Raw genomic sequence first — 57,671 nt, 5'->3', positions numbered from 1 at the left:
GAGGGCTACGCGCGACGTGGCGCTGGCCGACTTCGAAGCGTTTTTCGGCCCGGGCGGCACACTCGACAGCTTCTACAAGGATAACCTGCGTCCGTTCATCGAGGCGGCGCCGGAACAGATGCAAGACGCCAATGGTTACTCGCTGCTCAGCGATCACGTGCTGAGCGCCGTGCAGCGTGGCCAACGTATTCGGGAAGCTTACTTCGGCCGCGACGGCATGCTCGATGTGGCGTTCAGCCTCGAGCCGGTCAGCCTCAGTCCCGATAAGCGACGCAGCGTGATCAGTGTCGATGGGCAGTTGATCGAATATGCCCATCACGCCAGCCAGAATGTACCGATGATCTGGCCCAATGCCTTGCGTGCGGGCAATGAAAGTCGCGTCACCCTGGTTCCTAGCACCGTCAACCGCTCGCCGCGCAGCTTGACCCGTGATGGGGCCTGGGCCTGGTTCCGCTTGCTTGACGAAGCCGAGGTGATCGGGGCCAGCGAACGCGATCTGGAACTGCGCTTTTCAGTCGATGGCGGGGTGATGCGCTATCGCCTGCAGGCAGAAGGGGGGCGCAACCCCTTCACTCGTCCGCTGGTGGCCGGTTTCCAACTGCCCACCGCCTTGTACGCCCAGGGAGTGCGCCATGCTGACGACGCTTAAGCGCCTCTGGCGCCCAAGGAGCATTCCTGTGGCGGTGCCCCCCACCGCGGTCGGCAAGGAAGTAGCTCCCTTGGCGGCTGGAACCGCAGGGGATATCGAGGCGTTTCTCGGGGCAGCGAGGCGTGCCGATGATCAAGGCCATTCCCCTTGGGTCCTGCGCGATGAATCTCGGATCGAGACGCTACGCCATGTCCTGACCCACACCGTTTCCCGGGGTGTCTGGCTGCAGCGAGAAAATGAACGTGTGGCGCATTGGCAGGGCCAGCTATTGACCCTACGGCATGGCGATGGGGCGCCGCTAGGGATGGCGCTTGTCTGTCGCCCCAGTGAGGAAGTGGCTTGGCAGTTGCGTTTCTTTTTCATTGAACCGCAGTGGCAAGGCAGTGGACATGGAGCACGGCTGTTGGCCGAAACTCGCCGTACCCTGCGAGGCATGCCAGTGCATGCACGGCTCCCAATGGCTTGCCATGCCGCAGTGAGCAGTCTTGTACAGGCCGGCTTCCAGCGTATGTACATCGATGCCACAGGCATAGCGACTTTCCAGGCGCCGGCCGAGTGGCACGACTGACGCGCCGCTGCGCATAAACAAGGAGATGGACCGATGGGACGCAATCTCGTACTCGTGGGCGACCAAGGCACCGACCATGACGGTTTCCCGCCGACGCCGGTCACTGCCGGTAGCCCCACAGTGATCATCGACGGCAAACCGGCGGCGCGTCAGGGCGATCCTCTGGCGCCCCACGACAAACCCAAGCACTCGCCACACCCCAGAACCATCGCGGAAGGCTCGGACAGCATTCTGATCGACGGTAAGCCCGCCGCACTCACCGGTCACGCGGTGAGCTGCGGAGGTGTGGTGATTGGCTCGGCCACAGGAGAGGGAAGCTGACATGGCCCATCAGACCGGACTTCAGTTCACCCTGACCCTTCCCGGACAGGACGTCCTCGACCTGGCCGTCATCGAATTCACCCACCGCGAAGCGCTCTCGTCGCCCTTCGAGCTGGCCATCGAATTCGCCAGCCGCGACGGCGACCTCACCCCCGAGACCTTTCTCGATCGCGCCCTGACGCTGACCGTCTGGCAGGACGGCACGGCCCTGCGCCGGGTGAATGGTATCGCCACCGAGTTCAGCCGGGGCGACCGCGGCCATCGGCGTACCTTCTATTCGCTGGTGCTGCGCCCCGCCCTGTGGCGGCTGTCGTTGCGTCACAATTCACGCATCTTCCAGCACGTCTCGCCACTGACCATCATCAACACCCTGTGCGACGAGCGCGGTATTCGTGACGTGGCCTTCGCTGTGACCCGCGAGCCCGCCGAGCGTGAATACTGCGTGCAGTATCGCGAGACGGACCTGGCCTTCATCGAGCGCCTGGCCGCCGAAGAGGGGCTGTTCTATTTCCATGAGTTCAGTACCCAAGGGGGTGAGAGCGGCGAGGGCGTCCACCGTCTGGTGTTCGCCGACGACCCGCAGATGCTGACCCACGTGGGCGAGCGCAGCTATCACAGCCGCGCGGGGGGCACGGCGCCAACGCGCCATGTGCGCAGACTCAAGCAGGTGGCCCGGGTCGCCCCGGCCAGCGCCACGCTCAAGGACTACTCGTTCAAGAACCCCGGCTACGCACAACTGCACGAACACGCCGGGGCTGACCTTGAAACTCACGCGCAGAGGAGAGACGACTACGAACACTACGATTACCCCGGCCGCTTCAAGGCCGATGCGTCGGGTCAGCCATTCACGCGTATCCGCCTGGAAGCGCTGCGCCACGACGCCCTGACCTGCCGCGCCGAGAGCGACCTGCCCGAGCTTGCCCCGGGGCACCGATTCACCCTGACCGACCACGACGCCGACAGTCTCAACCGCGACTGGCAGGTAGTCGAAGTGATCCATCACGGTGAACAGCCCCAGGCCCTGGAAGAGGATGGCTTCACTCAGCCAAGCCTGCAGGGCCGGGCAGGTTCAGAAGCCATGACGCGTTATTACAACCAATTGGTGCTCACCCCCGGCGATAGCGCCTGGCGCCCCACGCCCAATCCCAAGCCACGCGTCGACGGCCCGCAGGTCGCCTTCGTGGTCGGCCCCGAGGGCGAAGAGATCCACTGCGACGAGCACGGCCGGGTCAAGGTGCAGTTCCCCTGGGATCGCTATGCGGCCCCTGACGACACCGCGAGTGCCTGGATCAGGGTCAGCCAGGGCTGGGCCGGCGGTGGCTACGGGGCGATGGCGATTCCGCGCATCGGCCACGAGGTGATCGTCTCCTTCCTTGAAGGCGACCCCGACCAGCCGCTGATCACCGGGCGCACCTACCACGCCGTCAACACGCCGCCCTATGCCCTGCCCGAACACAAGACGCGCACGGTGATTCGCACCCAGAGCCACAAGGGCGAGGGTTTCAACGAACTGCGCTTCGAGGACGAAGCGGGTGAAGAGCAGATCTGGGCGCATGCCCAGAAAGACCTGGAGCTACTGACCAACCACGACCGCACCGAGGAGATTGGAAACGACAGCTTTCTCAGCGTGCATCACAACCGCGTAAGCGAGATTCACAGCGATGACCACCTGACGATTCACGGCCAACGCCACACCCAGATCGATGGCGATGACCATTTGATCGTCGATGCTACCCGCCATGAAAAATACGGTCGTGCCCAGCTGGTCGCAGCCGGCCAGGAAGTGCACCACAAGGCGGGCATGAAAGTCGTGATAGACGCTGGCGCCGAGATCACCCTCAAGGCCGGCGGTAGCTTCGTCAAGCTCGACCCCAGCGGCGTCACCATCGTTGGTGCCCAGGTCAAGATCAACTCCGGCGGTAGTCCGGGCAGTGGTTCGGGGCAAGCGGTCGAGATGCCGGCGTTGCCGAAGGAGGCGCAGGATGAAGTGCACGAGGATGTCACCATGGGGCCGGTTTTCGGCAAGCGCCTCGACCAGGCCATGGCCGAAGACATCCCCATGATCGAGCGCTGCCAGATGCAGCGTGATGGAAACTGTCCCCTCTCCGACTGCCCTTGCAGGGGGCATGCAGCGTCATGAGGATGAGCCACGCCGATACATTGTTCGAGCTGCTTGGCAAGCAGAGCCGTCACTTGAGCCACTGGCTGATTCTCGAAGAAACCGGCCAGACCCTGTCATCGCTCTACCGGCAGGTGACGGCACTCGAGTACGAGTGGTTGTTCCTGGAAACGCCCTATGCCGACTTCCTGAAAAGGAGTCCCGTGGTGTTACGCGTGAACGATGCGATTGGTGACTTGCTCCGGGTGTTCTCCCAAGATCCGAGAAAGGGCATTGCGCCAGGTATCGTCGTGGCTAGCCAAGCCCCCGAAGAGGAAGTGCTGGGGCATCTACGCACCTGCTTGAGTGTGGCCTTCTACGGTGATCGTAAAGGCATGGTGCGTTACTACCACCCCGACGTCGCGGCAGCGCTCTTCGGTTCCCCCGAGTATGTCAGCCAGGCCTGGTTCGGCCCCCTCGATCGGTGGATATGGCATGGCGAAGTACACCCGCGTAACCCCGTGGCGTCAGCATGGCATGCGCTATGTGCCGATGACGACGAGTCGGTGCCGCACGAAGAGCAAGGCCACACCGCAGTAACCCAGTCGACAGCGACGCCAGCCGTTGCTCTGTCCCGAGGACAGGAGGCGGCGTTGGAGCGCCATATACGAGTGATGAGGGCTTGGAAGGAGTTTCGCCAACCGGGCGAGAGTCTTGACGATCCGGAAGCCTATCGCCGTTTCCTTGCCAGTGCTCGCTTCGAGCAAGCGCTGGGCGAGAAAAACGACCCATTAGCCGTTGTTGAAGCGCCCACGCAATCCCCCAGTCAATGGAGTGCTACATGAGCCAGGAATTGAGCCAGCACAAGGCGTGTGAAGAACCCAAGCTCTTCATTCAGGTCATGGGCAAGGAACATCCTGAGGGCCACCGCTTCGTCTTCTTCGACCTGGAAGACCAGCAGGAGCAGGCAGCCCTTGCCGAGGCGGTCGAGGAAGAGGATCTCCCTGAACCATTGAGCCGTATTCACGGCTGGGCCTGGGAAGGGCAACCGCGTCGCAATGTCTGGCTGGAAATCGTCAGCGAAGAGGGCCAGCCGATACGGGTGCCGCTGTTCGGCAACGTGGGAGCCACGCCCTGGCAGGAGCATGAGCAGCGCACTGTCCATCAGCACCATGTCGTGCAGCCCGTTGTGCCGCTCGCCTTTTGGCAGTCGCTGGTGGATGACGCCACCCATGCTCTGCCGTGTCGCCCAGGCTACCTGTACATCCACTATCGGGGAGCCGTATGGCGGGAGATCGAGGTGGGGGTCTCCGAGTCGGGCGAGTGGCAGTTCCGGGATGTCGACCTGGCGCAACACCGCAACGAGGACGGCGGCTATGTCGAGGATCGCCGGCCCGCTACGGGTCAGCCGTTGACGGAGCTATGGCTGCCTGCACGCCGAGAAATGAACTGGCTGAGCCGCGAGGTCAAGGTCGCATTCTCGGACGTTCAATGGTCGGCGGCCAGGCTGAACCACCTGGAAGCCAATCCCACGGCGATCAATCAGCGTTTCCAGTCCGTTTCGCTGCGCGCTGCGTCCGAGCGTATCGCGAGTGGCCAGCTTCTCGCGGCCGACCGGTTGGTGCCGCAGCGGGAACGCAGCCCCAGTCTGGAAACACAGGTCGCACACCCACCGCTCTGGACCGAGGATCTATCGGGAAGCGTATTGTCCTCTCTGTACCAGCAGGCCTTGAGCGAGCAGCAGCGCTTCGATGGTGGCGGATCGGATGCGGTGAACGGCGCCTGGAACGAAGCCAACAGGGAAGACTCGCCTCTGAAGCTGGAGGTGGGTTTGCGTGCCGCTGCCGTCGAGTCGGTGTGTCAGGCAAACCGTAGCACCCCCGTGCAGAGGGAAGAGGCCCCCGAGCCGCCGGTTTGGGAGGAGCTTCCCGAAGGCAGCGACATTCTGGAGGACGCGCGGCAGCGGGAGATACCGGGGCTTGTCCTCAACGATCCCTTGTTCGAACTGCGCCACGCCCTGAGCCAGACACAGCTGGCGCAGAACTACCTGTCGCTGCTGCTAGAGCGCTGCGCTTCCCGACCGCATTATCGCAGCGCCGTCATGATACAGAAGCGGGTCATGCCTGAGCGCATCGGCGGCGAGAGCAACACGCTGCGGCGCTTTGCTTCGCAGCCGGCGCTGCGCTACCTGGGCGGGGAGTTCCACACCAGCGTGGCCACGCTGGCGCGCGACATTGGCCATCGGCTTTGGGAGTTTCATCAAACGCACCTGGCCGACCTGTTGGGTCATGCGGCCTACCAACGGATACTGGCGGACTACTTCAGCCTGGAAGGCAGCGACTATGTCAGCGGCTTCTGCCTGGCAGAGCAGTGCTTCACCGCCCTGAGCCTCGATCCGAAGCGGGTCGATACCCTAGTGGATCAGGATATCCCCAGCCTGTTCCACACCGCCAATCCGGCAAAGGCCCAGCGCACCCTGCTTTCCCTGCTCGAGGACGGCAGCCGTGAACCGCTGCATGCCATGTGCTTCCCCGACAGCGAGGCCCACCCCGTCGAACTGCCCTTCGTGCTGCCGGAGGAGGAAACTAACGACGGCAGTGGTCGTTTTCGTGCCAAAGCGCTGGCCGAGGAGAGCGAGCGCAACGACGTACCGGACAAGGACGACCTGCAGACCTTCGAAGTATCTCTGCTGGCTGCTATGGCCCATACCAGCGTTCCAGGCGAACTCAAACGCTGGGCCGATGCCCTCGATAGCGTTTTCGGCAAGATCGCCGAGAGCGGCAGGAACCTGCTGGGTCAGGTGGCGGACGAGAGCCAACGTACAGCCATGACGGGAAGACTCTACCTGCCTGCCTTCAATGCCTCGCGCGGGGCCCTGCATAGTATGTTGGGCGATCTTACCTTCCAGCCGCTTGGGGATGTCGACCTCGGGCGCTACGTCTTGATCGGGGTGGAAGACGTCGCCACAGGCATGAAGTTCGGTATTGATACGGCCGAAAGGGAGTACATCGCCCGGAACAATCATCGCCAGTTCTATGGCGAGATCTACCGGACCTCGGACGGCAAATTGCTGGGCGGCACCAACAAACAGCGACTGAGCTCCATGGCCGAGACAGGCGAAGCCCGGGAAGTGCGCTTCGTGTTTGCACCCGCCGATTCACGCGCTGCCGACCTCGTACGCCGTGGCAGTAGCCGAATCGGCTTTGCCGAGCGTGCCACTGACGCTACTCGATTGCCTTATATTATGGTTGTCGTGCAAGCGGTGAACTTGGTGCAGAGTGCTAGAGCAACTAAGGAAGGCTGGAAAGGCCGCATTGATATATTGACAGCCCTAATAGATTTAAGTCTAGCCACTTTCAATGTGAGTGGCTATATGGCTCGGCGTCATCAGGCGCCTCAAGCTGCTGTTGTTAGAGTTAGCAATTTCAGCCAGAAGGTTATGATACGAAATGGACAAGCAAATATCATAACCCGTCTCTTTCCTAGTTTGATTAGGGTCAATTGGATAGCTTCCAAGATGGCTGGAGCACTAATGGCCATCACCATGACGTGGGAAGCGATTGAGCGCCTGCGTGAGGGCGATACAGACGCTGCACTGGCTTATGGCATGGCCGCAGCCGGCGCCACGATGCTGATGCTATTCAGCGGCCCGGTGGGCTGGGTCGGCCTGGCCTTGCTCCTGGGCGGCGCGGTAGGCGGGATATTGTTGACCGATGGCCCGCTTGAGCAGTGGATCAAGCATGGTCCCTTCGGCGATCAGCGCGGCCGTGCCCCCTGGCTGGAGGAGCCGGAAGAGGCCTATTATCGCTTGCAGGGTATCTTCGCCAATATCCAGGTCTCGCTGCGCAGGCTCAGTCCGGCGGAGCGCGATGCGCTGTTGGCTCGGCTTGGCCAGACCCATACCTCACCCGTTGAAACGGCCATGCCAATCGGGCGTCTCTGGCAGGATCATTTCGATCCGCGCCAGGCCATCAATACCGCCATCGAGGTTCGTAGCGCTCTGCCCGGTATGGGGGTCGAGTTGAACGACGTCACGGTGCTGCGCTTGCTACAGGGATCGCACTATCGTTCACCGGCAGGCAGCGCTTGGCGTGAGACATCCTCTACGCGTATTCAGCCCTTGCTTACGCAGTTGGGCGCGCAGCAAATAACTTACTACGTGCACTCGCCCGCTAACGAGCCCATGCGGGGCTTTGGCACCAGCACCGAGTACCGATGGGACGTTCAGGTAAAATTCCGCGAGGCGACGCAGATACCCCTGCGCCCCAGCCGGCGCATCTACCCAGCGCCTGCACCGCTGACGGAGATGTCGGACGATATGTCGGATATCCTCAGTGTCGAGAGAGCTGACGATGACTACTGGATCAAGGAAAGACTCAATGTCCGCTAAAGAAACTATTGGCGACTACTACGCCGACACTGCCTATACCCCTGCCAAGCGGCAGCAGTGGGAAGCGGCAAATCCTGAGCGGGATTCCATCATCGGCTCGCGGCTATCTTGGAATCGTCGGACTCAGGATAATGGAACAAACGAAGAATACGGATATAATAATGTCGCCATTTCTCAGAATTGGGAGCTTCAGCGAATTGAAAAAAAACTAGAAGGTGATGATATCTTCAAAGGTATGAAGGTGCGTTATGATCATCAAGAAATCATGCCGCCTAACTACACAGCTTTAGCAAAATATCTGAATATTGTTATGGCGTTTTCAATTGGCTTTTTTTGCTTGTTCTTTTTTGGGTTTTTTTTTCTGGTAGCTGTTGATTTGTTTCACTGGATGTTTGGCAGGGGGGGGGCTGAAGAATTTTATTCAGCTTTTCGGATGAATTTGTGGCTATGCTTACCTGTAGTGGTGGTTTGTTTGTTTTTCTGGAAAGGAGGTCGCTATTTAGAGAAAAAAAAGCCGACGGTTTTTTATGGTATGAAAAAAGCCCCTCTTTGGCAGCTCAACCGCCAGACAGGTCTGTTCACTATCTATGATCCAAGGGATGCCTGGAAGCAACGCCTGGAGGCTCCCTTCTGGGAGTTCGATGCCTTTCTGCAAAGCTCCCCCGATACCCAGGGCAGTGCCACCTATTCGCTAATTCTCTATCACCCCTTCCAGCGTATCCGGCAGAAGCTGGATGCCCAGTTCCCGCCGACCAAGATGCCCGGTGAGCTGGTCGCGGCGTGGCAGTTCCTGCAGCGCTACATGGACGTCTCGCAGCCGCTGCCCGATGTGCCGGGGCTGGAGATTCATCGCCACAAGGACCCCACCACGGCGGCCGACGATCAGCAGCAGGGCCGCGACCCGCGCTACTGGCGGGACATGGACGAAGCCAGCGTAAAGAAGATCCAGGAAGAAAAATACCGCAAGAATATCCGCCTGCGCTAAGGCGCAGTCATGGAGTCATCACCCGGCTTTCACCAGGAAGGCCCTAGCCCCGCTGTTGACTGAAATCGCGCAGCGAAGCGGAAAAACCCTTTCGGGGGCATAGGGTATCTGCCCCGGCGGTAGCCTCGCGAGCAAGCACCCTGGCAGCGTATCGACCCACTTCTTTTCACTTAAACCAAGGCACTCCCATGTCTGCCAAGCAACCCCAAACACCGCGTCCCGATATGGCTCAGCCTCACCGTGCCGGCGATATAAAACCTTTTCCAGGCGGCAAGGTCAGCTACCTATCGCCGGGTCCCCTGCCCACGGGAGCGGCGCCCTTGGATTTCAATCAGGCCATTGGTGAGGTGAACGATGCCTATCTGGACTTCGGCGGAAGTCTGCCCACCCCCTTTACCTGGCAAGTCACACTGGGCGGGCCCTTTATTAGCTTTTTGATGTTTGCTTTTCTTCTCCCTCTAATTGGGGGGGCGATTGGAATATATGGACAAGACGTTAACGCATTTTTTCTGGTTACTGGGCTCGTGTTTGATGAGGTGTTTACCCAAGCTTTAGTAGTTTGCACCTTGATATTAATGCTCGCATTGTTAATTAAATTTAAATTCCACTTTAAGTTCCGCGAGGATGTCCCCACCCGCTTCCATCGCCAGCGCCGCGAGGTAGCCTTTGCGCCGGGTGGCGGCAAACCGCCGATCATCGTGCCCTGGGAGAGCGTGGCGGCCTGGGTGACACAGGCGCAGGGTGCGACCCAATACGGCGTACAGCGTCAATATGGCTTGGGGCTGGGCTTCATCGATCCCGAGACGGGCCAGCAGCATTTCCTCGAATTGCCGCAGCCCGGCATGCCGCTGGCGATGGGGCTCTGGGAGTCGGTGCGCGCCTATATGGAATATGAGGTACATACACGCGAGGAGATCCAGGACCCGCACGGCCTGCACTGCCCCGGCGATCCTCCTTACGAGGGTGTGCATACCTTCCACCACGCTCGTCGACGCCTTCATCGCCGCCATCGCGAGGGCGAGATCGGCCTATTCAAGGTCACGATGTGGTATGCGTGGCACATTCTCGACCTGTGGACGATTCCTTTCCATCTCGCCGAATGGGAGATCCGTGCCATCCAGAAGGCCGAGCGCAAGACCCTGCCGGCAAGCCTCGATGCCTGGTCGCAACCGCTTCCCGAGAGCGAGTGGGCCCAGCCCAGCGAAGAGCTGAAGCGGCTGTCTGCCAAGGTCAGGGCAGTGCACAAACAGAACCCTCGGCGGCCGATCACTGCAATATTCGCTGAAGCTTATGAGAACGAAACACTAACCGCCTGAGATTACCAGTGCTCTTCCAAAGGCGTCAGGATGCCTTGTAGTCATTGATTGCAAGCAATGACCGCACCGATAGATGAGATCAGGGGAGGTCATATGATCTGCCCCGGCGGTAGCATGGCGAGCAGGCACCCTGGCAGCGCATCGACCCACTTCTTTTCACTTGACCCAAGGCACTCCTATGTCTGCCAAGCAGCGCCAAACACCGCGGCCCGATATGGCTCAGCCTCACCGTGCCGGCGATATGAAACCTTTCCCAGGTGGCAAGGTCAGCTACCTATCGCCGGCTCCCCTGCCCACGGGAGCGGCGCCCTTGGACTTCAATCAGGCCATCGATGAGGTTAACGATGCCTATCTGGACTTCGGCGGAAGTTTGCCTACACCATTTACATGGCAATTCACTCTGGGAATACCCTTTATTGGTTTCTTAATGATGATCTTCCTTTTCCCAGCGATAGGGGGAGTGGCTCTGTGGTTTGTAAGTAAAGATATTAAGCTTTTCTTTGTAGGGTTTAATGGGATTTTTAATGGAGCCTTTGCTCAGGCTTCAGTAATTTGCACTGGGGCATTAATATTAGCGTTATTGATTAAGTTTAAATTCCACTTCAAGTTCCGCGAGGATGTTCCTACCCGCTTCCATCGCCAGCGCCGCGAGGTGGCCTTTGCGCCGGGTGGCGGCAAGCCGCCGATTATCGTGCCTTGGGAGAGCGTGGCGGCCTGGGTGACTCAGGCGCAGGGTGCGACCCAATACGGCGTGCAGCGCCAGTATGGCTTGGGGCTGGGCTTCATCGATCCCGAGACGGGGCAGCAGCACTTCCTCGAATTGCCGCAGCCCGGCATGCCGCTGGCGATAGGGCTCTGGGAGTCGGTGCGCGCCTACATGGAATACGAGGTACATACCCGCGAGGAGATCCAGGACCCCCACGGCCTGCACTGCTCCGGCGATCCGCCCTACGAAGGCGTGCATACCTTCCACCACGCCCGCCGGCGACTCCATCGCCGCTATCGCGAAGGTGAGATCGGCCTGTTCAAGGTCACCCTGTGGTATGTGTGGCACATTCTCGACCTATGGACGATTCCCTTCCATCTCGCCGAATGGGAGATCCGTGCCATCCAGAAGGCCGAGCGCAAGACCCTGCCGGAAAGCCTCGATGCCTGGTCGCAGCCGTTACCCGAAAGCGAATGGGCCCAGCCCAGCGAAGAGTTGAAACGGCTCTCGGCGGAAGTCAAACAACGCCATGCCCGGCAACCGAGTCGACCGAATACCGCCATCTTCGCCGAGGCCTATGCGGCGGAAGCGACACACCCGGCCTGAATACCCTGGCAGCGTATCGACCCACTTCTTTTCACTTGACCCAAGGCACTCCTATGTCTGCCAAGCAATCCCAAACACCGCGGCCCGATATGACTCCTCACCGTGCTGGAGATGTCGAGCCCTTTCCAGGCGGCAAGGTCAGCTACCTGTCGCCGGCGCCCCTCCCCACGGGAGCGGTACCACTGGATTTCAATCAGGCCATCGGTGAGGTCAATGATGTCTACTTGGACTTCGGCGGAAGTCTGCCCACCCCCTTCACTTGGCAATTCACTTTGGGCATACCTTTCATTGGCTTTTTAATGCTCGCATTCTTATTTCCTTTTCTTGGAGCAGTTATTTTTTTTATTGTTAGTAAAGATGTTCAGTTTTTCTTGGTGGGGTGGAATGGTCTCTCTGAGAGGATGCTTAATTTGGCGCTAGGGGGAGGGGGGGGCGCTAATCCTAGCCTTAGCAATCAAAGCCCACTTCCACTTCAAGTTCCGCGAGGACGTCCCCACCCGCTTTCACCGCCAGCGCCGCGAGGTGGCCTTTGACCCGGGCGGCGGTAAACCGCCGATCATCGTGCCTTGGGAGAGCGTGGCGGCCTGGGTGACCCAGGCGCAGGGCGCGACCCAATACGGTGTGCAGCGCCAGTATGGATTGGGGCTGGGCTTCATCGATCCCGAGACGGGGCAGCAGCACTTCCTCGAACTCCCACAGCCCGGCATGCCGCTGGCGATGGGGCTCTGGGAGTCGGTACGCGCTTACATGGAATATGAAGTCCACACCCGTGAGGAGATCCAGGACCCCCACGGCCTGCACTGCCCCGGCGATCCGCCCTACGAAGGCGTGCATACCTTCCACCACGCCCGCCGTCGGCTCCATCGCCGCCATCGTGATGGCGAGATCGGCTTGTTCAAGGTCACCCTATGGTATGTGTGGCACATTCTCGACCTGTGGACGATTCCCTTCCATCTCGCCGAATGGGAGATCCGTGCCGTCCAGAAGGCCGAGCGCAAGACCCTGCCGGCAAGCCTCGATGCCTGGTCGCAGCCGTTACCCGAAAGCGAATGGGCCCAGCCCAGCGAAGAACTGAAACGGCTATCCGCCAAGGTCAGGGCACTGCACAAACAGAATCCGCAGCGACCGATTACTGCAATATTCGCTGAAGCTTATGAAACCGAAACGCTAACCGCCTGAGGTTACCCAGCGCTCTTTCAAGGCGTCACGATGCCTTGTAGTCATTGATCGCAAGCAACGACCGCACCGAAAAAAGAGAACAGGGAAGGTCATATGATCTGCCCCGGCGGTAGCTTGGCGAGCAGAGCCTATCACCCTATCGAGAACGAGATGACCTTCGATACCCAACCATCGACGCTGACCTGGGTCTGGACCCGCCAAGGAAGCCGCCAATGAGCACAATCGAGACCGATCTACGGCCAACGCCCGAAGGCTACGCTGAGACTGCCTACCGCCCCGATGCCATCCCCAAGCAGAGCTATGCCCCCCATAATGAGGTGCTACGTGGGCGTATACTCGAGGCTCGCCTGCCCTGGGGCTACGTGGGCATTAACCCCACAATATTCTGATCTGTGGTTTCGTGAGTATGAATATATCGGCGACGATGATCACGATTACAACATGATCAATGAGACGCGCTGGTTAAGCGTGTCGATGAAAGTGTCGGCATCCTTTATCGATTGATACGCTTTATTTTTGTTATTTACTCTCATGGCTTTAGCTTTATTAGAGCTGGCGGTGGGGCTGGGGAGAGTGATTTTCACAGGTGTTATGGCATTTGGAACTCCTTTATTTATCTATGGTGCTGATATATGGTGGCAAGGGATTATACCTCTTGCCATTATCTCGGTATTTTGTGGTGTTGCTACCCTTCTGCTCCAGCTTTGGGAAAAGCACTCGATTAAGTTCTATAAAGGGAATCGTAACTGGTCGGATGACTATGCATTATGCCGCCGGACCGGCATGTCAAGACCCCGCGCGGCACTTTCCCCTTCTACGAGTTTGACCCTTATCTCGAGATGACCGTGGGCGCACAGGGATCGCAGTTCCATTCGCTCAAGCTGATCCACCGCTATCCCCACCGCGGCCCGGACCCATATACCAAGCACCCGCTCGAGCTTTATATTCCAGCGGACGGTAATATTACTCAGCATTATGCCGCCTGGGATATGCTGCAGCGCTATATGGATGTTTCGCAGCCGCTGCCGGATATTCCTCAGGTAGAGCCTTTCCGTCATCTCGATCCGACTACTCAGGCCTATGACGAGGCCGGCAAGCGTGGTCGTCACGTCACCTACTGGCGCGACCTGTATGCTAATAGCAGTGAAGAAGAACTCAAGGCCATGCGCGAGGCGCACCGTGCCGAAGTGGATCACGCCGCCTGGGGTGGCCGCCCGGACCTGATGGAACTTTCGGTGCGCAATTTCGGCGAGGCTCGCCGTAGCGAACCCCAGGACGTCAATGCCTTCGGCCGCTTCCCCTGGAAGGCTGGCAAGCTTGTTGACCGGCCCAAAGCAGCACCGCCCAGCGCTGCGGCTGACCTTCAAGACGAAGACGAACGCACACGCTGAGGCTGAAGCTTATGAAACCGAAAAGATAACCGCCTGACGGTCACCTGGGTTGATATGGTGTGTTCACACTTTGCCGCTTTGCTTAGTTAAAACAGCGCCTACCCCCACATTACCTTCCACGCCAGTGGCAGAAACAGGGCTGAGAATATACCGGTCAGGCTCATACCGAGCGAGGCGAAGGCGCCGGCGGTAGGGCCGAGTTCGAAGGCGCGCACGGTGCCGATGGCGTGGCCGTTGACCCCCAGGGCGAAGCCGAGAATGCGTTGATCGGTGATGTTCATCCATCGGGCGAACAGGCCGACGAAGGTGGTGGCCATCACGCCGGTGATCAACAACCCGCCCATCATCAGCGGAATCGAGCCGCCGATCTGTTCGATGATGCCGATGGCAATCGGGGCGGTGACCGATTTCGGCGCGAGCGAGGCAATGACCTGAGGCGAGGCGCCCAACGCCCAGGCCAGCCCCACGGAGTAGAGCGCGGCCAATAGCGCGGCGGGGGGCAGGCTGATCAGGATCGGGCGCCACAAGGCGATGATGTGATGTTTCTGCTGATATAGCGGCACCGCGAGCGCCACGGTAGCAGGGCCGAGCAGCAGCATCAGCCAGCCCGCGCCGCGGCGGTAGTCGTTGTAGTCGACACCCATTAACCCTAAGAGAGCGGCGATCATCAGGGCGGCGACGAGTACCGGCGGGCACCAGCTGGGCCGGCCCATTCGGGTGAATAGCTTGAGCGAGATCAGGTAGGCGGCCAGCGTCAGCGCAATGGCGGGAATCGGGGTGGCGAACAGGTGGTCGCGAAGCTCAATCATGGGCTGCGGGCTCACCGGTGGCGTCGCTTGCTGGCGTGCGGGGCATGAAGCGCAGCATCAGGGCGAGGGTGGTCAACACGCTGAGCAGCGTACCGATGACCAGCGCCACGGCAACGGCCAGCCAGTGCCCGGCGAACTCGTCGGCAATGAAGAACACGCCGACCACGCCTGGCATGATCAGCATCGCCAACAGGCCGATCAGCGATTGGCTGGCGGTGGCGATATCCTCGCCGACCCCGCGGCGGAGCAACAGCCAGGCGGTGAATAGCAGCATGCCGGCCACACCGGCCGAAATGGGCAGGGCAAACAGCGTGACCGCCACGTCGCCGAGCATGAGAAAGCCGAGTAACCACAAGAAGCCACGAAGCAGGGGCATGATCGTCCTTGGCGAGCCGTAGGGAAGGGCTATTCAATCACCTGGCGGGGCCCTTGAAAATGGTTGGGGTGGCCCTATCTATTCGGTACGACACCCGACGGCGCCAGCCTCGCGGTGTCGTGGTTAGGGTTAATCCATCAATAGAAAACCTGCCTGACGTAGGAGGTGTTCGATATGTTCGGAGATCTCAGGCGTTTCGACAATGACCCGCTCCACCATGCGGACTGGTTCCGGCAGTGGCTGGAGGGGCTCTTCTCCGAGAATGGTGCAGCGGATATCCGCTCCGTGCCACGCGGTAGCTTCCCCATCATCAATATCGGTCGCACCGACGACGCGATCCGTGTCTATGTGTTCGCCCCGGGGCTGACCGCCGACGATCTCGAGGTCAGCCTACAGGACAACGTGTTGACCCTGCGGGGCAAGCGCGAGGGGCCGGACCGCCAGGATGCGAGCGGCAATACTCGGCCTCGCTTTCGTCGCGAGCGCTTCTCGGGTGAGTTCGCCCGCTCGATCGCGCTGCCCGACGGTCTGGATGCCGAGCGCGCCGATGCCCGCTTCCACGACGGGGTGTTCGAGATTCACTTGCCCAAGCGCGAGGAACTCAAGCCCCGGCGCATCGAGATCCAGGCGGCGTAAGGTTAGCGAGCGATAGGAGGTGATGATCATGAATCAGATAACCCCGCAAACCGCCTCGCACGATGTCGAGGCAACCCAGGCCCGGCAAGGCAGCGTTCAGGTGCCGCCGGTGGATATCTATGAAGAGGACAACGCCGTGCATATCGTCGTGGATATGCCGGGCGTGAGGCGAGAAGGGCTGAGCATCGAAGTCGACAACAATGTGCTGAGCCTGGAAGGCGAGATTCAGGTCGACATGCCCGAGGGCATTTCGGCGACCTACGCCGAGCTGCGGGCCGAGCGCTATGCACGCCGCTTCTCGCTGAGCCACGAGATCGATGCCGAGGCGATCGAGGCCCGCCTGGAGCACGGTGTGTTGCGTTTGATCCTGCCCAAGAAGGACGTTCATCGCAGCCGCCGTATCGAGGTCCAGGCGGCCTGACACGCAACGCCAAGGCATTAAATTGTTCTTGCGCCACGCTCTCCCTACTGGAGAGTGTGGCGTTTTACGTTAGGCTAGGGGGCTGGCCCCGAACGTAACGAAGGGTCAACATGGACACGATCTTGCTCTACGCTTGGTAGAGCCTAAGAATCAACTCAAGGGAGAGGACACGACGATGACGGATATCGAAAAGCTGCTTGGTGATGAGGCCAACACCCTGCTGGGCCATACCTGCACGGGGTTTCGTAGTGAGGACCTCTATCTACCGGGGCCGGATTTCGTCGACCGGGTCATGTCGGAGAACGACCGCAGCCCGCACGTGCTGCGCAACATGCAGACCCTGTTCAACCATGGCCGCTTGGCCGGTACCGGCTACCTGAGCATTTTGCCTGTGGATCAGGGCATCGAACACTCGGCCGGGGCGTCATTCGCACCCAACCCGCTGTACTTCGATCCCAAGAACATCGTTGAGCTGGCCCTGGAAGGCGGTTGCAACTGCGTGGCCTCGACCTTGGGGGTGCTGTCGTCGGTGGCGCGTCGCTACGCGCACAAGATTCCGATGATGCTCAAGCTCAACCACAACGAGACCCTGACCTACCCGCCGGTTTTCGACCAGACCCTGTTCGCCCAGGTGGAGCAGGCACACAACATGGGCTGTGTGGCCGTGGGCGCCACCATCTACTTCGGTTCGGAAGATTGCCGCCGCCAGATCATGGAGATCAGCGAAGCCTTCGAACGCGCCCATGAGCTGGGCATGGTCACGGTGCTGTGGGCTTACCTGCGCAACCCGGACTTCAAGAAGGATGGTAAGGACTACCACGTATCCTCCGACCTCACCGGTCAGGCGATCCACCTCGCGGCGACCATCAAGGCCGATATCGTCAAGCAGAAGCTGGCCGAGAACAACGGTGGCTACAAGGCGGTCGGCTTTGGCCATACGCACGACAAGGTCTATGACGAGCTGACCTCGGACAATCCCATCGATCTGGCGCGCTACCAGGTGGCCAACGCCTTCATGGGACGCGCCGGGTTGATCAACTCTGGGGGTGGCTCCAAGGGTCATTCCGACATGGGCGAAGCGGTGCGTACCGCGGTCATCAACAAGCGTGCCGGCGGCATGGGCTTGATCAGTGGCCGCAAGTCGTTCCAGAAGCCGATGAAGGAAGGGATCGAGCTGCTTAATGCGATTCAGGATGTGTATTTGTCCAAGGACGTCACCATCGCTTAAGAAAGGCTGGGTTATTGCTGCGCTCGAAATCTTGCTCGTTGGCGGTGCTCGGACTCCTCATTGACTTGAGTCAACTCCGGTTCCTGCGCTCCGGCAACGAGCAACCTATCATCGCTCGCGACATAACCCAGCGCTTTCTAGCTCGTTTTATGAGTTGAGAAATACAAAAAAGGCCCGGCTTTGCCGGGCCTTTTCGTTGCCATTGAACCGTACGGGCTTAGCCCAGCAGTTCTTCGGCTTTTTCGAGCACGTTTTCGACGGTGAAGCCGTAGTACTTGAACAGGTCGTCGGCGGGCGCTGACTCGCCAAAGCTGTCCATGCCGATGATGCGGCCATCGAGACCCACATACTTGTACCAGTAAGCGTAATGGCTGGCCTCGATGGCGATGCGCGCCTTCACGCTCGAGGGCAGCACGGACTCGCGGTAATCGGCCGGCTGGGCATCGAAGGTGCTGGTCGAGGGCATCGACACCACGCGTACGGCACGGCCCTTGGCCGACAGTGCATCGGCAGCATCCATGGCCAGGGCCACTTCGGAGCCGGTGGCGATCAGGATCAGTTCCGGCGTCCCTTCAGCATCCTTGAGGATGTAGCCACCGCGTTCGATCTCGGCCAGTTGATGCTTGGTGCGCGCCTGGTGGGGCAGGTTCTGGCGCGACAGAACCAGCGCCGTGGGCGCACCATGCCGCTTGAGGGCGGAATCCCAGGCAGCGGCGGTTTCCACCGCGTCGGCCGGGCGCCAGGTCGATAGGTTCGGGGTGGAACGCAGCGCACCCATCTGCTCGATCGGCTGGTGGGTGGGGCCGTCCTCGCCCAGGCCGATGGAGTCGTGGGTGAACACATAGATGGCCTGACGATTCATTAGGGCCGCCAGGCGCACGGCGTTGTGCATGTATTCCATGAAGGTCAGGAAGGTGGCGCCATAGGGAATGAAGCCGCCGTGCGCGCTGATACCGTTCATGATGGCGCCCATGCCGAACTCGCGAACCCCGTAGTGCAGGTAGTTGCCGCCGGGCTCCGAATGGCTGATCGCCTTGGCACCCTTCCAGAAGGTCAGGTTGGAGGGGGCCAGGTCGGCGCTGCCACCCAGCAGCTCGGGTAGCTGCGGGCCGAGTTCGTTCAGGCAGATCAGCGAGGCCTTGCGCGTGGCCAGGGATTCGCCTTTCTCCTGCGCATTCTCGAGCATTTTCTCGCTGGTCAGGTTAGTGGGCAGTTCGCCCTTGAGACGACGCTTGAGTTCCTTGGCTTCCTCGGGGAAGGCCTCGGTATAGCGCGCCATCCTGTCGTTCCAGTCGGCCTCACGCTTGGCGCCTACCGTGCGCGCATCCCAGCCCTGGTAGATTTCTTCGGGGATGTGGAAGGGGGCGTGCGGCCAACCGAGCTGGCTGCGGGCCGCGGCGATCTCATCATCGCCCAGCGGGGCGCCGTGACAATCTTCCTTGCCCTGCTTGTTCGGGGCACCGAAGCCGATGATGGTCTTGCAGACGATCAGGCTGGGCTTGTCGTCATGGCTGCGGGCCAGTTCGATGGCTGCCTTGATCTCGTCGGGGTTGTGGCCGTCGACCTTGGGCACCACATGCCAGCCATAGGCCTCGAAGCGCTTGGGCGTGTCGTCGGTGAACCAGCCTTCCACTTCGCCGTCGATGGAGATGCCGTTGTCGTCATAGAAGACGATCAGCTTGCCGAGCTTCTGCGTTCCCGCCAGTGAGCTGACCTCGTGCGAGATCCCCTCCATCATGCAGCCATCACCCACGAAGCAGTAGGTGTAGTGGTCGATGATCTCGTGCCCGGGACGGTTGAACTGCGACGCCAGGGTGCGCTCGGCGATGGCCATGCCCACGGCGTTGGCAAGCCCTTGGCCCAGCGGGCCGGTGGTGGTCTCGACCCCCGGGGTATAACCGAGTTCAGGGTGGCCGGGAGTCTTGGAGTGCAGTTGACGGAACTGCTGCAGGTCCTCGAGGCTCAGCTCGTAGCCGGTCAGGTGCAGCAGCGAATAGAGCAGCATCGAACCGTGGCCGTTGGATAGCAGGAAGCGGTCGCGGTTGGCCCAGTAGGGGTTGTCGGGGTTGTGGGAGACATAATCGTTCCACAACACTTCGGCAATGTCGGCCATGCCCATCGGGGCACCGGGGTGACCGGACTTGGCTTTCTGCACGGCATCCATGGATAGGGCGCGAATGGCATTGGCCAGTTCGAAACGGGACGGCATGGGGTAGCTCCTCGCCTGCGGCAATAAGCAAGACGTCAACCATCGTATCTGGCTACGATGATTGGCGACGGTTGGCTGGCTGGCGCCGCTCGACGGACGGCGCTGACGAATCAGGGCGCTTATTGTCGCCGAGAAGCGCCCGGGCATCAAATACATGCCAGCCCGGGTCGGCACGTTTGTAGGAACGTGACGCACCACAGTGTAGACTCTGCGGCTCCAGAAACGGCTACTGCAGCCGATACTCGTCTGACACCACGCATGCCGCTATGCTTGTAGGTTTTGCGGGTTAGCGTCATGTCGCGAAGGTGTTCCTGACCGGCACGGCATCAATCGCTTTTACAGTAGAGGGCCGATAACGCGATGAGCGAATACTCCCTGTTCACCTCCGAGTCCGTTTCCGAAGGGCACCCGGACAAGATTGCCGACCAGATTTCCGATGCGGTGTTGGATGCCATCATCGCCCGCGACAAGCAGGCACGCGTGGCCTGCGAGACCTTGGTGAAGACGGGGGTGGCGATCGTTGCCGGTGAGATCACCACATCCGCCTGGGTCGATCTCGAGCACTTGGTACGCAAGGTGATCATGGATATCGGCTATACCTCGTCGGATGTCGGTTTCGACGGCGAGACCTGCGGGGTGCTCAACCTGATCGGCAAGCAGAGCGTGGACATCGCCCAAGGGGTCGATCGCTCCAAGCCCGAAGACCAGGGCGCGGGCGACCAGGGGCTGATGTTCGGCTATGCCACCAACGAGACCGAATCGTACATGCCGGCGCCGATCCACTATTCGCATCGCCTGGTCGAGCGCCAGGCCGAGTTGCGCAAGAGTGGCCTGCTGCCCTGGTTGCGCCCGGATGCCAAGAGTCAGGTCACCTTCCGCTACAGCGATGACGGTAAGCCGGTCGCCGTCGAGGCGGTGGTGCTCTCGACCCAGCACGATCCGGACATCGATCAGGAAGAGCTGCGCGAGATGGTGCGCCACGAGATCATCGAACAGGTGTTGCCTGCCGAGTGGCTGACCGAAACCACCCAGTACCATATCAATCCCACCGGCAAGTTCGTGATCGGTGGGCCGGTGGGCGACTGCGGTCTTACCGGGCGCAAGATCATCGTCGATACCTACGGCGGCATGGCACGTCACGGTGGCGGTGCCTTCTCCGGCAAGGACCCCTCCAAGGTCGACCGCAGCGCAGCCTATGCCGGCCGCTACGTGGCCAAGAACATCGTCGCTGCCGGATTGGCCGACAAGTGCGAGATTCAGGTCTCCTATGCCATCGGCGTGGCCGAGCCGACCTCGGTGTCGGTCAATACCTTCGGTACCGGCAAGGTGGGTGAGGCGCGCATCATCGAGTTGATCCGCGAGCATTTCGACCTGCGCCCCCATGCCATTACGCGCATGCTCGATCTGCTGCACCCGATGTACCAGATGACGGCAGCCTACGGTCACTTCGGGCGCGATCCGTTCGAAACCAGTTATACCTGGACCGATGTGGCGGGTGAGGAGCATACCGAGACCTTCGTGGCGTTCCCCTGGGAGCGCACCGACAAGGCCGATGCCCTGCGCGACGCCGCCAATCTCTGATAGACGTATTCGTTGCTGCTGCCCGAGGGGCGCTGCAGCATCCGCCGATGGCGTATGCGAGGCTCGGGCAGAGGCTGTACACAGGCAACGGCGCCCACTCCCGAGAATGGAGTAGAGGTTATGAGTCAACAGGCTTCCGCAACGCAGAACGCCCAGGACTACAAGGTCGCCGATATCTCACTGGCCGATTGGGGCCGTCGTGAGATTCGTATCGCTGAAACTGAAATGCCGGCGCTGATGAAGATCCGTGCCAAGTATCGCGACCAGCAGCCCCTGAAGGGCGCGCGTATCGCTGGCTGTATCCACATGACCATTCAGACCGCCGTGCTCATCGAGACGCTGGTCGAGCTCGGCGCCACGGTTCGCTGGTCGTCGTGCAATATCTTCTCGACCCAGGATCACGCCGCGGCGGCCATCGCCGCTGCCGGTATTCCTGTCTTCGCCTGGAAGGGTGAGACCGATGAAGAATTCTGGTGGTGCATCGAGCAGACCGTGGAAGGCCCCGATGGCTGGGTGCCCAACATGGTACTCGACGATGGCGGCGATCTGACGGCGCTGCTTCATGACAAGCGTCCCGAGCTGTTGGATGCCATCCACGGTATTTCCGAAGAAACCACCACAGGCGTCCACCGCCTGCAGGAAATGCTGCGTGATAGCACGCTCAAGGTGCCGGCAATCAACGTCAACGATGCTGTCACCAAGTCCAAGAACGACAACAAGTACGGCTGCCGTCACAGCTTGAACGATGCCATCAAGCGCGGGCTCGACCACCTGTTGGCCGGCAAGCAGGCGCTGGTGATCGGCTATGGCGATGTCGGCAAGGGCTCTGCAGCGTCGCTTCGCCAGGAAGGCATGATCGTCAAGGTCACTGAGGTCGACCCGATCTGCGCCATGCAGGCCTGCATGGATGGCTATGAGGTTGTCTCACCGTACATCGACGGCAGCAACGACGAGAGCGGCGACAGTGTCGATCGCGCCCTGCTCGGCAAGATCGATGTGGTCGTGACTACCACCGGCAATATCAATGTCTGCGATGCGGCCATGCTGCAGGCGCTGAAGAAAGGCGCTGTGGTGTGCAATATCGGCCACTTCGACAACGAGATCGATACTGCCTACATGCGCAAAAACTGGGCCTGGGAGGAGGTCAAGCCGCAGGTTCACAAGATCTACCGCGACGGCACGCCGGGTAACTTCGATCCCGCCAGCGCCGACTACCTGCTGCTGCTGTCCGAAGGTCGCCTGGTGAACCTGGGCAACGCCACGGGGCACCCCTCGCGCATCATGGATGGCTCGTTTGCCAACCAGGTGCTGGCGCAGATCCATCTGTACGAGGGCAAGTTCGCCGAACTGCCGGTCACCGAGAAGACGGCCAATGTCACCGTCATGGTGCTGCCCAAGCAGCTTGACGAGGAAGTGGCACGTTACATGGTCGAAGGGTTCGGCGGTACGCTGACCAAGATGACCAAGACTCAGGCCGACTACATCGGCGTGTCCCAGGAAGGGCCTTTCAAGCCGGACGAGTACCGGTACTAAGAGCGCCGTCTTCCGCAACGCCGCCTTCGGGCGGCGTTTTTTATGGCTGGTCCTCGCCGTTGGGAGTGGGCCGTGCGCTGGGGCGGGTTCATCGATACTATTAGCATAAGCCAATCGAACCGGGGCATAGGCGTGAGCCAGGCCAGACGACTTCTACTACTGATGGTCTGCACGATGCTGCTCGGCGGCTGCGCGACCGTGACCGTTCCCAGGTCCCCCTCGACCGCGCTGGGCAGTGAGGCGATTGCCGAAACCTACCTGGGCGCGTGGGCACGACAGGCCACCAAACGTCGTGACGGACTCAATGGGTTACGGCTTGTCAGTGACGGCCGCGACGCGTTCGGGTTACGTGCCTCGCTGGCGGGCCACGCCCAACGTACCCTGGATGTGCAGTACTATATCTATGAGACGGACCAGGCCGGCCGGGCGCTGCTCGAGCGAATGTTGCACGCTGCCGAACGGGGAGTACGTGTTCGCCTGCTGCTCGACGATACCGCCAGCCTGGGCAAGCAAGCCACCTTCGCTGCATTCGATACGCACCCCAATGTCGAGGTTCGCGTGTTCAATCCCGTCCCCACCGGGCGGGGAACCAAGGTGGCCTATCATCTCGTGCTGGCGGCCAATTTCGATCGGCTGCATCGCCGCATGCACAACAAGTTGTGGCTCGCGGATGGGGCTGTGGGGCTTACCGGTGGGCGCAATGTGAGTGACGCCTACTTCGATGCCGGCGAGGATATTAATTTCGATGACCTCGATGTGCTGTCCGTCGGGCCGGTCGTCAACGCAATGTCCGACAGTTTCGATGAATACTGGAACCACTCGCTGGCCATTCCGTTGAGTCACTTCGAGCGGCAACGACCGACGGCTTGGAGGGCGTTATTGACCGAGCTCGTCGCCGATGCCGATGACAACGAGCTTGCCGATCATTCGTCGGTATGGCGCTTCGCGGGGGAAACCGGGCGACGCCAGCTCGAGACGCTCGACTGGGCACCGGCGGTGGCCCTGTGGGATTCCCCCGACAAGCTGGATACCCGAGGCTACCCTGACCTCGATCTGACATTGATTCAACAACTGGGTGGGGCCTTCCAGGCCCTGGAGCGACGGCTGCTCATCGTATCGCCTTATGTCGTTCCCACGCCGGCAGGTGCGATGTATCAACAACTGTTGGCCGAGCGAGGTATCGAGGTGACGATCTTCACCAACTCCTTGGCGGCCATGGATCATGCCTCGCTCTATGGCGCCTATGCGCCATGGCGTGAGCCACTGCTACGACAGGGGGCGCGTCTGTTCGAATTCCGTGGCGATGCCTCCGCTCGGCCGGTTATCCAATCGCGCACGGACAGACCTTCCAGCCTGCACACCAAGGCCATGGCCTTCGATGATTCCCGTATCTTCATCGGCTCGATGAATGCCGATCCACGTGCCGTGTGGTGGAATAGTGAAATCGGACTGCTGATCGATAGCTCAACACTGGGCCGCCAGCTCTGGGACTTGGCAAAACGCGGGATGGAGCCGCGCTACAGTTACGAGGTGCGTCTGAACGAGAAGGGGGAGTTGCGCTGGTTGACCGAGGTGGAGGGCCACAGTGTCGTGCTCTCCAAGCCGCCGGGGTCGCTCTGGAAGCGGTTCAAGGCGTCAGCAATAAGGCTTTTTGATATCGAGCATCTTCTGTAATTTTAACTTGGGTTAATTTACAAAAGCCTACTTGCTGACGGTTGGCTTCGTTACTAGTTTGATTATTGCCACACGGAAATGTGGTAAACGCTAGCAATAGCACTGCGGAGGTATATATCGCCTCAAGGCGTATTGATACATTCCAAAGGAAAGGAGTAGACCATGGCTGAACATCGTGGTGGTTCCGGCAATTTCGCAGAAGATCCCAAGCGTGCTTCCAAGGCTGGCCAGAAAGGCGGTCAGAACAGCGGTGGCAACTTCGCCAACGATCCAAAGAAAGCATCCGAGGCAGGCCAGAAAGGCGGTCAGAATAGCAGCGGCAACTTCGCCAACGACCCCAAGAAGGCCTCGGAAGCCGGCCAGAAGGGTGGTCAGAACAGCGGCGGCAACTTCGCAAACGATCCCAAGAAAGCCTCTCAAGCTGGCAAGAAAGGTGGCCAGAACAGCAATAGCGGGGGGCGGAACTCGTAAATGGCATCCTGAATCCATGGATGGATGACATGAATAGGGAAGTTTCTTTTCGGCCAACGGCGTGACAACCGTTGGCCTTGTCTTTAAGGCAACTGAGTCATTCCCTATTGGTGCTGCCCATGCTGTTAACAATAGAGGTTCGAATAACGTTTCATGGCGAATCAGCGACAACCAGCGAACCTGGAGCAGATGCTCTCACGCATCTGTGACGCCGAGGCCAGCGACAGTGAGCGGGTTTCGATTGAAAATATCGTGAACGAGGTCGGCCATCGTTCCTTTGGCCCTCTGCTGTTGATTACCGGAATTATCACAGTACTGCCCGTGGTGGGTGATATCCCCGGCGTGCCGACCTTGATGGCGGCCTTTATTCTGCTAGTGGCAGGGCAGTTACTCTTCCAGCGCCGTTACTTCTGGTTACCGCAATGGCTCCTCAAGCGTGACGTTACCCAGGAAAAGATGAACAAGGCTATAAAGTGGATGCGGCCTCCGGCTCGCTTCATCGACCGTCTTTTGAAGCCTAGGATGACTTATCTGCTTGAAGGCGGTGGCGTCTATGCCATTGCCATTACCTGTGTAATTATTGCCTTGACCATGCCTGCCATGGAGGTCGTTCCCTTTACTGCAAATGGTGCGGGATTAGCCATTACGCTTTTTGCACTTGCGCTAATGGCACGGGATGGCCTTCTTGCCCTGCTCGCCTTCATTACAACGGCGGCGACCCTGGGGCCCCTCCTTTACTCGCTTCTCTTTTAAGTTTTATCTAACGGTTAGGCACGCCTATTGACGCAGTTGCGGCTGGGATGGGGTGCGCATGAGTGGAACGGCCAGTAAAAAACCGCTGAGCAATCATATCAGTAGGTTAAGTGTTTGCTAGGAAGCCGGCCTGTCGGCTTCTTGCTTACCTATACATTGGCGACTAACTTTTTGAGTGACCCGTGGCGTTTCACTTTGTTTTCGCCATCGGCCCCGTCCCTCTTTCAAACAGTAACAGGAGCCACCGAGATGGATTTTGGTAACTTCAAATCATGTATTGAAGCGTGTCATGTGTGTGCCGCCTATTGCGATAAATGCTCCACCGCCTGTCTGCAAGAAGATGACGTAAAGATGATGGCGGAATGCATTCGTCTCGACATGCAATGTGCGCAAATTTGCCGCCTGGCGGCCTCTTTCATGGCCCAGGACAGCGAATATGCCAAAGAGGTGTGCCGGATTTGCGCCGATATCTGCAAGAAATGCGGTGACGAGTGCGCCAAGCACGACGCCGAGCATTGCCAGGAATGCGCCAAGGCATGTCATCGTTGTGCAGAAGAGTGTGCCGCCATGGCTGCCTGATTGTTGTCAGGCCAGTTTGTCGCCAGGCTAAGCCAGGATTTCTCGGGATCCTGGCCTTTCGTATCGGTTATTCGAAGTCTCGCATCATGAGAGAGCTGCATGTCGCTGCTTGCCTTGATTCTGGTTCTGATTCTGTCGCTGGGGGCCGGATTGTTACTTCAAGCCTTGCCCCGGCGCGAACACGCACTGCCGACCTATCCTCAGCGAGCTCCCTTTCTCGGCGGGGGTGAGCCCGATACCCATGCCTGGAGCCGTTACCACGTTCGCTATTACCCCATGGCCCTGCTGCTCATCGCCTTTGAGATGGAAATGATGTTCATGTACCCGTGGGCGGTGGTATTCGTCGAAAAAGGCGCCATGGCGGTGATGGAGATGGGCATGTTTCTGGCCATCCTGTCGGTGGGCATCGTCTATGCCTGGCGCGAGGGGGTGTTCCGGTGGCAGTGAGCTGGTTGCGCAAGTTGGCAGCTCGAGGGCCGGCCAGGGTCTTTCTTGCCCAAGGCGAGCACAGCGAGGGCGTACGTGAATACCTGGCCCTGAGTCCCGCCGTGCAATTGGTCGACTCACCTCGCCATGCCAGTGTGCTGTTGGTGGCCGGTGAGGTGCCGATCGGCTGGCGTGATGACCTACGCCGCGTACACGATCAGCTCCCCGCACCATTTGCCAGCGTGTGGTACCAGAGCGATCCCTTCGATGAGCTAATCAGCGCGCCCCGCGTGGATACGCTCGAGGCGTTACCTGAAACCCTGCTGGCAACGCATCGCGACCTGGTGCTGCAACGTCGGGGCAGCTCGCCCCGTCTCTTGCCCGATGTGCCACCCAACCCTTGGCAGGGCTTGGGCGATGATGGCCACGGCGGGGAGGGCATGATGGGCGGCAACCCCTATGGCAGGCCCATGGCCATGAACATGCAGGACGATAGGCGCGATGGATTGACCCTGGACACCCTGACGTTTCGGCTGGGGCCGTTCCATCCGGGGTTGCCGCCGGGCATGCAGGCGGAGACCAGCCTGCAGGGCGACCTCATCCAGACCTGGGAGACCCAGAAACGGCCGTTTCCCGAATCGGTCGACCTGCCTTTCCATGCCGCCCGCGAGCGCCCGGTATCGATTGCCGAACTCGAGCGTGCTCGGGCACGGCATCATCTTCATAGGCTGCATTTAGGATTACACCTAGCGGGCTGGCCAGGGCTCGCCAACCAGGTGCTACGCCTGGCAAGTGATCTTGCCGGCCAGCCGAACATTGCGGGGCTGCGCCGGCAATTGATACGAGGCGGTTTCTTTCGGCTCGCCCAGCCGATGCCCGGCCATGGGCGGCTCGACGACGAAACGGTGCATCAAGTTGGTGGTTGGATGGCACGTGCCGCGGGTGTTGGAGAGGACGCCCGAAGTCAGGACGCAAGCTATCGTCGGCTGGGATTCACTCCTATCTGCCAGGCCGAAGGCGATACGGCGTCGCGCTGGCGACAGCTTCTCGACGAAACGCAGCAGTCGATCGATCTAGCCCATCAGGCCGAGCGACTTGATCTTGCAACGGCCAATACCGAGCTGATCGAGACGCCACGAGGGCCTTGGGGAGAAGACGCTCCCGACGACGCCTCACAAATTCTGGAGGAGGTCTTGCCGGGCCTAGAGTGGGGCGAGGCCATGGCGACGCTGGCCAGCCTGGAGCTCGCCGCGCTGGAAACCGTTCCGGGTGAGGGCGCCTTGGCCAACCAGGAGCGTCGTGCATGATCGTCAGCGAGCTGATCCTTCCGCTTTTCATGATCTTCCTGACGCTGGGGCTGGGAATCTACGCCGCGGCGGTTCTTGATCGGCTATTGGCCGCAAGGCAGCGCATTCCCGTTGCCGATAGTGCCTGGCGAAGCCCCCTGTCGAATGCGGCCTGGTTATTGCTGCAGCAGACCAACACGACCGAGGCGCCGGACACGCCAGCCTGGCAACTGGCACCGGCACTCTATCTATCGCTGGCTGCCATGGGCCTGTCCCTGGTGCCCTGGTCGCCGACGTTGATCGCCACCGACCTGGCGACCGGCCTGGTGCTATGGGGTAGCTTCGAGGCTCTGGCCACGGTCGTGATCTTCCTGCAGGGCTGGGCCGCCAATGCGCACCTGGCGCTGATCGGGGCCTATCGCTACGTCGCGCTGGGGCTCTCGTATCTGCTTATCAGCATGTTCGTGCTGATCGGGGTGGCGTTGCCGGCGGAGTCGCTGCGCTTCATTGATGTGGTCGAGGCGCAGGCACCGCTCTGGCACGTGATTGGCCAACCCTTGGGGCTTCCGCTGTTTCTGGTCGTGGGGCTGGGGCTGACCTTCTGGGGGCCGTTGAACCTGGCTGATTCCAGCGACCTGTCTGGAGGTACCTCGTCCGAAATATCGGGGCCGCTGCGGTTGGTCTGGCAGATGGCACGCATGGCGATGCTGGTGGCTTTCAGTGCGGTCGCGGCCACGGCGTTCCTCGGCGGTTGGCTGGGCCCCTGGCTACCGGGGCCGGTTTGGGTGCTGCTCAAGACCCTGGGTGTATTGGCCTTGCTGCTGTGGCTGGGGCGGAGCATGCCGCGAGTCGCCCCGGAGCGCTGCGTGACGCTGATGTGGGTGGTGTTGTTGCCCCTGGCCTTTGTCGATCTGATCTGGGCGGGCACTCTGGCGCTCTTGATGGCATGAGCCGTCCGCATACGAACCGTGTACTGACGAACCAACAGGAGACATGAGCATGGAGTACGGGCTGGGCGTCGACATCGCGTTCCTGCTGCTGGCGGGTCTCGCCGTGGTGAGTGGCTGGCGGGTGTTCTGCACCGACTCGATGGTCCGCGCATCGTTCTTCCTGCTGCTTTCATTCATTGCGGTGGGGGCCATCATGATCCTGCTGGCTGCCGAATACCTGGGGGTCGCCATGTTCTTCATGATGGGTGTGGAGATGATGGTAATGGCACTGTTCATGGTGATGTTCATGATGAACCCGGCCGGCCTCAACCCCATGAAGATGGTGCATCAGGAAAAGGTGGCCATAGGCGCGGGGGTGGCGGTATTTGGTGTGTTGGCTTCCCTGGCGTTGCTGGCGCGGTTCCCCGAGGCCCCTTTACCGGACACCTTGGAGCCGGTCTCCTCGCTGGGCATGGAACTGCTCGGCGACTCGATGCTGGTCTTCGAATCCGCCGGCGTGGTGCTGCTCGCCACCATGATCGGGGTGGTGGTGCTGTCCAGCCGACGCGGGCGGTACGGGACGGCGGACGAAGGATCGATGCCCCCGGGCTTGGCGCCGGGGGGTAAGCCGGCAGGCCAGCCCGAAGAGGATGAAGGCGGTGGCCATGAGCATCATCACCATCATCATGAGCATCACCACCATCATCATGAGCATCACCACCATGGGCACCATCATTGAAAGCAGGCAGAACAAGGAAAGCAGACACAAAGACGCAAGCAGACCGGACGCAAGGAGGCGATATGACACTCACCACGCTGCTGATTCTCGCCGCGGCGTTGATCGGCATCGGCGTCTACGGGGCGCTGTCCCAGCAATCGTTCGTCATGTTGATGATGGGACTCGAGCTCATGATCAACGGAGTGATGCTGGCCGCAGTCGCATTCTGGGCTCTTAGCGGGGCAGGGGCCCCCGAGGGCCAGCTACTGACCATCGTGGTCATGGCGGTGATGGCGATCGAAATGGCGCTGGGCTTTGCCCTGGTGGTATCGGTATTTCGTGCCAAGCAGGCCGACATGACCGAAGCGCTGAGTGAGTTGAAGCAATGACGCTATGGTCGCTTCCGCTCCTGCCGTGGCTCACGGCGGTTCTGCTTTACCTTGGCCGGCATCGCCTGGGGAACATGGCGCTGGCCAGCCTGGCTGGACTGGGCCTATTGCTGACATGGGGGGTGGCGCTGTCAACGGGTGCCGGCTGGGGTGGCGAGCCGGGCGGTGGACTGACTAGCCAGTACGCATGGAGCGAGACGCTGGTGCTCGCGCTCGAGCTTTCCACGGCGGGCCGTGTCTTTGCCTGGCTGGTTCCCCTGGTGGCGCTGCCTATCGTCTTTTATGCCAGCCACCACGAGCGAGAGGGACAGGCAAGACTGCTCGCTATGCTGCTGGCCTTCGTGGGGGCCATGTTGCTACTGGTGCTGGCTGCCGACCTGCTGACGCTCCTGATTGCCTGGGAGCTGGTGGGGGCGTGTTCCTGGGCATTGATCCTGCATCGCTGGCGCGAGCGCACGATCCCCGGTCAGGCCGGGCAGGCCTTTCTGGTCACGCGGCTGGGCGATCTCGGCCTCTACCTGGCAGCCGCGGCGCTATTCGCCGGCACGGGGCGCTTCGATTACACAGCACTCTCCGGGCTCGAAGGGGGGCTCCAGCACATCGCCGTGGCAGGCATCGTGCTGGCGGCCGCGGCCAAGTCGGCCCAGGTGCCGTTCAGTGCCTGGCTGTTTGCGGCGATGGCCGGGCCGGTGCCGGCCTCGGCGTTGCTGCACTCGGCCACCATGGTGGCGGCCGGTACGTTCCTGCTCGTCCAGCTCGAGCCGCAACTGAGCGAAGTGGCCTGGTTCCCGTCCGTGGTAGTGGGCTTGGGGCTGGCAACGGCCCTGGCCGGGGGCATAGTCGCCCTGTTCCAGGGGCACGCCAAGAAGCTGCTCGCCGCCTCGACGTCGGCCCAGTACGGCCTGATGTGGGTGGCGGTCGGCGTCGGGTTCCCCGGTGTGGCGCTGTTGCATGCCACCGCTCACGCCTGTCTCAAGGCGGGGCTGTTTCTCGCCACGGGGCTCGCCGGGCGCAGCACGAACAGCTACCGCCTGTCCGATATGCGCCTGGGCAATCGAATGCCCGGCGTCGCGCTGATGTCGCTGATTCTCGCCCTGGCGCTGGCCGGTGTGATACCGCTGGGCGCGGCCTGGACCAAGGAGCAGATCGCCTCGGCTGCCTCGACGGCGGGGGTCTGGCTGGCATTGCTGGTCGCTGTGGCTGGCGGTTTGAGCGCCGCGTATGCCGCCCGCTTCCAGATGCTGGCATTCGGGCGAACCCGCGAACGCACGCCACCGGGGCGTGGCCCCACGGGAATCGAGGTATTTGCGCTTGCCGTATTTGCCGGACTGTCGCTCGTACTGTCTGTGCTGTGGTGGCCAGGCCTGCCGGACGTCATCGCCGGCGCCTTGGGCATCGAGCTGCCTGCCAGCCACACCTGGCTGCTGGGGGTATCGCTGATGGTGGTGGCACTGGGCATCGTCGGCGGCGTGGGACTCGCGCGTCGCCATGATTCGGTCGCCAATGACGGCACGACACCCTTCCTCGGTTCGATACGCGCTCGCTGGATGGCCGACTGGTTCGGTCTGCCGACTGGATTTAGTGCCGTAGCCCGGGGCACCCACACGCTGGCCTCGGCGCTGGCGCGTTTCGATGACGGTGTCGTCGATCAGGCGGTGACGCGACTGGCGAGAGGGCTCGGCCACGGTGCGGCCGGACTCGCCCGGGGTGACGACCGCGTCGTGGATGCAGGCCTGCATGCCACGGCACGTTTCGGGCAGTGGCTGGCCCTTCTCAATGCGCGCCGGGGTGAGTGGCTGGCCGAAGGGCTACCGAAAGGCCTGATGCAACTCGCCGGATGGGGCGGTCGCTGGGCGCGCGAAGCCCAGACCGGACAGGTGCACCACTACTACACCGGCATGGTGGTCGGGCTGGCCCTGTTCTTCGTGATTCTGCTGATGGGAGCATATCTGTGATTCTTAGCCTCGCCTTGTTCGTCCCGTTGCTTGGGGCCCTCGTACTGGCCGGCGGCGCACGCTGGAATGCCCGTCAGAGTCGTCTGATCGCGGCAGGCGCCGCCGCAGTATCGCTGCTCGCGCTGATCGTGGCCTGGCTGACCTTCGACCTCGGCGGGCCGCTCTTCCAACATGTCGCCGAGGTCGAGTGGGTGCCGTCGCTGGGCGTGGCCTATCGCGTCGGGGTAGACGGGATCGCCCTGGCCGTGGCGACCATGAGCGCACTGCTTTTCCTTGCAGCCATCCTGTTTCCCTTCGATACCCAGGGCGAGGCACGTCAGTACTATGCCTGGTTGCTGTTTCTGCAGGGCGTCTCACTAGGCGTGTTTCTGGTGCTCGACCTGCTGCTTTTCTATGTCTTCTTCGACCTGACCCTGGTCGGCATGTATTTCCTGATTGGGCGCTGGGGGCATGGCAATCCGCAACTCGCGGCCTTCAAGTTCTTCGTCTACACCTTCGCCGGTTCCCTGGCGTTGCTGCTGGGCATCATCGGGCTCTACCTTTCGCTCGATGCCCCCACGTTTGATATGCGGACAATCATCGAGCAGCAACCCTTGGCGGGTGGCGGCGCCTATGCCGGACTGGTGTTCCTGGGAATCATGCTGGGCCTGGCGATCAAGACGCCGCTGGTGCCGCTGCATACCTGGCTGCCCCAGGCCCATGTCGATGCCCCGGGCCCGGCCTCCGCGATCCTTGCCGGGGTGCTGTTGAAAATGGGCACCTACGGCATGATTCGCCTGCCCTTGGCGATGATGGGCGAGACTTTTTCACGCTATGCACTTCCTGTGGCCATCATTGCCTTGGTGGCGATTCTTTACGGGGCGCTGGTGGCGCTAGGGCAGCGCAACCTCAAGCGGCGAATTGCTTACACTTCGATCAACCATATGGGCTATACCGTGCTCGGCGTGGCGGTGGCGGCGAGCCTGATCGGCACCCCGGAGGCGCGGCAGTTGGCACTGACGGGGGCCACCGTGGAAATGGTGGCCCATGGCCTGATCACCGGGGCGCTGTTTCTGATCACGGGCGTGTTCTGGCAGCGCAGCGGCGAGTACGACATGCACCATTTCGGGGGCCTGGCACGTCGGGCGCCGCTGCTGACCGGTTTTACGCTGCTGGCCGCGTTTGCCAGCCTGGGTATGCCGGGACTGGCGGGCTTCGTGGCCGAGTTCCAGGTCTTCACCGGCACCTTTGCGGTCTATCCTTGGCTGGCGGTTCTCGGGATCCTCGGTATCCTGATTACGGCAGCGCTGTTCCTGGATCTGCTGCGTCGTCTGTTCTTCGGCTCCCTGCCGTCGCATCTCTCGGGCTTTCAGGACCTGACGCGCGTTGAGGGAAGCATCCTCGCCGTGCTGGCGTTGGCCTTTGTGGTCATCGGCGTTGCCCCGCACTTTCTGCTCACTGTAATCGAATCCTCCGCAACGGTGCTGGTGGGAGGCCGCTAATGCCCCTCGGCGATCTGGCACCGGAGATCATATTGCTGCTCGGGGCCGTGACAATCGTGCTGTTCTCGGCCTTCACACCCCATGCCAAGCAGGGCTGGGCGGCGGGGCTGGCCCTTGTCACCCTGGGGTTGTCGGCGGGGTTCATCGCCCTGCAGTGGCCGACGACCCCCAGCACCACCTTCGCCGGAGTCTGGGCCCTGGATGCGCCCGCCTCCCTGGCCAAGCTGCTGATCCTGATCAGCGGCGCGGTGGCCGTTAGCATGTCGCCGGACTGGATGCGCAGCGACCGCCGTCATGGTGAATATTACGGCTTATGCCTGTTCAGCCTGCTAGGCGCCATGATGATGGCTGCCGCCAGCGATAGCATGGAACTGGTGGTGGGGGTGCTGCTCTCGTCTGCGGCGAGTTATCCCCTGGTTGCCTACCATCGGGGCTTCGCGCCGTCTCAGGAAGCCGCGATGAAATACTTTCTGATAGGCGCGCTGACCAATGCCTTCCTCACGCTCGGTGTGGTACTGCTGTTCGGCCTGGTGGGCGATACTGGTTATCCCGCCACGCGGGCCGCGCTGGATGAGGCCGATCACCTGGCCCTGAGTGTAGCCACCGGCTGCGTGATCCTGGGGCTCGCCTTCAAGCTTGGCGCCTTTCCCGCGCACGCCTGGATGCCGGATGTCGCTCAAGGGGCTCCGGCCCCGGTGGCTGGTCTGCTTACGGTGGTGCCCAAGCTCGGTGCGGCTGTGGCGCTGGCACGTTTCGTCGATCTGTTGCCCGCCAGCCAGCTGTGGCCGGCCGTGGTTTCGCTGATATCGGTCGTGACCATGACCCTGGGCAACCTGGCGGCGCTGCGCCAGACCGACGTACGGCGACTGCTGGGCTGGTCCTCGGTATCGCAATCCGGCTATGCCCTGATGGCGATCGCCGTGCTGGGGCGCACCCCCGACGCCATGATGGCTTTACTCGCGTTTCTTGCCGCCTATGCGCTGGCCAACCTGGCGGCATTTGCGGTGATCACCCATTGGCGGGGGCGCACCACACTCGACGACTATCGGGGGCTGGCGCGGGTGCAGCCTGTGGCAGCGACCGTGCTCATCGTCTCGATGCTGTCTCTGGTGGGCATCCCGCCGCTGGTGGGTTTCTTCGGCAAGTTCCTGTTGTTCGAGGCGACGTTGGAAGGCGGCTTCGCCTGGCTGGCGGTAGTGGCCGCTATCAATACGCTGGTCTCGCTTTATTACTATCTGCGGGTCGCCGCGATCATGGTGTTTTCAAGCCCGGCCGACGAGGTGCACGTGCTGGGACGTGCCTCGTGGCTTGCGATGCTCGCCGCGGCCGGGCTGCTGCTGGCGGCGAGCCTGGGCGTGGAGGGGCTACTCGATATGTCTCTGCAACTGGTCACCTGAGTCGTGACGATGTGGCGCTAGCGTTCAACCGCCAACGTAGGCCAGCATGCGGCCTGCCACCAGTACCGATGGCCACACGAGAAGCGACAGGCCGGCTGCTGCGAGACGCTGCCCTCTCGACAGGCCTTCGATCACCGCGGTTAGAGTCACCACCAAGGCACTGACGATGCCCAGCGCAATCAGGCCGAGCTTGAAAAAGAACAAGGGGGTGGCAAGGTAACCGGCGGGGTCGGCAAGAAACAGCAAGGCCCCGGTGATGACCGCGAGCGCCAGTCCCGTCATCGCCCATGGACGCAGCAGCCGCACGACATCAGCTCGGGCCGGCGAGCGGCGACATCCCAGCAGACGCAGATCCATCGGCAGGATAGCGCCTACCAGCAGGGCGATGCCGAGTACGTGCAGGGTATTGATCGCTGCGTAGCCCCAGCGCGACAGCCGAACCCACTCTGCCAGTGCCGTTTCACCCAGTCCGAGCAGAAGCGCTTCCACTAGCGTCAGATGCGGTCCGGATAAAGCACGTGGTGCTCGTCGCCGATCCACAATTGCTCCGCCTTGAGCAGCCGCTCGTCAGCATGTTCGCCCGACACGCGTAATTCGACCCCCTCGGCGAGAGCGTCTTCCTCGATACCCGCGCGATCGTTACGCCATGGCTGGCCGACTTCGACGGTCCACTGTTCGCCATCGACATCGAGTGTGACCTCACCATGCGGATTGCCGAGCCGAACGCCGACGATGGTGCCGCTGAGTTCGATCGTTTCACCACCGGTCCAGCCGTGATGGGCGCTGGCCGGCGCAATCAGCAGAAGTACGCTGAATAGACCGACAAGGCCCAAGAATAGTCGCCGTGTCATGTCGCTTCTCCCATGCCTGGTGTCTCTTCAAGCTAGCCGGAAGCCGGCGAACTGAAAAGTGGCCCACACACACAGGGGGCGCCGACTCAGCCGATGCCGGTCACACGCAGGAGGACGCTTAAATAAAGCGGGATCAGCAGCGGGGCGGCGAGGGTCGTCAGCAGGACGGCGATGGCGCCTTTCTCGGGGCGGATCGATAGTTCCATGGCGACCACGACGACATTGGCGGCCATGGGGACGACTCCGATCAGCAGGAGCGCCAGCGCCAACTCGGCCGACACGCCCAGCGTGGCCTGGAACAGGAGCACGGCGAGGCCGGCCAGCAGGGGCCACAGGCCATAGCGCACGGCAAAGCAGGCCACGATGAAGCGGGGATCGACCTCACGGAACGTGACCCGCCCCAGCGTCATGCCGATGATCATCATGCCCAGCAGCGTGTAGGTGGAAGGGAACACGTCCAAGCCCTCCATGATCGGTGCCGGAATGGCGACACCCAGCGCCGAGACCACCAGGGCGGCAAGGAAGGCGTAGATGAGCGGCAGATGCAAAATCTTGATCAAGCTCTGGCGAACCGAGAACTGGCCGCGGGCACTGATATAGAAGCCCACCGTGAACTCATAGAGCGTCACGCCCAGGACACAGAATAGATAGAGCGTGACGCCTTCGGGAGGAAGCAGCACCATGGCAATGGGCAGCCCGAAGTAGCCGGTATTGCCGGTACCGCTCGAGAAGGCCAGCAGGGCGGCCTCCTGAGGAGGAAAGAACGCCCGCACCAGGCGCTGGATCACTAGGCACACCAGGCTGGCAGTTACGAAGGTGCCCAGGGTGAGCAATAGATAACCCGGCGAAGGCCCACCCAGGATCAAGCCTCGGAAAAAAGTCAGCGGTGCGATCAGATAGATTAGCAGCGTGGCGATCGGTCTGGGGTCGATGGACAGACGCCGGGCACTGAGCCAGCCCAGGCCGATGAAGGCCATCAGGGTCCACAGCGGGGCGATCAAAGGGGCGCCAAGGTCGGGTGAAGTCATGCGAGCTCGCTCATTCATTGAGTGAGCATCATGCCTTGGCGCGGCGAGGTTGTCAGCGGCGGACATTCAGCATCGCGTGCGGCTATCCACACATAGCCCGGCCACAATGTATTGCATGTTGTCACCGCTCAACATGAGCCAAATCGATGCTGGCTCGCGAAACTTTCATTGGTCGCCTTGGGGTGGGGCGGGCAAAATAGCCAACCAGCGATGTTGCCGGCGCGCCAACCTGGTGTGAAGCACGGCATACCCTGAAAACCAGTCAGCGCAAGAGGAAAGTCACCGATGAGTTCACATGAGCATCCGCTGGGCATCAGCTTCGAGTTCTTCCCCCCCAATACCGAAGCGGGGCGCGAGAAACTGCTGGGCGTTCGCGATGCCTTGGCCGAGCGCAAGCCGCGTTTCTTCTCGGTGACCTATGGTGCGGGTGGCTCGACCCAGGCGCGTACGGCCCAAACCGTGAGGACGGTTCGAGAGTGCGGCATCGAGACGGCGCCGCATTTATCGTGCATCGGCAGTGACAAGGGGGCTCTTCGCGAACTGCTCCAGCAGTACCGTGAAGAAGGGATTCGCAGCTTGGTAGCCCTGCGCGGTGACCTGCCTTCGGGGATGGGCGGGATCGGTGAATTGCGCTACGCCAACGAGCTGGTCGAATTCATTCGCCAGGAGACCGGCGATCATTTCAATATCGCCGTGGCAGGCTATCCCGAGTCGCACCCCCAGGCACCGAGTTTCGAGCGGGACCTTGGAAATTTCGCTCGCAAGGCCCAGGCGGGGGCCAACCTGGCCATTACCCAATACTTCTTCAATGCCGATGCCTACTTCCACTTCGTGGAGCGAGCCACTCGGTTGGGTGTCGAGGTGCCTATCATCCCGGGCATCATGCCGATCACCAACTACACCAAGCTGGCGCGTTTCTCCGATGCCTGCGGTGCCGATATTCCACGCTGGATCCGCAAGCAGCTCGAGGCCTACGGGGATGACAGTGAGTCGATCCAGGCATTCGGTGAAGACGTCGTGTCGCGGCTGTGCCAACGCCTGCTTGATGGCGGCGCGCCGGGGCTGCATTTCTATACGCTCAACCAAGCCCAGGCCACGCTGCGAATCCTCGATAACCTGGCGTAATAATCCCCCCTTGGCTGTACGTTCCCCGAGCGTCTAGGCTGATTCTGCACCCACCACGGAATTGGTAGAGGAGAGATGCCATGAAGCGCCATGCCATGTCACTGGGAATCGCCGCTGCATCACTGATGCTAGTGGGAACGGCTCAGGCCAATGAAACGCTCGAAGCCGAAATGCACAAGGTCAGTGCCGAGGGCGTTGGAGAATCGATCGGCACTGTGAGTATCGAGGAGGGGGAGCACGGCGTGCTCTTCACGCCGGATCTCATGGGACTGCCGGCCGGGGCCCACGGCTTTCATGTTCACCAGAATCCGAGTTGTGAGCCCCAGGAGAACGAGTCGGGTGAAATGACCCCCGCCCTGGCAGCCGGTGGCCACTATGCCCCGGACGGTGCCGACAATCATGAAGGGCCCTATGGCGAGGGGCACCTCGGGGATCTACCCGTTCTGGTCGTCGGCGACAACGGTGAGGCCACTACCCCGGTGTTGGCGCCGCGGCTTACGCTCGATGACCTCGGCGACGTGAGCCTGATGGTTCATGAAGGCGGCGACAACTACTCGGATGACCCCGCGCCACTGGGCGGCGGCGGTAGCCGTATCGCCTGCGGGATCATAGAGAAGAACGCCTGACCCTTACGCATCACGCTTCCCAACCAAAAGACACCGCCGGCCAAGGGCCGGCGGTGTCGTATGTGCCTTGCTGAGTGACGCTTATCCATCATGTTCCGCTGGCTGCCGTAGTGCCGCTCTGCTTGCTACGACGCTGCATCATGAACAGGCCGCCACCGACCGCCAGACCGATCAGGTCGGTATAGATACCGCCGTAGATCAGGCACAACGCCCCCGCGAGCATGACCACGCGCTGCCAGGCCTTGACCGGACCGAAGAACCAGGCCTGAACGGTGGCGGACAACAGTACGATACCTAGGGTGGCGGTGAGGCCGACACGCAGGATCTGCAGTGCGCTGCCTTCCATTAGCATGGCCGGGCTGTAGAAGAACATGAACGGCACGATGAACGCAGCCAGGCCGATCTTGAACGACGCCACCGACGTGCCCATGGCGTTATCGCCCGATATGCCCGCGGCTGCGTAGGAAGCCAGGGCCACCGGCGGCGTGATGGCCGAGACGACCGCAAAGTAGAACACGAAGAAGTGAGCGATCAACGGCTGGATCCCGATATCGATCAACCCAGGAGCGACCACCGACGCGGCCACCGCATAAGCGGCAGTGGTGGGCATCCCCATGCCCAGCAGGATCGAGATGCACATGGCGAAGAACAGGGCCAGCAGCTGGCTGACACCGGCCAGGCCGAGCAACAGCGAGGAGAAGCGGGCACCCACCCCGGTCAACGCGATGACACCGACGATGAGGCCGGCGCAGGCGCACACGGCGATGATCTGAATCGCCATGGTACCGGCCAGCTGCAGTGCCTTGAGAATGGCTTGCAGCCCCATCTTGTTGGGCGAGAGCCAGCTCACCACCGCGGCGGAAACGGTAGCCAGGGTACCCGCGCGGATGACCGAGTAGCCCATGAACAATGCCACGATGAGAATGATGATCGGCGCGAACAGGTAGACCTGCTTTACCAAGCGACGGAACTTGGGGATCTGATCCTTGGGCAAGCCCTGCATGCCCTTGCGAGCGGCCTCGAAGTCGACCATGAAGTAGACCGAGGCAAAATACAGAATCGACGGAATGATGGCCGCAATGGCAATCTCGGTATACGGGATACCGGTGATCTCGGCCATGATGAAGGCGCCCGCGCCCATGATCGGTGGCATGATCTGGCCACCGGTGGATGCCGCCGCTTCGATGGCGCCAGCGCTGCGGCCGGGGTAACCGACCTTCTTCATCAATGGGATGGTCAGCGAGCCGGTGGATACGACGTTACCTGCGCTGGTGCCGTTGATCATACCCATCAGGCCCGAGGCAAAGATGGCGACCTTGGCGGGACCGCCACGGGCGCGGCCGGCAGCGGCGAAGGCGAAGTTGATGAAGTACTCGCCGACACGCGAGGCCTGCAGGAATGCGGCAAAGATGATGAAGAGAATGATATAGGTCGACGACACCGCCGTCGTTGGCCCGAGGATACCGGTATCGGTGTAGACCTGGCTGAAGAAACGGTTCATCGAAAGCCCCGGGTACCCCAGGAAACCGGGCAGATAGGGACCCACGAAGACGTAGCTCAGGAAGACGGCCGAGATGATGACCAAGGCGAGACCGGCCACACGGCGCGTCAGCTCGAGGATCAGCATTGAACCGGCGATTGCGGCCCAGGTAAGGCCTACGGGGGCGAACGATGTCCCGGTGGAAGCGCGCAGCGGGCTGTTGAAAACCAATAACAGGTAACCGGCCACGGCCAAGGAGCTGACCATCAAAACGATATCGGCCGGGTTGATGCGGCTGCGATCCTCGTGCAGTACCCACGATATGGCGATCGCCATCGCCGTGGCGAAGACCAGCGGATACCCGTAGTGCCAGGTTTCCACCAACGGGTCGATGCGCATGGCGCCGCCGCTCATCGTTTGGTACATCAGATAAGTCTGTACCAATGCGTAGGCGGCAGGGATCAGCAGGGCGTAGCTGATCCAGGACAGGCCGCGCCCCGATGATGAGCGTGTGCCCTCATCGAGAAAACGCGACCCGGCGTAAAAGGCAAATCCCAGGACCAGGGCACCGGCGATGTGCACGATGCGGAACGACCAGGTTTCCAAGGGAAAGGCATTGAGCGTTATCAGGTGAAACGCGGAATAGACGATCGCAAGTCCCGCGAATAGCATCCATTGCCAGCCGGTGTATATGCGTCGATTGGCTTCGACGACTTCCTCGTCGGCCCCATCGGCGAGGGACTCAGGCTCCGCCTCGGTAGACTCCGGGCTGACCGCATCGCGGTTATCGGGTGTATGGCTCATGAGGGGATAACCCTTGGTATGTTACGGAGAGCAAGCCATACCCCGTGCCGGTTGGCACGGGGTATGGGGTCAGAGGTCGTGCTGGGTTCAGTCGAGCTTCAGTTCGTCATCGATTTCGTAGCCGTTTTCTTCATACCAGCGCACGGCGCCCGGATGGAAGGGCAGCACCTTGTTGTGCTTGATGTTCTCCGGCACGCTGTGCTGGGCGCTGCGATGGATGTTCTGCATCTTCTCGTTGTTTTCCAGGCTCAGCTTGGTGACTTCGTAGATGAAGTCTTCGGGCAGGTCACACCGGGCGATGGTGAAGTTCCACATGGAAACCGCACGTGCATCATCTTCGAGCGTCTCGTACGTGCTGGCCGGGATCGAGAATTCCGAGACCGGGAAGGCCTCCATGACGGTGGCCTGCTCTTCTTCGGTGAACTCGATGATGTTCACATCGGTTTGGACTTCGAGCTGGCTGACGGCGGGGATCGGGATGCCGGCGGCGAAGGCGACGACGTCGATCAGACCGTCCTGCAACTGCCCACCCAGGTCGGACCAACCGCCGTTACGACGCTCGAAATCGACCCCGAGCTCTTCCAGCATGGCCGGGAAGTAAGTGTCCGAGGTGGATGCTGCAGGGCCGAAGCCGATGCGGGCGCCGTCGGGAATTTCGGAAATCGAGGTGATACCGGAACTGCTTAGCGCCGCAATGGAGAACGGCGTCTCGTACATCGGGAACAGGGCGCAGACATTGTCCATGGTCAAGCCCGGCGCCAGGGGGCTCTCGCCCTTCATGGCATCGGAGGCCGGCCCCATGGTGGTCAGGCCGAAGGCCACATCGCCACCGTGGACCAGGGCCAGGTTCTGAGTCGGGCCACCGGTCACTTCGCCGCCGCCGGAAAGACCGAGTTCGTCGGCGATCATATTGGCCCAGCCAGAGCCGTACACGTAATAGGTGCCGCCTTGACTCGCGGTGCCCACGGTGAAGTTATCCGGCCAATCGGAGCGATCTGCGTGTGCGGCAGATGTCATCATCAGGCCGCCGACGCAGGCACCCGTCACTAGTGTGGCAAGGCGCGTCAGGGGAAGACGAGTTTTAGCTGACATGCGAGTCCCTCATGGTTCTTTGTGATTGATTTCATATGTCTGGCCAGTAATAAGCGCAAGCCATATGCCAGGCGTAATGTAACCTAATAAAAACATATTGTTATATTTTTTATTTTCGACCAAGGTCTAAGTCCTTGGTGCACGGATTGTGCGGCATTCCGCACAATTTCATGCATGGTTGTGCGGAATGTCGCACAAAAAACGCCTCCCGTAGGAGGCGTGAAGCAGTGGAGGGTAAATGAGTCAGTGTCGGGTCGGCCCCTTGGGATCCAGAATTCGGACAGGTTGGAAGTCTTCGTTCGGGCTGTCCTCGCGCGGTCGAGTGACCCGGGTTTCAATCGGGTCGGTGGCCTGCTCCTCGACCGGGAGCTGTTCCAGGAAATCGCAGGCGACGCATTCCCGATAGAGAACGCCTTGCTGTTCCCACGTGCGGATGCGATCCATGGCGGCACAGCGCGGACAAATCGCCCCGGCGATAAAGCGTTTAGGGGTTGCCATCGTAGCTCCTCATCAAGCGGCGCGGATGCCGCTATGGCGCAGCAGCGGATCGATGCTCGGATCACGTCCCCGGAAGGCCCGGAACATGTCCGCAGCGTCGCGTGACCCGCCCTGCTCAAGAATTTCCCGACGGAACCGCAATCCCGTATCGGGGTTGAAGATGCCGTCTTCCTCGAAGGCGCTGTAGGCATCGGCGGAGAGAACCTCCGCCCACTTGTAGCTGTAGTAGCCCGCCGCATAGCCCCCGGCAAAAACGTGGCTGAAACTGTTCTGGAAACGATTGAAGCTGGCACGGGGCACCACGGAGAACGCGTCACGTACCTGATCCAGCAGCGCCTGAACGTCGTCCGCGCTGGGGGCTGCCAATTCATGATGGAGACGGAAGTCGAACAAGGAGAACTCGATCTGGCGCATCATGCCCATGGCCGACTGAAAGTTCTTGGCGGCCTGTAGGCGCTCGAGTAACTCATCAGGCAGCTTGTCGCCGCTCTGTACGTGCCCGGCAATGAGATCGAGCCCTTCGCGCTCCCAGCAAAAGTTCTCCATGAACTGGCTGGGCAATTCCACGGCATCCCAAGCCACGCCATTGATGCCCGAAACGTCCGCAACGGCCTGTTTGGTCAGCATGTGGTGCAAACCATGGCCGAATTCGTGGAATAGCGTGGTCACTTCGTCGTGCGTCAGCAGCGCCGGTTTTCCGCCGACGGGGCGTGTGAAATTGCAGGTCAGGTAAGCGACCGGCAGCTGCAGGCTGCCATCCTCGCGGGTCCGGCGCACACGGCACTCATCCATCCATGCCCCGCCGCGCTTGCCTTCACGTGCATAGAGGTCGAGATAGAACCCGGCGATCGGCTGGCCACCCTCCAGGATGCGATAGAAGCGTACGTCGGGATGATAGCGGGGGGCCTCGTTATCCTCTTCGAACTGCACGCCATACAGGGTCTCGACCACTTGGAACAGGCCGTCGGTCACGCGGGGGGCCGGGAAATAGGGGCGGAGTTGTTCCTGGGAGATCGAATAGCGATCTTCGCGCAGTTTTTCGCTGGCATAGCCGACGTCCCAGGGCTCGAGCGTTTCGAGACCTAGTGTCTCGCGGGCATAGGCTTCCAGCTCGGCGAATTCTTCCTTGGCCTGGGGATGGGCCCGCTTGGCCAGGTCTTCGAGAAAATCGAGAACATGTCGCGGGGAATCGGCCATCTTGGTCGACAGTGAATAGTCGGCATATGTCGCGAACCCAAGCAACTCGGCAAGCTCACGCCGCAGCTTGAGAGTCTCTTCTATGATCGGCGCGTTATCGAACTTGCCCGCATCCGGCCCCTGGTCCGAAGCTCGGGTCACGAAGGCGGTATAGATCTCCTGTCGCAGTTCACGATCGTGGGCGAAGCTCATCACCGGGAAGAAGCTGGGAAAATCCAGGGTGATGCGATAGCCGTCGACGCCCTTGGCCTCGGCGTTGGCCCTGAGCGTATCGAGAGCGCTTTCGGGCAGCCCCTCCAGCGTTTTCGGATCGTCGATATCCTTGTGCCATGCCTGGGTGGCATCCAGCACCTGGTTGGAGAATGTGTTCGCCAGCTCTGAAAGCCGAGACTGGATCTCGCCGTAGCGACGCTTCTTCTCGGCAGGCAGATCAACCCCGGCCAGGCGGAAGTCACGCAGCGTATTGTCGATCGAGCGGCGCTGGGCCGCATCCAGCGCTGCAAAGTCCGGTGAGGCTTTCAGCGCCTGATAGGCCTTGAACAGGTCTTCGTTCTGGCCAAGCCAGGTGCTGTACTCGGACAGTTTGCCGAGGCAGGCCTGGTACGCCTCACGCAGGGGTTCGGAGTTCATGGTGGCGTTGAGGTGCGACACCGGCGACCACGCCTGGGCGAGCCGATCGTTTACGGCCTCGAGCGGGGCCGCCAGCGTCTCCCAGCGGGGTGTCTCGTGCTTGGCCCGCTCGGCCAGCTGCTCGATGTCCCTGCGGTTATCGGCAATCAATCGTTCGATGGCCGGGACCACGTGGCCGGGCTGAATCTCGCCAAAGGGTGGCAGTGTATGGGTCTCGAGCAGGGGATTGCGCGACATGGGGGACCTCCGATGGAATCTGACAGTTAGATGCGGGCACCCGAGTAAGGTTTCAATCCCCACGCGGCTACCCCGGCGCCCCCAGGGCTGGTAGGCTTCGCCCCCGATGGTTGCGCGGCACGTTGGCCGCTACCCTGCAGGCGGTATCCAAGGATTCTTCATAACATGAGCGAGACTCTAGAGCGTTGGAGTTCACGCCGGGCCTTCATCCTGGCGGTAACAGGCGCAGCAGTCGGACTAGGAAACATCTGGCGCTTTCCCTACATGACCGGTGAGAACGGCGGTGCGGCGTTTCTATTGCTGTACATCGCGTTCGTCCTGTTGCTGGGCCTGCCCGTCATGATGGCTGAAATCATGATCGGTCGGGCGGGGCGACGCAGTCCCATGCATTCGCTCGCCTATCTGGCGCAGCAGGCCAAGGCCACGACACATTGGCGGTGGCTAGGCGCCTTCGGGGCGATGACGGTGTTTTTCATCCTCTCTTTTTATTCCGTGGTATCGGGGTGGTCGATCGAGTTCTTGATCGAATCGATCAATGGCGACTTCGAAGGACTCTCGCCGGATGAGATCGGGGCCAATTTCGAGGGTTTCCTGGCCGACCCGTTGCGCATGACCTTCAACCACTCGCTATTTCTGCTGCTGACCATGACAGTGGTCGCTGCCGGGATATCCAACGGGCTGGAGAAACTCAACAACCTGTTGATGCCGCTGCTTTACCTTCTGCTCATCGCCCTGGTCGTGTACGCCGCCTTTCATGATGGCTTCGTGCCGGCCCTGAGGTGGCTGTTCAGCCCTGATTTCGACGCCGTCACGCCGGGCGTCGTGCTCAATGCACTGGGGCATGCCTTCTTTACCTTGGCTGTGGGCGCTTGCGCGCTAATGGCGTATGGCGCCTACATGCCGGATCACCAGAGCCTGCCCAAGGCGGCCCTGGCCGTGGCCGTGCTGGACGTTCTGGTGGCATTGCTGGCAGGGATCGCGATTTTTTCTGCGGTCTTCGCCCAGGGCATGGATCCGGCCGAAGGGCCCGGGTTGATGTTCGTGACACTGCCGATCGCCTTCGCCAATCTCCCATGGGGCATGCTGTGGCTCAGCATCTTCTTCCTGCTGCTGCTCCTGGCGACCTGGACGTCATCGATCAACCTGGCCGAACCGATGGTCGCCACCCTGCAGGGCATCGGCTTGCGCCGGGGACGGGCCACCGCCATCGTGGCAGTCGGGGTGTGGCTGGCCGGCATGCTTTCGGTACTTTCTTTCTCGACCATGGCCGATGTGCACTGGCTGGGCGAGATGAATTTTTTCGATCTCGTCACGACGATACCGACCGACATATTCCTGCCTCTCGGCGGGCTGTTGATTGCCATTTTCGCCGCCTGGGTCCTGCCCCGCGAGATCGCATTGCGGGCGTTGGATGCGGGCCCCAACGGCTTCCGCGCCTGGCGCGCCATGGTGCGGTATGTGTCGATACCGCTGACATTGCTGGTGTTGCTGTCCGGGCTGCTATGATCAGCTCGATGTCGGCTTGACGATGATTTCAAAGGAGACCTACCGATGACGACACGGAGCTTCCAAGGCATCACTCCGCGCCTGGGCGAGCGGGTCTACGTCGATCCAACCAGCGTGGTACTCGGGGATGTGGCCCTGGGCGATGACTGTTCGGTATGGCCGATGGCGGTCATTCGCGGCGATATGCATCGCATCCGGATCGGGGCGCGTTGCAGTATCCAGGATGGCAGTGTCCTGCATATCACCCATGCCAGCGACTTCAACCCGGGAGGGTATCCGTTGACGCTCGGTGAGGATGTCACCGTGGGGCACAAGGCAATCCTCCACGGATGCACCGTTGGCAATCGCGTGCTGGTAGGCATGGGCGCTATCGTCATGGATGGTGCCGTGGTCGAGGACGACGTGCTGCTCGCCGCGGGGGCCGTGGTCCCGCCCGGCAAGCACCTCGAGAGCGGGCATGTCTATGCCGGTAGTCCGGCCAGAGCGGTACGGCCATTGAAGGAATCGGAGCGTGAGTTCTTCACTTATAGTGCAGCGAATTACGTCAAGCTCAAGGACCAGTATCTGCGTGAATGATCATTTACGCTAATATCGTTTAAGCTATTGTTTAACCAAGGGATATCGGGCGATAATCTGGATATTTATCCAGTGAGGTGTCGCCCGGCATGGCCGACTTCCGTTCCCATCTGAGCGTGGCTGCCGTCGGCGGGGCTCTTGCAGCCTACAGTGGCTGGCAGGTGGGCTTGTGGTCACTCGTCGAGGCATCGCCTCTGGCGGCATTGGTGGCGTTCGGTGGTATCCTGCCGGACATAGACGCCGACCATTCGCGGGCCATTCGGCTGCTCTTCACCTTGTTTGCCGTACTCGCCGTGATTGCCGGCGTGCTCCTGATGCAGTCACGTTTGTCGCCTGGCGAACTGGTGGCCGCCTGTGGTGGGTTATACGTCGGCGTTCGTTATGGCGCAGGCGCCCTGTTCAAACGCTTCACGGTGCACCGTGGCATCTGGCATTCGCTGCTGGCAGGGGGCTTGTGTGGCCTGGTGGTCACAGTACTCGGCTATCGCCTGTTCGAGCAGGGCGCGAGCCAGGCCTGGTGGCAGGGGTTGGCACTCTTCGCCGGCGTGGTGATTCATCTGCTGCTCGACGAGATGTACAGCGTCGATCTCACCGGGGCGCGGATCAAGCGCTCCTTCGGCACCGCCCTCAAGCTGTGCGACTTGCGCGAGCCGGGGAATTCAGTGGTGATGCTGATGGCTGGGGCGACGCTGATCCCTTGGCTGCCTCCCTGGTCTACCTTGTGGGGGGTCCTGTCTCAGGGCGTGGCGGCCTGGCGGTAATCATCGGCCTTGAGACCGTACTTCTTCAGCTTGTCATAAAGGGTCTTGCGCGGTAGCCCAAGATGTTCGCATACCGCCGGTATGCGTCCGCGATGACTGGCCAACGACTGGCTTATCAGGCTCTTTTCGAACAACTCGACCTGTTGTGGCAAGGCCATGTCGCCAGGCCCTGGCTCGACACCATCAAGCAGCGCCTCGAGGCGGTAATCGTGGGCGGCCCCCAGCAGCACGTAGCGTTCCGCCAGGTTGCGAAGTTCACGCACGTTGCCCGGCCAATCGTGGGCCATCAGGGTCGAGACGCCCCCGGCGTTCAGGGGTGGGGCTTCGAGCCCGCTGCGGTTGGCGGACACCACGGCAAAATGCTGGAACAAGAGTGGAATATCCTCGCGCCGTTCGCGTAGCGGGGGAATCGGCAGGGTCACGACATTGAGTCGGTAGTAAAGGTCCTCGCGAAACTCTCCCGCTTCGGCGGCCGCCTTGAGATCGATCTTGGTGGCGGCAATCACCCGAATATCCAGGGGAGTGGGCACATTCGCGCCCAGGCGCTCGACACAGCGCTCCTGAAGCACACGCAAAAGCTTGACCTGTAGCGTTAGCGGCATCGACTCGATTTCATCGAGAAATACCGTGCCGTGATTGGCATGCTCGAACTTGCCTATGCGCCGGTCCAGCGCCCCGGTAAACGCCCCTTTCTCGTGCCCGAACAGCTCCGATTCAATGATGGCTTCCGGCACCGCCCCGCAATTGATGGCGACGAAAGGGAAGCCGCTTCGCACGCTGCGCTCGTGAAGCGAGCGTGCCACCAGATCCTTTCCGGTGCCGGTTTCGCCGAACAGCAGCACGTCGGCTTCGACCTGGCTGATGCGCTGCACCATGGATGCCAGGCGCTGCATGACCGGCGTCCGGCCGACCAGGCGAGGGCCGGGGGCGGATTGCTGGGCCTCCAGTTCGGCCTTGAGCTGACGGTTTTCGAGGCTCAGGCGGCGCTTGTCGATACCCCGGCGAACCATTTCGACCAGGCGCTCCCCGGCAAATGGCTTCTCGAGAAAATCCCAGGCGCCTTCGCGCATGGCTTCGACAGCAGTCGATATATCGCCATGTCCGGTAATCAATATGACCGGTAGGTCCGGGTCGCGCCGCCGCACCTCACGCAGAAGGCTCATGCCATCCATGCCGGGCATGCGGATATCGCTGACCAGGACGCCGGCGAAGTCGGGTGTCAGCCGTTCGAGTGCCGCTTCGGCACTGACCAGGGCTTCGGGGTGATAACCCGCCAACTCCAGCGTCTGGCTGGCGGTGATGCGCAGATGTTCTTCGTCATCGACGATCAGCACCGGGCTATCCGAGTCGTCATGCATGCGGGGCGGGCTCCTCGGCGTTGCGTTGCTCCGAGTTTACGATAGTCTCGGGATCCAGGGGCAGAATGATAGTGAAGCGAGCGCCTCTCTCGGGGAGATTGTCCACTTCCAGGCGACCGCCGAGATCATCGACGATACGTGACGAGATGGACAACCCCAGGCCTAGCCCACTGCCGGAGGACTTGGTAGTAAAAAAGGGCTCGAAGACCCGCTTGAGATGTTCGGGGGCGATACCGGGCCCGTTATCGGCGACGGCGATTCGCACCTCCTTCGGCTGCGGTGAGATGCTGAGTGTCAGCTTGGGGGCCGGTGTATCGGCCATCGCCTGCAGCGCATTGCCGATCAGGTTGACCATGACTTGTTCGAGGCGAACCAGGTCGGCACGTACCCAGACGTCATGGGCGGGCCAGTGACGCTTCACCTCGACCCCGGCGTCGCTGAGCCGGGCCTGGTAGAGGCGTAGCGCGTAATCGAAACAGGCCGGGACGGAAACGGCGGTCAGGCTGTCGCCGCTCTTTCGCGAGAACTGTTTCAGCTGTGCACTGATGGCGGCCATGCGCGCCGTGAGCTCGACGACTTGTTCGAGATTGGCATCGACGGTTTCCAGTCGGTTGCGTGCCAGGAAGGCGCGGGCATTTTCGGCGTAAGCACGGATGGCCGCCAATGGCTGGTTGAGCTCATGGTTGATGCCGGCGGCCAACTGACCGAGGACGGCCAGCTTGGTGGCCTGGATCAGTTCGTCGCGGGTTTGTCGCAGGTTGGCTTCGGCCCGCCGACGCTCCTCGATCTCATCGGAGAGACGCCGGTTGGAATCGACCAGGTCCCGGGTGCGTCGCTCCACGTTGAGTTCGAGTTCATCGCGGGCGCGTGCCAGCGTATGGCGCTCGCGTTCGGCAAACTGCTCGCGTTCACGACGCAAGCGCATGCGTTGCCAGCCGAACCCGCCGGCGAACAGGATGACGCCGTAAAAGCCTCCGGCCAGTAGCGCTGCCTGCCACTGGGCACGCTTGACCGGTTGCTGAGACTTCAGAATGTGCATGGCCCAGCCGAACTCGGGCAATGGGCGTGTCAGTAGCAGGAAGGTTTCATCGCTCAGTGGACCGTCGGAGAAAACGACATCACGACTCAGGTCGCGATGGGTATCGAGCAGTCGAATCCGCGAGGGGGCCAGCGGTTCGTCGGCATAGCGGCGGGTAGCGAGCAGCGCATCGCGCTCGTCCTCGCTCAGCGGGTTCAGGGCCGTCATGCGCAGCTCGGGGTGGCTGGCCATGAAGATGATGTCGTCCTGATCGGTGATGAGGAGCTCGGCATTCTGCCCGCCCCAGCTCTGCTCGATGGCATCCAGCAGCACCTTCACGACCATCACGCCATCGGGCCGGTTGTCGCCATCGTCGAGCATGACCGGTGCGGAAAAATAGTAGCCTCGTTCCAGCGACTGGACGCCGAGGCCATGGAAGCGCCCTTGGCCACCGGCAATGGCATCCTGGTAATAGCTGCGAAACGCATAATTCTGGCCGATGAAGGTGTTGTCCATGTGCCAGTTGCTGGCCGCAATGGTATTGGCGAAGCGGTCGAGTAGATAGATGTCGGAGACATCGGCCGTGGCCCGGAAATGGTCGAGCAACAGATTGACCGGCATGGCATCACGCTCGGGAGCCGCCAGGAACCGTTTGACGACCTCTCGCGTGGCCAGGAGTTCGGGGAGATAGTCGTGGCGCGACAGATGGCCTTCCAAACCGGCTGCGGAGAGCCGCAGCTCGTTTTCGGCCTCTTCCTGCAGGGTCTGCAGCGCCTGACCGCGTGCCATGCTGGCGGCCTGCCAGACGACCAGGGCAAATCCCAGCGGCACCACGAACAGCAGCCATAGACGCCATGAACGGCGTGGATTAGCCATCGGTGGGTTCGGGCAAGGCCTGTGCCCGGCGCAGCGCGCGCTGGGCGCGTGTCTCGGCGCGCTCCATTTCCAGCAGTTCCTCCTCGACGTATACCAGGTGCTCGTGAGAGCGGTTCCGGGCATCTTCGGCACGCCCTTCGAGGATGGCCTCGAGCAGGGCACGGTGCTGCCCCATTAGCCGAGTGCGTGCATCGGGCTTTTCGAACAGGTGGGTCAGGTTGTCGACGATACTCTTTTCCAGCAGATGAAAAATGCCACGTATGGTGTGCAACAAGAGCACGTTATGGGCCGATTCGGCGATGGCAAGATGAAACGCTGCATCGGCCTTGGCTTCCAGGGCGGGATTGCGCCCGGCAAAGCACGCCTCCAACTCCTCGAAACGGGCTGACAGCAGGGCCTTGTCAGCGGGCGTCGAGCGCAGGGCGGCGTAATAGGCGGAAATGCCTTCCATGGCGTCACGAAACTCGAGCAGGTCGAGATGAAATTCCTTGTGCCGCGGCAGCATGTCCAGCAAGGGGTCGCTGTATCGGGCATTGAGTTCTTCGGTGACGTAAGTGCCGCCCCCTTGGCGGCTGGTCAGCAGGCCGCGGGCAGCCAACTTCTGGATAGCCTCTCTTAGCGAGGGGCGCGACACGCCAAAGCGTTCGGCCAGTGCCCGCTCGGGAGGCAGTCGTTGGCCAGGCGTGAGGCTGCCTTCCAGAATCATGGCCTCCAGGCGTTCGGTAATGACATCTGCGATACGCGGCTGACGCACGGGGTGGTAAGCCATGAGAAGGCGCTCGTATGAATGCAAGCCGAGAGAGACGACTCAACGACTCGCATATGTGAATTGGTATTACCAAATTTATCCGAGAAACCCTGCCAAAAGCAAACCGAGCGCGTAAAGGGGAGGCGTTTCGATTCAATGGCTTGGTAGTCTTCGTGCAATAGCCTACCAAAGTCTAAGGCGAAAGACGGGACAAAACGCAACGTAGCGTTTGACACTGACGAGGTGATCTTTCTAAGGTGCAGCATTGCTAGCTGTAAATTGGTAAAACCAATTTACCACGGTGGGCCTGACTGCCGTGACGAGGAGAACGATAATGACGCCAGTCAAGCTTTACCCCGCCAAGCCGGATAAGGTCTATGTCTTTGGTACGTGTCTGATCGACCTTTTTTACCCTGAAGCCGGACTCGACGCTATCCGCTTGCTCGAGCGCGAGGGTATCGAGGTGATCTTTCCCGATGACCAGACCTGCTGCGGGCAGCCCGCCTATACCTCGGGCTACCACGATGAAGCACGTGCCGTGGCCGAGGCACAACTGTCGCTCTTTCCGGAGCCCTGGCCGATTATCGTTCCCTCGGGCTCGTGTGGCGGCATGATGCGTACGCATTATCCTCAATTGTTTGCCGGTACGCCCCGGGAGGCCGAGGCCCGGGAAGTGGCGTCACGGATCTATGAGCTCACCGAGTTCCTGGTTCACGTCTGTCATGTGCGCCTTGAAGACAAGGGGCGCACCGAGAAAGTGGCGATGCATACCTCGTGCAGTGCACGACGCGAAATGGGCCTGGCCGAGACGGGGCCGGCGCTGCTTGCGCAGCTTGGCGGGGTGGAACTAGTGGAACAGGCGCGTGCGGCGGAATGCTGCGGCTTCGGCGGCACGTTTGCCGTACGCCACCCCGAAGTCTCCGCTGCCATGGTCGAGGACAAGACGCTGGCCATTGAGGCGGCGGGCGCCGAGCACTTCGTGACATCGGACTGTGGCTGCCTCATGAATATTGGCGGTCGGTTCGAGCATCAGAAGAAGTCGCTGGGCGGCGAGCATATTGCCTCCTACCTGTGGCGGAGGACGTCATGAGCGTACAGCAATTCACCCCCCAGGCGTTTCATCGCCAAGCCCATGAGGCGCTGGGTGATCCCCAGATTCGTGCCAACTTCCGGCGTGCCATGGATGGCCTGATGACCAAGCGGCGCGATGTGTTTACCGATTGGGATCTGGAGACACTACGCGAACTGGGCGCCAATATTCGCCTGCGTGCGCTGGCCAAGTTGCCCGATCTGCTCGAGCAGCTCGAGACCAACTGCCAGACCAATGGGATTCGGGTGCACTGGGCCGAGGATGGCGAGGCGGCGTGTCGAATCATTCGCGAGCTATGCGAGGCGCGTGGTGCCAAGTCGGTCATCAAGGGCAAGTCGATGGTCTCCGAGGAGATGCATCTCAACGCCCATCTCGAGGCGGCAGGTATCGAGGCACTGGAGTCGGATCTCGGTGAGTACCTGGTGCAGCTCAACGAGCAGACACCCTCGCATATCATCATGCCGGCGATTCATCTCAACACTGATGAAATCTCCGAGATCATGCATGACAAGACGGGAACCGAGCGAACCCGCGATGTCGACTACATGACCGCTGCCGCCCGCGCCCAGTTGCGCGAGCGATTCATGTCCGCCGACGTGGGGGTGTCGGGTGTGAACTTCGCGGTGGCCGAGACCGGTACCCTGTGCCTGGTCGAGAATGAGGGCAACGGTCGCATGACGACGACCGTGCCTCCCATGCATATTGCCGTGACCGGGATCGAGAAGGTCGTCGAGCACCTTCGAGACGTTCCCCCGCTTTACGCGCTCCTGACCCGCTCGGCCACCGGCCAGCATGTTACCACCTATTTCAACATGATCAGCTCGCCACGAAAGCCCGGCGAGCATGACGGCCCCGAAGAAGTGCACCTGGTATTGGTCGACAACGGCCGCTCCAACATCTATCAGGATGACGAACTGCTCGATACCTTGCGCTGCATTCGCTGTGGTGCCTGCATGAATCACTGCCCGGTCTATACGCGGGTAGGGGGGCATACCTACGGCACCACTTATCCCGGTCCGATCGGCAAGATTCTCATGCCGCACATGCTGGGGCTGGAGGCCACCAAGGACCTGCCCAGTGCCTCGAGTCTGTGTGGGGCCTGCGGGGAGGTATGCCCGGTCAAGATCCCGATTCCCGATCTGTTGGTTCGACTGCGCAAGGAGGCCGTGGGCGAGGGGCGCGGCAATGTGCCCGGCGCCGGCGTCAAGCGCAACCGCAAGGAGGTGGCGGCCTGGAAGAGTTGGCAGTGGCTGGCCACGCATCCTGCGGCCTGGCGGGGCAGCACGGCCGTGGCTGGCAAGCTGCGTGGCCTGGCGCCCTCCCGGGTGGGGCCATGGACCGAGTACCGTAGCGCGCCGAAGTTGGCCAAGACTTCGCTGCATGCCCTGGTCAAGGCGCATCGCAGGGCGAAGGATGAAGGAGGCGAGTCATGAGTGCGCGCGAATCCATTTTGAAACGCTTGCGAGAGCGTACCGATGGCCCGCTCCAGGCGCCCGAAAGCGATTTTACAGTCGTAACTGGGCGGGGGTGGGATACCGGTGAGCGCATCGAACGCTTCGAGCGGTTGATTGGCTCGGTTCATGGCGAGGTGATCCACGCCACGCTCACTGACTGGACAGCCAAGCTGGCCGAGGTGCTGACCGCCAAGTCGATTCGCAGGCTGGCGCTGGGGCGCGAGCATCCAGTGCCGGTGGCTGCCCGGGCAGCATTGCTCGATCACGAGGTTGAGCTGGTCGATGTCGACAGGGACATCGAAACCTGGAAGCGAGAGCAATTCGAATCGGTGGATGCCGGGTTGACCTCGACGCGAGGCGGCATCGCCGAGACCGGCAGCCTGTGGCTCTGGCCCACGCCGGACGAGCCGCGACTGATCAGTCTGGTCCCGCCGATCCATATCGCCATTCTTGACAGCGAGACCATCGAGGACACCTTCTTCGATGTCATCGAGCGCCATGGTTGGGCGACGGAGATGCCCACCAATGCCTTGTTGGTCTCCGGACCGAGCAAGACAGCCGACATCGAGCAGACGCTTGCCTATGGCGTGCACGGACCGCGTGAACTGGTGGTGCTTATCCGCCATCCCCAGGAAGCGACATGAGTGTTTCCGGGCCTCTTGAGGTCTATCGCGAGCTGAAAGCGGCATTGAGTGCATTGATCCCTGGCGAACGCTTGATCGACGACCCGCTTCGCACCTTGGCCTATGGCACCGATGCCAGCTTTTATCGATTGATTCCCAAGCTGATCGTACGTGTCGACAGTGAAGCCGAGCTGATTTTGACGCTTGCCGAATGCCATGCGCGCCGGCTGCCGGTCACCTTTCGTGCAGCCGGAACCTCGCTGTCGGGACAGGCGGTGACCGATTCAGTGCTCATTGTTCTCAGCCGAGCGTGGCGTGGCCACGAAATCCTCGATCAGGGGGAGGCGATCCGGCTTCAGCCCGGGGTGATCGGCGCGCGAGCCAACCAGTTGCTGGCCCCTTTCAAGCGCAAGCTCGGCCCCGATCCGGCCTCGATCAATAGCTGCAAGATCGGTGGTATCGCCGCCAACAACGCCTCCGGGATGTGTTGTGGCACGGCGCAGAATAGCTACCGTACGCTACGCGATCTGAGAGTGATCCTGGCCGACGGCACGGTGCTCGATACGGCTGATGAAGAAAGCCGCGAGGCGTTTCGGCAAAGTCATGGGCCACTGCTCGAATCGCTCGAGCGGCTCTCACGCGAAACGCTGGCCAATACGCCGCTGGCTGAACGGATTCGGCACAAGTACCGGCTCAAGAATACGACGGGCTATGCCTTGAATAGCTTGGTGGATTTCACTGGCGGCTTCGAAATCCTCAAGCATCTCATGATCGGTTCTGAGGGCACGCTCGGCTTCATTAGCTCGATTACTTACGACACGGTGCCCGACGAGCCGTTGAAGGCCGCTGCCCTGGCGTTCTTTCCCGATATGGCAACCACCTGCCGTGCCACTATCGCGTTAAAGCGAACCCGGGTTTCGGCGGTAGAGTTGATGGATCGCGCTGCGCTGCGTTCGGTACAAGGCAAGCCGGGCATGCCTGATGTATTGAGAGCACTTCCTGAGGGCGCCGCGGCACTGCTGATCGATATCCGCGGTGACGATGCGACAACACTCGAAGCTCGTGAGGCGGAGGTGCACGCTGCACTCGAGGGCCTCAAGGCATTGGAACCACTGACATTTACCCATCAGCAGGCCACCTACGAGTTGTACTGGAAAATCCGCAAGGGTCTATTTCCGGCGGTGGGAGCCGTGCGTGAAAACGGCACGACGGTGATCATCGAGGATGTGGCCTTCCCGATTGAACGGCTCGATGAGGGCGTGCTGGCGCTCACCGAGGTGTTTCGGCGCCACGGCTATGCGGAGGCCATCCTGTTCGGCCATGCGCTTGAGGGCAACCTGCATTTCGTCTTCCCCCAGGGCTTCGACAAGCCGGGGGAAGTCGAGCGCTACCAGGCGCTGATGGACGATGTCGCCCAGTTGGTGGCCGTCGAGTATGGCGGTTCGCTCAAGGCTGAGCATGGGACCGGGCGCAACATGGCGCCATATGTCGAACTCGAGTGGGGGGCCGACGCCTACGCGCTGATGTGGCAGATCAAGGCGCTGTTCGACCCCGGCAATCTGCTCAATCCCGATGTGATACTGAGTCGCAACAAGACGCTGCACCTGGAGAACCTTAAGCCCTTGCCTGCAGCCGATCCGTTGATCGACAAGTGCATCGAATGCGGCTTCTGCGAACCTGTCTGCCCCTCCAAGGATCTGACGCTCACCCCAAGGCAGCGCATCGTGGTTCGCCGTGAAATGGCTCGCCTGGTGGCGCTGGGCAACCAGGCCACGCATCAGGATGCTGCCAGGCTCGAGCGCCTTGAAAAGGACTATGCCTATGAGGGCATCGATACCTGCGCTGCCGATGGGTTATGTGCCACGCAGTGCCCGGTCGGCATCAACACGGGGGACCTGGTGCGCAACCTGCGTATGGAGCGCAACATCGGCAAGGCGAGGCTGGCGCAACGCATTGGTCATCACTTTTCTGGTGCGACCCGGTTCGGTCGCGGTGCATTGAACGCCGCTTCGGCTGGTCAGGCCGTGCTGGGTGACAAAGGCATGACGGCGATAAGTGGCATGCTGCACCGGGTCAGCGACGGCAAGCTGCCCCAATGGGTGCCGACGTTGCCACGTGCCGCGTCAATCAAGGTTCTCAGGCCGACAAGCGGTCCATCGGGGCGCGACAAGGTGGTCTATTTCGCCTCGTGTGCCACTCGAGTGTTTGGGGCGCAGCGCAATGACGACGAAGCGCGCTCCATCATGGAGCTGAGCCTGGTGCTACTGGAAAAGGCAGGATTCGAAGTCATCATTCCCGCCATGCCGAGCCATTTATGCTGCGGCATGGCCTTCGAATCCAAGGGCCTCTTCGATGAGGCTGATCACAAGGCGCGCGAACTCAACCGGGAATTGCTTGCGGCCAGCCAGAATGGCCGCTTCCCCGTACTCAGCGATACCAGCCCCTGTACCATGCGCATGCAGGAATCCCTCGACGAGCGGTTGACGCTTTTCGAACCGGTGAGCTTTGCCCATGATTTCCTGCTGCCGCGTCTGGATATCACGCCGCTGGAGGAGCGCATTGCCGTTCATGTGTCCTGTTCCAGTACACGTATGGGGCTGGCCGACAAGTTCGTGTCACTGGCTCGTGCCTGTGCTCAGGAGATCGTGATACCGGCGGATATCACGTGCTGTGGTTTTGCCGGCGACAAGGGATTCACTACACCGGAGCTCAATGCATCGGCGTTGCAGGGGTTGGCTGAACAAGTGGCAGGATGCAGTGCAGGCTATTCCAATTCCCGTACCTGCGAGATCGGATTGTCGTTGCATGGCGGCATTCCCTACCGCTCTATCTTTTCCCTGCTCGATCGGGTCAGCCGCCCTAAAATGGCTCATAATGAGCAGGTGGTAGGATGATCCTTCCCGCTTGGCACGAGATATTCAATAAAGTGTCACGACAGTGTCAAAAACCGCTTGCAAGCCACCAGGCTAATCCGTAAAGTACGCATCCGCTGCCGGCGACGGGCAACGTTGCAGGCGGTGGAGGATGGTGCAA

Annotated in this window: 51 protein-coding genes and 1 riboswitch (1 of these 52 running past the window's edge); of the genes, 38 read left to right on the top strand and 13 right to left on the bottom strand. The window is 61.3% G+C overall.

From position 1 onward, the window contains the following. The 12 genes from tssM to JH15_RS17640 all read left to right on the top strand — a co-directional run. Positions 1-649, top strand: the final stretch of a protein-coding gene (gene tssM / locus JH15_RS17310) for a type VI secretion system membrane subunit TssM (protein ID WP_043532739.1). 3,014 nt of this gene lie to the left of the window's left edge; the window shows 649 of its 3,663 coding nt (coding positions 3,015-3,663); the start codon falls outside the window, past its left edge; its stop codon occupies positions 647-649. Then, a complete protein-coding gene (locus tag JH15_RS17305) occupies positions 633-1,217 on the top strand; it encodes a GNAT family N-acetyltransferase (protein WP_043532738.1) in 585 nt (194 codons plus the stop codon). Before tssM ends, JH15_RS17305 begins: the two co-directional genes overlap by 17 nt. 33 nt (positions 1,218-1,250) lie before the next feature. After that, positions 1,251-1,538 carry a type VI secretion system PAAR protein gene (locus tag JH15_RS17300; RefSeq protein WP_043532735.1) on the top strand — a complete coding sequence of 96 codons (288 nt, stop codon included), beginning with the start codon at positions 1,251-1,253 and terminating at the stop codon, positions 1,536-1,538. A gap of 1 nt (position 1,539) precedes the next feature. Next, positions 1,540-3,678 (top strand): type VI secretion system Vgr family protein, encoded by a 2,139-nt coding sequence (locus tag JH15_RS17295; RefSeq protein ID WP_043532733.1) that lies wholly within the window; start codon positions 1,540-1,542, stop codon positions 3,676-3,678. Next, positions 3,675-4,481 (top strand): DUF4123 domain-containing protein, encoded by an 807-nt coding sequence (locus JH15_RS17655; protein ID WP_081949111.1) that lies wholly within the window; start codon positions 3,675-3,677, stop codon positions 4,479-4,481. Before JH15_RS17295 ends, JH15_RS17655 begins: the two co-directional genes overlap by 4 nt. Beyond that, positions 4,478-8,026, top strand: coding sequence for a hypothetical protein (locus JH15_RS18425; RefSeq protein WP_043532732.1), 3,549 nt, complete (start codon positions 4,478-4,480; stop codon positions 8,024-8,026). Before JH15_RS17655 ends, JH15_RS18425 begins: the two co-directional genes overlap by 4 nt. Next, complete coding sequence (locus JH15_RS17650) at positions 8,016-9,011, top strand: hypothetical protein (protein ID WP_052384221.1); 996 nt, start codon at positions 8,016-8,018, stop codon at positions 9,009-9,011. The genes JH15_RS18425 and JH15_RS17650 overlap by 11 nt, the downstream gene beginning before the upstream one ends. Positions 9,012-9,331: 320 nt before the next feature. Beyond that, positions 9,332-10,327: a hypothetical protein gene (locus JH15_RS18420; protein WP_231566472.1), complete on the top strand. Its 996-nt coding sequence runs from the start codon at positions 9,332-9,334 to the stop codon at positions 10,325-10,327. A gap of 580 nt (positions 10,328-10,907) precedes the next feature. Continuing rightward, complete coding sequence (locus tag JH15_RS18270; RefSeq protein WP_231566471.1) at positions 10,908-11,639, top strand: hypothetical protein; 732 nt, start codon at positions 10,908-10,910, stop codon at positions 11,637-11,639. A 522-nt stretch (positions 11,640-12,161) separates the two neighbouring features. Next, positions 12,162-12,818, top strand: coding sequence for a hypothetical protein (locus tag JH15_RS17265; protein WP_156105360.1), 657 nt, complete (start codon positions 12,162-12,164; stop codon positions 12,816-12,818). 212 nt (positions 12,819-13,030) lie between these two features. Continuing rightward, positions 13,031-13,207: a hypothetical protein gene (locus JH15_RS18180; protein ID WP_156105359.1), complete on the top strand. Its 177-nt coding sequence runs from the start codon at positions 13,031-13,033 to the stop codon at positions 13,205-13,207. A 378-nt stretch (positions 13,208-13,585) separates the two neighbouring features. Continuing rightward, positions 13,586-14,209: a hypothetical protein gene (locus tag JH15_RS17640; RefSeq protein ID WP_052384220.1), complete on the top strand. Its 624-nt coding sequence runs from the start codon at positions 13,586-13,588 to the stop codon at positions 14,207-14,209. Between the two features lie 98 nt (positions 14,210-14,307). Here JH15_RS17640 and JH15_RS17255 read toward each other — a convergent pair whose 3' ends face one another. Both JH15_RS17255 and JH15_RS17250 read right to left on the bottom strand, forming a co-directional pair. Then, positions 14,308-15,018, bottom strand: coding sequence for an LrgB family protein (locus JH15_RS17255; RefSeq protein WP_043532729.1), 711 nt, complete (start codon positions 15,016-15,018; stop codon positions 14,308-14,310). After that, positions 15,011-15,394 (bottom strand): CidA/LrgA family protein, encoded by a 384-nt coding sequence (locus tag JH15_RS17250; protein WP_043532727.1) that lies wholly within the window; start codon positions 15,392-15,394, stop codon positions 15,011-15,013. Before JH15_RS17250 ends, JH15_RS17255 begins: the two co-directional genes overlap by 8 nt. Before the next feature lie 174 nt (positions 15,395-15,568). On the opposite strand from JH15_RS17250, the gene JH15_RS17245 reads away from it, so the two are divergent. The 3 genes from JH15_RS17245 to JH15_RS17235 all read left to right on the top strand — a co-directional run bounded on the left by JH15_RS17245 (position 15,569) and on the right by JH15_RS17235 (position 17,679). After that, the gene (locus tag JH15_RS17245) at positions 15,569-16,030 is read left to right on the top strand and encodes an Hsp20/alpha crystallin family protein (protein ID WP_043532725.1); all 462 of its coding nucleotides are present in this window, start codon (positions 15,569-15,571) and stop codon (positions 16,028-16,030) included. A 28-nt stretch (positions 16,031-16,058) separates the two neighbouring features. Then, positions 16,059-16,451 carry an Hsp20/alpha crystallin family protein gene (locus tag JH15_RS17240; protein WP_043532766.1) on the top strand — a complete coding sequence of 131 codons (393 nt, stop codon included), beginning with the start codon at positions 16,059-16,061 and terminating at the stop codon, positions 16,449-16,451. A gap of 175 nt (positions 16,452-16,626) precedes the next feature. Further along, positions 16,627-17,679, top strand: a complete 1,053-nt coding sequence (locus tag JH15_RS17235; protein ID WP_043532723.1) for a class I fructose-bisphosphate aldolase — start codon at positions 16,627-16,629, stop codon at positions 17,677-17,679. Between the two features lie 217 nt (positions 17,680-17,896). Here JH15_RS17235 and tkt read toward each other — a convergent pair whose 3' ends face one another. Next, positions 17,897-19,888, bottom strand: coding sequence for a transketolase (gene tkt, locus JH15_RS17230; RefSeq protein WP_043532721.1), 1,992 nt, complete (start codon positions 19,886-19,888; stop codon positions 17,897-17,899). Positions 19,889-20,248: 360 nt separating this feature from the next. On the opposite strand from tkt, the gene metK reads away from it, so the two are divergent. From metK to JH15_RS17160, 14 genes are all read left to right on the top strand, one after another. Further along, the gene (gene metK / locus JH15_RS17225) at positions 20,249-21,469 is read left to right on the top strand and encodes a methionine adenosyltransferase (RefSeq protein WP_043532718.1); all 1,221 of its coding nucleotides are present in this window, start codon (positions 20,249-20,251) and stop codon (positions 21,467-21,469) included. An 18-nt stretch (positions 21,470-21,487) separates the two neighbouring features. Next, a riboswitch (S-adenosyl-L-homocysteine riboswitch) is annotated at positions 21,488-21,572 on the top strand. Between the two features lie 17 nt (positions 21,573-21,589). Further along, positions 21,590-23,002: an adenosylhomocysteinase gene (gene ahcY, locus JH15_RS17220; protein WP_043532716.1), complete on the top strand. Its 1,413-nt coding sequence runs from the start codon at positions 21,590-21,592 to the stop codon at positions 23,000-23,002. Between the two features lie 132 nt (positions 23,003-23,134). Next, on the top strand, positions 23,135-24,676 hold the full coding sequence (locus JH15_RS17215) for a phospholipase D family protein (RefSeq protein ID WP_197053361.1): 1,542 nt from the start codon (positions 23,135-23,137) through the stop codon (positions 24,674-24,676). Positions 24,677-24,838: 162 nt separating this feature from the next. Further along, positions 24,839-25,147, top strand: coding sequence for a con-10 family general stress protein (locus tag JH15_RS18410; protein ID WP_043532712.1), 309 nt, complete (start codon positions 24,839-24,841; stop codon positions 25,145-25,147). Positions 25,148-25,300: 153 nt separating this feature from the next. Further along, positions 25,301-25,900, top strand: coding sequence for an exopolysaccharide biosynthesis protein (locus JH15_RS17205; RefSeq protein ID WP_043532710.1), 600 nt, complete (start codon positions 25,301-25,303; stop codon positions 25,898-25,900). Positions 25,901-26,149: 249 nt separating this feature from the next. Next, entirely contained in the window at positions 26,150-26,479 is a 330-nt protein-coding gene (locus JH15_RS17200) for a four-helix bundle copper-binding protein (RefSeq protein WP_043532708.1), read from the top strand. Between the two features lie 99 nt (positions 26,480-26,578). Then, a complete protein-coding gene (locus JH15_RS17195) occupies positions 26,579-26,926 on the top strand; it encodes an NADH-quinone oxidoreductase subunit A (RefSeq protein WP_043532706.1) in 348 nt (115 codons plus the stop codon). Next, positions 26,917-28,212, top strand: coding sequence for an NADH-quinone oxidoreductase subunit D-related protein (locus JH15_RS17190; RefSeq protein ID WP_043532704.1), 1,296 nt, complete (start codon positions 26,917-26,919; stop codon positions 28,210-28,212). Before JH15_RS17195 ends, JH15_RS17190 begins: the two co-directional genes overlap by 10 nt. Next, positions 28,209-29,141, top strand: a complete 933-nt coding sequence (locus JH15_RS17185) for a complex I subunit 1 family protein (RefSeq protein ID WP_043532702.1) — start codon at positions 28,209-28,211, stop codon at positions 29,139-29,141. Before JH15_RS17190 ends, JH15_RS17185 begins: the two co-directional genes overlap by 4 nt. A 49-nt stretch (positions 29,142-29,190) precedes the next feature. After that, complete coding sequence (locus tag JH15_RS17180) at positions 29,191-29,859, top strand: NADH-quinone oxidoreductase subunit J family protein (RefSeq protein ID WP_052384218.1); 669 nt, start codon at positions 29,191-29,193, stop codon at positions 29,857-29,859. 62 nt (positions 29,860-29,921) lie between these two features. Continuing rightward, positions 29,922-30,227, top strand: coding sequence for an NADH-quinone oxidoreductase subunit NuoK (gene nuoK / locus JH15_RS17175; RefSeq protein WP_043532700.1), 306 nt, complete (start codon positions 29,922-29,924; stop codon positions 30,225-30,227). Then, the gene (locus JH15_RS17170) at positions 30,224-32,182 is read left to right on the top strand and encodes a proton-conducting transporter transmembrane domain-containing protein (RefSeq protein WP_043532699.1); all 1,959 of its coding nucleotides are present in this window, start codon (positions 30,224-30,226) and stop codon (positions 32,180-32,182) included. The genes nuoK and JH15_RS17170 overlap by 4 nt, the downstream gene beginning before the upstream one ends. Further along, positions 32,179-33,663 carry a complex I subunit 4 family protein gene (locus JH15_RS17165; protein ID WP_081949107.1) on the top strand — a complete coding sequence of 495 codons (1,485 nt, stop codon included), beginning with the start codon at positions 32,179-32,181 and terminating at the stop codon, positions 33,661-33,663. The genes JH15_RS17170 and JH15_RS17165 overlap by 4 nt, the downstream gene beginning before the upstream one ends. Continuing rightward, entirely contained in the window at positions 33,663-35,060 is a 1,398-nt protein-coding gene (locus JH15_RS17160; RefSeq protein ID WP_043532697.1) for an NADH-quinone oxidoreductase subunit N, read from the top strand. The genes JH15_RS17165 and JH15_RS17160 overlap by 1 nt, the downstream gene beginning before the upstream one ends. Positions 35,061-35,084: 24 nt before the next feature. On the opposite strand, the gene JH15_RS17155 is transcribed toward JH15_RS17160, so the two are convergent. The 3 genes from JH15_RS17155 to JH15_RS17145 form a co-directional block, all read right to left on the bottom strand. Beyond that, positions 35,085-35,600 (bottom strand): hypothetical protein, encoded by a 516-nt coding sequence (locus tag JH15_RS17155; protein ID WP_231566470.1) that lies wholly within the window; start codon positions 35,598-35,600, stop codon positions 35,085-35,087. Next, a complete protein-coding gene (locus JH15_RS17150) occupies positions 35,555-35,911 on the bottom strand; it encodes a DUF6152 family protein (protein ID WP_043532693.1) in 357 nt (118 codons plus the stop codon). Before JH15_RS17150 ends, JH15_RS17155 begins: the two co-directional genes overlap by 46 nt. Before the next feature lie 86 nt (positions 35,912-35,997). Next, positions 35,998-36,939 (bottom strand): AEC family transporter, encoded by a 942-nt coding sequence (locus tag JH15_RS17145; RefSeq protein ID WP_043532691.1) that lies wholly within the window; start codon positions 36,937-36,939, stop codon positions 35,998-36,000. A 285-nt stretch (positions 36,940-37,224) separates the two neighbouring features. On the opposite strand from JH15_RS17145, the gene metF reads away from it, so the two are divergent. Together metF and sodC are read left to right on the top strand one after the other, a co-directional pair. After that, entirely contained in the window at positions 37,225-38,064 is an 840-nt protein-coding gene (gene metF / locus JH15_RS17140; protein ID WP_043532689.1) for a methylenetetrahydrofolate reductase [NAD(P)H], read from the top strand. 80 nt (positions 38,065-38,144) lie between these two features. Continuing rightward, positions 38,145-38,690, top strand: coding sequence for a superoxide dismutase family protein (gene sodC / locus JH15_RS17135; protein WP_043532687.1), 546 nt, complete (start codon positions 38,145-38,147; stop codon positions 38,688-38,690). An 88-nt stretch (positions 38,691-38,778) separates the two neighbouring features. Here the strand turns inward: sodC and JH15_RS17130 are convergent, their stop codons facing one another. The 4 genes from JH15_RS17130 to prlC form a co-directional block, all read right to left on the bottom strand. Next, positions 38,779-40,974, bottom strand: a complete 2,196-nt coding sequence (locus JH15_RS17130; protein WP_043532685.1) for a TRAP transporter permease — start codon at positions 40,972-40,974, stop codon at positions 38,779-38,781. Positions 40,975-41,061: 87 nt separating this feature from the next. After that, positions 41,062-42,066, bottom strand: a complete 1,005-nt coding sequence (locus tag JH15_RS17125) for a TAXI family TRAP transporter solute-binding subunit (RefSeq protein WP_052384217.1) — start codon at positions 42,064-42,066, stop codon at positions 41,062-41,064. A 243-nt stretch (positions 42,067-42,309) separates the two neighbouring features. Continuing rightward, a complete protein-coding gene (locus tag JH15_RS17120) occupies positions 42,310-42,564 on the bottom strand; it encodes a YheV family putative zinc ribbon protein (RefSeq protein ID WP_043532683.1) in 255 nt (84 codons plus the stop codon). Positions 42,565-42,576: 12 nt separating this feature from the next. Continuing rightward, a complete protein-coding gene (prlC, locus tag JH15_RS17115) occupies positions 42,577-44,628 on the bottom strand; it encodes an oligopeptidase A (protein ID WP_043532681.1) in 2,052 nt (683 codons plus the stop codon). Between the two features lie 165 nt (positions 44,629-44,793). On the opposite strand from prlC, the gene JH15_RS17110 reads away from it, so the two are divergent. From JH15_RS17110 to JH15_RS17100, 3 genes are all read left to right on the top strand, one after another. Next, positions 44,794-46,134, top strand: coding sequence for a sodium-dependent transporter (locus tag JH15_RS17110; RefSeq protein ID WP_043532679.1), 1,341 nt, complete (start codon positions 44,794-44,796; stop codon positions 46,132-46,134). Between the two features lie 45 nt (positions 46,135-46,179). Then, complete coding sequence (locus JH15_RS17105; RefSeq protein WP_043532677.1) at positions 46,180-46,710, top strand: gamma carbonic anhydrase family protein; 531 nt, start codon at positions 46,180-46,182, stop codon at positions 46,708-46,710. Positions 46,711-46,799: 89 nt separating this feature from the next. Continuing rightward, a complete protein-coding gene (locus tag JH15_RS17100; protein WP_043532675.1) occupies positions 46,800-47,471 on the top strand; it encodes a metal-dependent hydrolase in 672 nt (223 codons plus the stop codon). Here JH15_RS17100 and JH15_RS17095 read toward each other — a convergent pair. Genes JH15_RS17095 through JH15_RS17085 form a run of 3 tightly spaced genes read right to left on the bottom strand, consistent with a single transcriptional unit; the run spans position 47,447 to position 51,492 of the window. Beyond that, positions 47,447-48,829, bottom strand: a complete 1,383-nt coding sequence (locus JH15_RS17095) for a sigma-54-dependent transcriptional regulator (RefSeq protein ID WP_043532673.1) — start codon at positions 48,827-48,829, stop codon at positions 47,447-47,449. The two genes, JH15_RS17100 and JH15_RS17095, sit on opposite strands and share 25 nt — an antisense overlap. Continuing rightward, positions 48,822-50,723 carry a sensor histidine kinase gene (locus JH15_RS17090; protein WP_043532671.1) on the bottom strand — a complete coding sequence of 634 codons (1,902 nt, stop codon included), beginning with the start codon at positions 50,721-50,723 and terminating at the stop codon, positions 48,822-48,824. The genes JH15_RS17095 and JH15_RS17090 overlap by 8 nt, the downstream gene beginning before the upstream one ends. Next, a complete protein-coding gene (locus JH15_RS17085) occupies positions 50,716-51,492 on the bottom strand; it encodes a GntR family transcriptional regulator (RefSeq protein ID WP_043532669.1) in 777 nt (258 codons plus the stop codon). Before JH15_RS17085 ends, JH15_RS17090 begins: the two co-directional genes overlap by 8 nt. Positions 51,493-51,805: 313 nt before the next feature. Here JH15_RS17085 and JH15_RS17080 point away from each other — a divergent pair, with 313 nt between their 5' ends. The 4 genes from JH15_RS17080 to JH15_RS17065 are packed head-to-tail and all read left to right on the top strand — an operon-like array spanning position 51,806 to position 57,532. After that, complete coding sequence (locus JH15_RS17080) at positions 51,806-52,561, top strand: (Fe-S)-binding protein (protein ID WP_052384216.1); 756 nt, start codon at positions 51,806-51,808, stop codon at positions 52,559-52,561. Then, positions 52,558-53,994 (top strand): LutB/LldF family L-lactate oxidation iron-sulfur protein, encoded by a 1,437-nt coding sequence (locus JH15_RS17075; RefSeq protein ID WP_043532665.1) that lies wholly within the window; start codon positions 52,558-52,560, stop codon positions 53,992-53,994. Before JH15_RS17080 ends, JH15_RS17075 begins: the two co-directional genes overlap by 4 nt. Then, positions 53,991-54,659: a LutC/YkgG family protein gene (locus tag JH15_RS17070; RefSeq protein WP_043532664.1), complete on the top strand. Its 669-nt coding sequence runs from the start codon at positions 53,991-53,993 to the stop codon at positions 54,657-54,659. Before JH15_RS17075 ends, JH15_RS17070 begins: the two co-directional genes overlap by 4 nt. Continuing rightward, the gene (locus tag JH15_RS17065) at positions 54,656-57,532 is read left to right on the top strand and encodes an FAD-binding and (Fe-S)-binding domain-containing protein (RefSeq protein ID WP_052384215.1); all 2,877 of its coding nucleotides are present in this window, start codon (positions 54,656-54,658) and stop codon (positions 57,530-57,532) included. Before JH15_RS17070 ends, JH15_RS17065 begins: the two co-directional genes overlap by 4 nt. Positions 57,533-57,671 lie beyond the last annotated feature (139 nt).

The organism is Litchfieldella xinjiangensis, from assembly GCF_000759345.1.
Taxonomy (GTDB): domain Bacteria; phylum Pseudomonadota; class Gammaproteobacteria; order Pseudomonadales; family Halomonadaceae; genus Litchfieldella_A; species Litchfieldella_A xinjiangensis.
The sequence above is the reverse complement of the archived record's forward strand: the minus strand, read 5'-3'. Positions and strand labels throughout refer to the sequence as shown.

Bases quoted from the DNA above. Each gene is read 5' to 3' on its own strand.
- JH15_RS17305 (WP_043532738.1), top strand. From the start codon at position 633: ATGCTGACGACGCTTAAGCGCCTCTGGCGCCCAAGGAGCATTCCTGTG.
- JH15_RS17300 (WP_043532735.1), top strand. From the start codon at position 1,251: ATGGGACGCAATCTCGTACTCGTGGGCGACCAAGGCACCGACCATGAC.
- JH15_RS17295 (WP_043532733.1), top strand. From the start codon at position 1,540: ATGGCCCATCAGACCGGACTTCAGTTCACCCTGACCCTTCCCGGACAG.
- JH15_RS17655 (WP_081949111.1), top strand. From the start codon at position 3,675: ATGAGGATGAGCCACGCCGATACATTGTTCGAGCTGCTTGGCAAGCAG.
- JH15_RS18425 (WP_043532732.1), top strand. From the start codon at position 4,478: ATGAGCCAGGAATTGAGCCAGCACAAGGCGTGTGAAGAACCCAAGCTC.
- JH15_RS17650 (WP_052384221.1), top strand. From the start codon at position 8,016: ATGTCCGCTAAAGAAACTATTGGCGACTACTACGCCGACACTGCCTAT.
- JH15_RS18180 (WP_156105359.1), top strand. From the start codon at position 13,031: ATGAGCACAATCGAGACCGATCTACGGCCAACGCCCGAAGGCTACGCT.
- JH15_RS17640 (WP_052384220.1), top strand. From the start codon at position 13,586: ATGCCGCCGGACCGGCATGTCAAGACCCCGCGCGGCACTTTCCCCTTC.
- JH15_RS17255 (WP_043532729.1), bottom strand. From the start codon at position 15,018: ATGATTGAGCTTCGCGACCACCTGTTCGCCACCCCGATTCCCGCCATT.
- JH15_RS17250 (WP_043532727.1), bottom strand. From the start codon at position 15,394: ATGCCCCTGCTTCGTGGCTTCTTGTGGTTACTCGGCTTTCTCATGCTC.
- JH15_RS17245 (WP_043532725.1), top strand. From the start codon at position 15,569: ATGTTCGGAGATCTCAGGCGTTTCGACAATGACCCGCTCCACCATGCG.
- JH15_RS17240 (WP_043532766.1), top strand. From the start codon at position 16,059: ATGAATCAGATAACCCCGCAAACCGCCTCGCACGATGTCGAGGCAACC.
- JH15_RS17235 (WP_043532723.1), top strand. From the start codon at position 16,627: ATGACGGATATCGAAAAGCTGCTTGGTGATGAGGCCAACACCCTGCTG.
- tkt (WP_043532721.1), bottom strand. From the start codon at position 19,888: ATGCCGTCCCGTTTCGAACTGGCCAATGCCATTCGCGCCCTATCCATG.
- metK (WP_043532718.1), top strand. From the start codon at position 20,249: ATGAGCGAATACTCCCTGTTCACCTCCGAGTCCGTTTCCGAAGGGCAC.
- ahcY (WP_043532716.1), top strand. From the start codon at position 21,590: ATGAGTCAACAGGCTTCCGCAACGCAGAACGCCCAGGACTACAAGGTC.
- JH15_RS18410 (WP_043532712.1), top strand. From the start codon at position 24,839: ATGGCTGAACATCGTGGTGGTTCCGGCAATTTCGCAGAAGATCCCAAG.
- JH15_RS17205 (WP_043532710.1), top strand. From the start codon at position 25,301: ATGGCGAATCAGCGACAACCAGCGAACCTGGAGCAGATGCTCTCACGC.
- JH15_RS17200 (WP_043532708.1), top strand. From the start codon at position 26,150: ATGGATTTTGGTAACTTCAAATCATGTATTGAAGCGTGTCATGTGTGT.
- JH15_RS17195 (WP_043532706.1), top strand. From the start codon at position 26,579: ATGTCGCTGCTTGCCTTGATTCTGGTTCTGATTCTGTCGCTGGGGGCC.
- JH15_RS17185 (WP_043532702.1), top strand. From the start codon at position 28,209: ATGATCGTCAGCGAGCTGATCCTTCCGCTTTTCATGATCTTCCTGACG.
- JH15_RS17180 (WP_052384218.1), top strand. From the start codon at position 29,191: ATGGAGTACGGGCTGGGCGTCGACATCGCGTTCCTGCTGCTGGCGGGT.
- nuoK (WP_043532700.1), top strand. From the start codon at position 29,922: ATGACACTCACCACGCTGCTGATTCTCGCCGCGGCGTTGATCGGCATC.
- JH15_RS17170 (WP_043532699.1), top strand. From the start codon at position 30,224: ATGACGCTATGGTCGCTTCCGCTCCTGCCGTGGCTCACGGCGGTTCTG.
- JH15_RS17160 (WP_043532697.1), top strand. From the start codon at position 33,663: ATGCCCCTCGGCGATCTGGCACCGGAGATCATATTGCTGCTCGGGGCC.
- JH15_RS17150 (WP_043532693.1), bottom strand. From the start codon at position 35,911: ATGACACGGCGACTATTCTTGGGCCTTGTCGGTCTATTCAGCGTACTT.
- JH15_RS17145 (WP_043532691.1), bottom strand. From the start codon at position 36,939: ATGACTTCACCCGACCTTGGCGCCCCTTTGATCGCCCCGCTGTGGACC.
- metF (WP_043532689.1), top strand. From the start codon at position 37,225: ATGAGTTCACATGAGCATCCGCTGGGCATCAGCTTCGAGTTCTTCCCC.
- sodC (WP_043532687.1), top strand. From the start codon at position 38,145: ATGAAGCGCCATGCCATGTCACTGGGAATCGCCGCTGCATCACTGATG.
- JH15_RS17130 (WP_043532685.1), bottom strand. From the start codon at position 40,974: ATGAGCCATACACCCGATAACCGCGATGCGGTCAGCCCGGAGTCTACC.
- JH15_RS17125 (WP_052384217.1), bottom strand. From the start codon at position 42,066: ATGTCAGCTAAAACTCGTCTTCCCCTGACGCGCCTTGCCACACTAGTG.
- JH15_RS17120 (WP_043532683.1), bottom strand. From the start codon at position 42,564: ATGGCAACCCCTAAACGCTTTATCGCCGGGGCGATTTGTCCGCGCTGT.
- prlC (WP_043532681.1), bottom strand. From the start codon at position 44,628: ATGTCGCGCAATCCCCTGCTCGAGACCCATACACTGCCACCCTTTGGC.
- JH15_RS17110 (WP_043532679.1), top strand. From the start codon at position 44,794: ATGAGCGAGACTCTAGAGCGTTGGAGTTCACGCCGGGCCTTCATCCTG.
- JH15_RS17105 (WP_043532677.1), top strand. From the start codon at position 46,180: ATGACGACACGGAGCTTCCAAGGCATCACTCCGCGCCTGGGCGAGCGG.
- JH15_RS17100 (WP_043532675.1), top strand. From the start codon at position 46,800: ATGGCCGACTTCCGTTCCCATCTGAGCGTGGCTGCCGTCGGCGGGGCT.
- JH15_RS17095 (WP_043532673.1), bottom strand. From the start codon at position 48,829: ATGCATGACGACTCGGATAGCCCGGTGCTGATCGTCGATGACGAAGAA.
- JH15_RS17090 (WP_043532671.1), bottom strand. From the start codon at position 50,723: ATGGCTAATCCACGCCGTTCATGGCGTCTATGGCTGCTGTTCGTGGTG.
- JH15_RS17085 (WP_043532669.1), bottom strand. From the start codon at position 51,492: ATGGCTTACCACCCCGTGCGTCAGCCGCGTATCGCAGATGTCATTACC.
- JH15_RS17080 (WP_052384216.1), top strand. From the start codon at position 51,806: ATGACGCCAGTCAAGCTTTACCCCGCCAAGCCGGATAAGGTCTATGTC.
- JH15_RS17075 (WP_043532665.1), top strand. From the start codon at position 52,558: ATGAGCGTACAGCAATTCACCCCCCAGGCGTTTCATCGCCAAGCCCAT.
- JH15_RS17070 (WP_043532664.1), top strand. From the start codon at position 53,991: ATGAGTGCGCGCGAATCCATTTTGAAACGCTTGCGAGAGCGTACCGAT.
- JH15_RS17065 (WP_052384215.1), top strand. From the start codon at position 54,656: ATGAGTGTTTCCGGGCCTCTTGAGGTCTATCGCGAGCTGAAAGCGGCA.